This is a genomic window from Corynebacterium sp. HMSC08F01 (assembly GCF_001807545.1).
Lineage (GTDB): Bacteria > Actinomycetota > Actinomycetes > Mycobacteriales > Mycobacteriaceae > Corynebacterium > Corynebacterium coyleae.
Genome location: NZ_KV789315.1, coordinates 37,516 through 81,322, shown reverse-complemented (window position 1 = coordinate 81,322; position 43,807 = coordinate 37,516). Strand labels below are relative to the sequence as shown.

Annotated in this window: 42 protein-coding genes, 2 tRNA genes and 1 pseudogene (1 of these 45 cut by a window edge); 30 read left to right on the top strand and 15 right to left on the bottom strand. The window is 60.6% G+C overall.

Going from position 1 to position 43,807, the window contains the following annotated elements:
- Positions 1 to 602 (bottom strand): annotated as a pseudogene (locus tag HMPREF3171_RS12360) (IS1249 family transposase); the annotation flags it as partial.
- A 175-nt stretch (positions 603 to 777) separates the two neighbouring features.
- On the opposite strand from HMPREF3171_RS12360, the gene HMPREF3171_RS08410 reads away from it, so the two are divergent.
- Entirely contained in the window at positions 778 to 1,356 is a 579-nt protein-coding gene (locus HMPREF3171_RS08410) for a hypothetical protein (RefSeq protein WP_070452271.1), read from the top strand.
- 307 nt (positions 1,357 to 1,663) lie between these two features.
- Here HMPREF3171_RS08410 and HMPREF3171_RS08405 read toward each other — a convergent pair whose 3' ends face one another.
- Together HMPREF3171_RS08405 and HMPREF3171_RS08400 are read right to left on the bottom strand one after the other, a co-directional pair.
- Complete coding sequence (locus tag HMPREF3171_RS08405; protein ID WP_070452378.1) at positions 1,664 to 2,287, bottom strand: response regulator; 624 nt, start codon at positions 2,285 to 2,287, stop codon at positions 1,664 to 1,666.
- 181 nt (positions 2,288 to 2,468) lie between these two features.
- Entirely contained in the window at positions 2,469 to 3,542 is a 1,074-nt protein-coding gene (locus HMPREF3171_RS08400; protein WP_168161892.1) for a sensor histidine kinase, read from the bottom strand.
- 1 nt (position 3,543) lies between these two features.
- Between HMPREF3171_RS08400 and HMPREF3171_RS12115 the strand changes: the two genes are divergently transcribed.
- Positions 3,544 to 4,038 (top strand): hypothetical protein, encoded by a 495-nt coding sequence (locus HMPREF3171_RS12115; protein WP_168161891.1) that lies wholly within the window; start codon positions 3,544 to 3,546, stop codon positions 4,036 to 4,038.
- A 7-nt stretch (positions 4,039 to 4,045) separates the two neighbouring features.
- Here the strand turns inward: HMPREF3171_RS12115 and HMPREF3171_RS08390 are convergent, their stop codons facing one another.
- The 3 genes from HMPREF3171_RS08390 to HMPREF3171_RS12110 are packed head-to-tail and all read right to left on the bottom strand — an operon-like array spanning position 4,046 to position 5,541.
- Entirely contained in the window at positions 4,046 to 4,720 is a 675-nt protein-coding gene (locus tag HMPREF3171_RS08390; RefSeq protein ID WP_070484365.1) for a 3'-5' exonuclease, read from the bottom strand.
- A 45-nt stretch (positions 4,721 to 4,765) separates the two neighbouring features.
- Positions 4,766 to 5,338 (bottom strand): Fic family protein, encoded by a 573-nt coding sequence (locus tag HMPREF3171_RS08385; RefSeq protein WP_210385604.1) that lies wholly within the window; start codon positions 5,336 to 5,338, stop codon positions 4,766 to 4,768.
- A 38-nt stretch (positions 5,339 to 5,376) separates the two neighbouring features.
- Positions 5,377 to 5,541 (bottom strand): hypothetical protein, encoded by a 165-nt coding sequence (locus HMPREF3171_RS12110; protein WP_167594517.1) that lies wholly within the window; start codon positions 5,539 to 5,541, stop codon positions 5,377 to 5,379.
- Between the two features lie 127 nt (positions 5,542 to 5,668).
- Here HMPREF3171_RS12110 and ligA point away from each other — a divergent pair, with 127 nt between their 5' ends.
- Positions 5,669 to 7,696: an NAD-dependent DNA ligase LigA gene (gene ligA / locus HMPREF3171_RS08380; protein WP_070484280.1), complete on the top strand. Its 2,028-nt coding sequence runs from the start codon at positions 5,669 to 5,671 to the stop codon at positions 7,694 to 7,696.
- A gap of 56 nt (positions 7,697 to 7,752) precedes the next feature.
- On the opposite strand, the gene HMPREF3171_RS08375 is transcribed toward ligA, so the two are convergent.
- On the bottom strand, positions 7,753 to 8,418 hold the full coding sequence (locus tag HMPREF3171_RS08375) for an ACT domain-containing protein (RefSeq protein ID WP_070452292.1): 666 nt from the start codon (positions 8,416 to 8,418) through the stop codon (positions 7,753 to 7,755).
- Between the two features lie 101 nt (positions 8,419 to 8,519).
- On the opposite strand from HMPREF3171_RS08375, the gene gatC reads away from it, so the two are divergent.
- The 6 genes from gatC (at position 8,520) to HMPREF3171_RS08345 (ending at position 13,899) form a co-directional block, all read left to right on the top strand.
- Positions 8,520 to 8,819 carry an Asp-tRNA(Asn)/Glu-tRNA(Gln) amidotransferase subunit GatC gene (gene gatC, locus HMPREF3171_RS08370; RefSeq protein WP_070422994.1) on the top strand — a complete coding sequence of 100 codons (300 nt, stop codon included), beginning with the start codon at positions 8,520 to 8,522 and terminating at the stop codon, positions 8,817 to 8,819.
- A gap of 3 nt (positions 8,820 to 8,822) precedes the next feature.
- Entirely contained in the window at positions 8,823 to 10,304 is a 1,482-nt protein-coding gene (gene gatA / locus HMPREF3171_RS08365; RefSeq protein WP_070484277.1) for an Asp-tRNA(Asn)/Glu-tRNA(Gln) amidotransferase subunit GatA, read from the top strand.
- A 22-nt stretch (positions 10,305 to 10,326) separates the two neighbouring features.
- Complete coding sequence (locus tag HMPREF3171_RS08360) at positions 10,327 to 11,613, top strand: MFS transporter (protein WP_246815356.1); 1,287 nt, start codon at positions 10,327 to 10,329, stop codon at positions 11,611 to 11,613.
- A 10-nt stretch (positions 11,614 to 11,623) separates the two neighbouring features.
- Positions 11,624 to 12,655 carry an ATP-dependent 6-phosphofructokinase gene (locus tag HMPREF3171_RS08355; RefSeq protein ID WP_070484362.1) on the top strand — a complete coding sequence of 344 codons (1,032 nt, stop codon included), beginning with the start codon at positions 11,624 to 11,626 and terminating at the stop codon, positions 12,653 to 12,655.
- Between the two features lie 18 nt (positions 12,656 to 12,673).
- The gene (locus tag HMPREF3171_RS08350; RefSeq protein ID WP_070484271.1) at positions 12,674 to 13,192 is read left to right on the top strand and encodes a mismatch-specific DNA-glycosylase; all 519 of its coding nucleotides are present in this window, start codon (positions 12,674 to 12,676) and stop codon (positions 13,190 to 13,192) included.
- Positions 13,193 to 13,341: 149 nt separating this feature from the next.
- Positions 13,342 to 13,899 (top strand): GNAT family N-acetyltransferase, encoded by a 558-nt coding sequence (locus HMPREF3171_RS08345; RefSeq protein WP_246815355.1) that lies wholly within the window; start codon positions 13,342 to 13,344, stop codon positions 13,897 to 13,899.
- 10 nt (positions 13,900 to 13,909) lie between these two features.
- Here HMPREF3171_RS08345 and nadC read toward each other — a convergent pair whose 3' ends face one another.
- Together nadC and nadA are read right to left on the bottom strand one after the other, a co-directional pair.
- The gene (nadC, locus tag HMPREF3171_RS08340; RefSeq protein WP_070422988.1) at positions 13,910 to 14,785 is read right to left on the bottom strand and encodes a carboxylating nicotinate-nucleotide diphosphorylase; all 876 of its coding nucleotides are present in this window, start codon (positions 14,783 to 14,785) and stop codon (positions 13,910 to 13,912) included.
- Between the two features lie 6 nt (positions 14,786 to 14,791).
- The gene (gene nadA, locus HMPREF3171_RS08335; RefSeq protein WP_371325707.1) at positions 14,792 to 15,832 is read right to left on the bottom strand and encodes a quinolinate synthase NadA; all 1,041 of its coding nucleotides are present in this window, start codon (positions 15,830 to 15,832) and stop codon (positions 14,792 to 14,794) included.
- Positions 15,833 to 15,890: 58 nt separating this feature from the next.
- Here nadA and HMPREF3171_RS08330 point away from each other — a divergent pair, with 58 nt between their 5' ends.
- On the top strand, positions 15,891 to 16,142 hold the full coding sequence (locus HMPREF3171_RS08330; protein WP_141740860.1) for a hypothetical protein: 252 nt from the start codon (positions 15,891 to 15,893) through the stop codon (positions 16,140 to 16,142).
- A 75-nt stretch (positions 16,143 to 16,217) separates the two neighbouring features.
- Positions 16,218 to 17,222, top strand: a complete 1,005-nt coding sequence (locus HMPREF3171_RS08325) for a bile acid:sodium symporter family protein (RefSeq protein ID WP_070484268.1) — start codon at positions 16,218 to 16,220, stop codon at positions 17,220 to 17,222.
- A 9-nt stretch (positions 17,223 to 17,231) separates the two neighbouring features.
- On the opposite strand, the gene HMPREF3171_RS08320 is transcribed toward HMPREF3171_RS08325, so the two are convergent.
- Positions 17,232 to 18,185, bottom strand: a complete 954-nt coding sequence (locus HMPREF3171_RS08320; protein ID WP_070484265.1) for a GNAT family N-acetyltransferase — start codon at positions 18,183 to 18,185, stop codon at positions 17,232 to 17,234.
- A gap of 101 nt (positions 18,186 to 18,286) precedes the next feature.
- Between HMPREF3171_RS08320 and gatB the strand changes: the two genes are divergently transcribed.
- From gatB to HMPREF3171_RS08305, 3 genes are all read left to right on the top strand, one after another.
- A complete protein-coding gene (gatB, locus tag HMPREF3171_RS08315; RefSeq protein ID WP_070484358.1) occupies positions 18,287 to 19,789 on the top strand; it encodes an Asp-tRNA(Asn)/Glu-tRNA(Gln) amidotransferase subunit GatB in 1,503 nt (500 codons plus the stop codon).
- A gap of 127 nt (positions 19,790 to 19,916) precedes the next feature.
- A complete protein-coding gene (locus tag HMPREF3171_RS08310) occupies positions 19,917 to 20,159 on the top strand; it encodes a type II toxin-antitoxin system Phd/YefM family antitoxin (RefSeq protein WP_070422983.1) in 243 nt (80 codons plus the stop codon).
- The gene (locus tag HMPREF3171_RS08305; protein WP_070422982.1) at positions 20,156 to 20,575 is read left to right on the top strand and encodes a type II toxin-antitoxin system VapC family toxin; all 420 of its coding nucleotides are present in this window, start codon (positions 20,156 to 20,158) and stop codon (positions 20,573 to 20,575) included. Before HMPREF3171_RS08310 ends, HMPREF3171_RS08305 begins: the two co-directional genes overlap by 4 nt.
- 68 nt (positions 20,576 to 20,643) lie before the next feature.
- Here HMPREF3171_RS08305 and HMPREF3171_RS08300 read toward each other — a convergent pair whose 3' ends face one another.
- Positions 20,644 to 22,047 carry a YkvI family membrane protein gene (locus HMPREF3171_RS08300; RefSeq protein WP_070422981.1) on the bottom strand — a complete coding sequence of 468 codons (1,404 nt, stop codon included), beginning with the start codon at positions 22,045 to 22,047 and terminating at the stop codon, positions 20,644 to 20,646.
- 158 nt (positions 22,048 to 22,205) lie between these two features.
- On the opposite strand from HMPREF3171_RS08300, the gene HMPREF3171_RS08295 reads away from it, so the two are divergent.
- The gene (locus HMPREF3171_RS08295) at positions 22,206 to 23,075 is read left to right on the top strand and encodes a DoxX family protein (RefSeq protein ID WP_070452316.1); all 870 of its coding nucleotides are present in this window, start codon (positions 22,206 to 22,208) and stop codon (positions 23,073 to 23,075) included.
- Positions 23,076 to 23,093: 18 nt separating this feature from the next.
- Here the strand turns inward: HMPREF3171_RS08295 and ilvD are convergent, their stop codons facing one another.
- Positions 23,094 to 24,932, bottom strand: coding sequence for a dihydroxy-acid dehydratase (ilvD, locus tag HMPREF3171_RS08290; protein WP_070484262.1), 1,839 nt, complete (start codon positions 24,930 to 24,932; stop codon positions 23,094 to 23,096).
- A 3-nt stretch (positions 24,933 to 24,935) separates the two neighbouring features.
- Positions 24,936 to 25,481, bottom strand: coding sequence for a PH domain-containing protein (locus HMPREF3171_RS08285; RefSeq protein WP_070422978.1), 546 nt, complete (start codon positions 25,479 to 25,481; stop codon positions 24,936 to 24,938).
- 326 nt (positions 25,482 to 25,807) lie between these two features.
- Here HMPREF3171_RS08285 and HMPREF3171_RS08280 point away from each other — a divergent pair, with 326 nt between their 5' ends.
- From HMPREF3171_RS08280 to ilvC, 3 genes are read left to right on the top strand one after another with little or no spacing between them, the layout of a single operon-like run.
- Positions 25,808 to 27,607 carry an acetolactate synthase large subunit gene (locus HMPREF3171_RS08280; RefSeq protein WP_070484259.1) on the top strand — a complete coding sequence of 600 codons (1,800 nt, stop codon included), beginning with the start codon at positions 25,808 to 25,810 and terminating at the stop codon, positions 27,605 to 27,607.
- 2 nt (positions 27,608 to 27,609) lie between these two features.
- Positions 27,610 to 28,128, top strand: a complete 519-nt coding sequence (gene ilvN / locus HMPREF3171_RS08275) for an acetolactate synthase small subunit (protein WP_070422976.1) — start codon at positions 27,610 to 27,612, stop codon at positions 28,126 to 28,128.
- Positions 28,129 to 28,183: 55 nt separating this feature from the next.
- Entirely contained in the window at positions 28,184 to 29,221 is a 1,038-nt protein-coding gene (gene ilvC, locus HMPREF3171_RS08270) for a ketol-acid reductoisomerase (protein ID WP_083292028.1), read from the top strand.
- A gap of 134 nt (positions 29,222 to 29,355) precedes the next feature.
- On the opposite strand, the gene HMPREF3171_RS11915 is transcribed toward ilvC, so the two are convergent.
- Positions 29,356 to 29,841 carry a hypothetical protein gene (locus HMPREF3171_RS11915; RefSeq protein ID WP_070484248.1) on the bottom strand — a complete coding sequence of 162 codons (486 nt, stop codon included), beginning with the start codon at positions 29,839 to 29,841 and terminating at the stop codon, positions 29,356 to 29,358.
- 246 nt (positions 29,842 to 30,087) lie between these two features.
- On the opposite strand from HMPREF3171_RS11915, the gene HMPREF3171_RS08260 reads away from it, so the two are divergent.
- The 8 genes from HMPREF3171_RS08260 to HMPREF3171_RS08225 all read left to right on the top strand — a co-directional run bounded on the left by HMPREF3171_RS08260 (position 30,088) and on the right by HMPREF3171_RS08225 (position 39,585).
- Positions 30,088 to 30,999 (top strand): cation diffusion facilitator family transporter, encoded by a 912-nt coding sequence (locus HMPREF3171_RS08260; RefSeq protein WP_070423026.1) that lies wholly within the window; start codon positions 30,088 to 30,090, stop codon positions 30,997 to 30,999.
- A 21-nt stretch (positions 31,000 to 31,020) separates the two neighbouring features.
- Positions 31,021 to 32,787 (top strand): DUF262 domain-containing protein, encoded by a 1,767-nt coding sequence (locus HMPREF3171_RS08255; protein ID WP_070484244.1) that lies wholly within the window; start codon positions 31,021 to 31,023, stop codon positions 32,785 to 32,787.
- A gap of 34 nt (positions 32,788 to 32,821) precedes the next feature.
- A complete protein-coding gene (locus HMPREF3171_RS08250) occupies positions 32,822 to 33,673 on the top strand; it encodes a hypothetical protein (RefSeq protein ID WP_070484242.1) in 852 nt (283 codons plus the stop codon).
- Positions 33,674 to 33,739: 66 nt separating this feature from the next.
- The gene (locus HMPREF3171_RS08245; RefSeq protein ID WP_070484238.1) at positions 33,740 to 34,756 is read left to right on the top strand and encodes a 3-isopropylmalate dehydrogenase; all 1,017 of its coding nucleotides are present in this window, start codon (positions 33,740 to 33,742) and stop codon (positions 34,754 to 34,756) included.
- A 10-nt stretch (positions 34,757 to 34,766) separates the two neighbouring features.
- Positions 34,767 to 36,260, top strand: a complete 1,494-nt coding sequence (locus tag HMPREF3171_RS08240) for a cell wall-binding repeat 2 family protein (protein ID WP_070484236.1) — start codon at positions 34,767 to 34,769, stop codon at positions 36,258 to 36,260.
- Between the two features lie 50 nt (positions 36,261 to 36,310).
- Positions 36,311 to 38,173 (top strand): DUF294 nucleotidyltransferase-like domain-containing protein, encoded by a 1,863-nt coding sequence (locus HMPREF3171_RS08235; RefSeq protein WP_070484233.1) that lies wholly within the window; start codon positions 36,311 to 36,313, stop codon positions 38,171 to 38,173.
- 1 nt (position 38,174) lies between these two features.
- On the top strand, positions 38,175 to 38,738 hold the full coding sequence (locus HMPREF3171_RS08230; RefSeq protein ID WP_070484230.1) for an exonuclease domain-containing protein: 564 nt from the start codon (positions 38,175 to 38,177) through the stop codon (positions 38,736 to 38,738).
- A 55-nt stretch (positions 38,739 to 38,793) separates the two neighbouring features.
- Positions 38,794 to 39,585: a fumarylacetoacetate hydrolase family protein gene (locus tag HMPREF3171_RS08225; protein ID WP_083279509.1), complete on the top strand. Its 792-nt coding sequence runs from the start codon at positions 38,794 to 38,796 to the stop codon at positions 39,583 to 39,585.
- 26 nt (positions 39,586 to 39,611) lie between these two features.
- Here HMPREF3171_RS08225 and HMPREF3171_RS08220 read toward each other — a convergent pair whose 3' ends face one another.
- Positions 39,612 to 40,751, bottom strand: coding sequence for an isochorismate synthase (locus HMPREF3171_RS08220; RefSeq protein WP_070484227.1), 1,140 nt, complete (start codon positions 40,749 to 40,751; stop codon positions 39,612 to 39,614).
- Positions 40,752 to 40,907: 156 nt separating this feature from the next.
- On the opposite strand from HMPREF3171_RS08220, the gene HMPREF3171_RS08215 reads away from it, so the two are divergent.
- The 4 genes from HMPREF3171_RS08215 to HMPREF3171_RS08200 all read left to right on the top strand — a co-directional run.
- Entirely contained in the window at positions 40,908 to 41,912 is a 1,005-nt protein-coding gene (locus HMPREF3171_RS08215; protein ID WP_083308071.1) for a CE1 family esterase, read from the top strand.
- Positions 41,913 to 42,001: 89 nt separating this feature from the next.
- The gene (gltX, locus tag HMPREF3171_RS08210; protein WP_070484224.1) at positions 42,002 to 43,498 is read left to right on the top strand and encodes a glutamate--tRNA ligase; all 1,497 of its coding nucleotides are present in this window, start codon (positions 42,002 to 42,004) and stop codon (positions 43,496 to 43,498) included.
- A 177-nt stretch (positions 43,499 to 43,675) separates the two neighbouring features.
- Positions 43,676 to 43,747 (top strand) — tRNA-Gln (locus tag HMPREF3171_RS08205).
- Between the two features lie 30 nt (positions 43,748 to 43,777).
- Positions 43,778 to 43,807, top strand: a tRNA-OTHER gene (locus HMPREF3171_RS08200) (it continues 46 nt past the right edge of the window).

Genomic DNA, 43,807 nt, shown 5'->3' with positions numbered 1-43,807 from the left:
TTGAGGCTGTTGTAGGCCTTGCGCACGTTGTGATGGGTCCGCGTGCGTGTCCAGGCACCTATTTTTTGGGTCTTTCACCATGGTTTTCTCGTCCATCCATGACCGGTAGATCGTAGAGAATTCGTGCAGTTGCGCGCCCCATGTGGCGGCTTTGTCCAGGGTGGTGATCCGGATCAGTTTCAGCGCGAGTGTGTAGATGATGCGCCCGGCGTCGGTGCGAGGTTGTGAGGTGGTGTAGCGGCGTACTACGCGTTGGGCGTGGACGAGGCAGCGTGTTGGATTTTCGTGGTGGGCCAGCGTTTTTTGATCGCGCTGTATGCTCCTTGGCCACTGTCGATGACGGCGATGAGTGGGGCTTCGATGCGTTCGAGCAGTCGTTGGCAGTCGCGTGTGGTTTCGTGTTTGCACCAGTGCCAGGCGATGACGTCGTCGATTGTCGCCGCGACGATCAAACAGCCACCGGCGGTGTAGGTGCGGTTGAGGAATACCTGGTCGTAGACCCGCTTGTCGTGACCGACGGTGGGTTCAGGCACATCAACGAGCCAGAACGGTTCGAATCGGCGTTGCAGCGTGCGCGGCGAGCACCCCACACGGCGGGCAAGGATCGAGTCGGCACCTCTAAATCCATGGTTTTTACAAGTCGATACTTTCGTATCAATATCCTTCCAGACAGAGGAAAGACGTTGAAGAGACTTAATTTCCCCATTAGATGTAGTGGTGGGCAGCTTGAAAGCTGCTGTCTTGTCCCTCTTTTCATCAATCCGAAAGGATCTATTTATGCTTTTGAAGAAAGCTTTAATCCTCCCTCTAGCTGTTTCTACCGCTCTCGTCACAGTCCCTGTCGCTACGGCCAGCGCAGCTCCTGCCATGCAGGAGCGGGAGTGCGTCGAGACTCACCAGGTGCCCACTACTCTCGGTGCAGACCGAGAGACTGTTTCGGAAAATGACCTCAAACAAATCAATGAGGATATCGAGTCCGCGGGTGGTTCCCCGTTGCCTGCGGGAACAGTTGAGTACGGGTTCAACGCTGATGGTGACGCGGTAGCCATTGACTCCAACGGTCGGGAAACAGTCTTGTCTTCAGCAGAGAAGATGGATGCTGAGCTGAATTCAGTACTAGTTCAGACTAGGTCCGCAGCGGACCAAGACGATAAGGGAATTCTTAGCGCAGCTGCCGCAAGCATTGCTGGTTGTGCAGGTAGCGTAATCGGTTACGATACAATCCTGGAAATTTTAGAGAAGAGGGTTTCCTACTGGGCCTTGGTAAAGTTTCTCGCAAAGAAAATTGGACCAGGACTTGCGATCAGCTGCATCGCCGGTGCAGGTGGCGCCCTTGCCAGCTACATGGGATGGTAAAAAATGCGCCCAATGGTAACGATTTGCGGATTCTTAGTGGCACTTGGCATATTTCGTTTTTACACTGATATGCCTTGGTTCCCTTCTGTATTCTTTGGAGGCATCGCTGGGCTTATCGCAGGTGTAGCTCTGACAAAATCCGGGTGGCAGGCAGCCCGTCGAATTGTGTATAACTTTTCTCGGGGATGGTCCTAGCGCTGAGTGCCAGGATTGAATCAAGGTGGGGTGCAAAGCACTCGCACTATGAAAAGGTTGGTGGGCTCACTCGAGCATTAAGCGGCGTGGGTCCGCCAACTATATAGGCCGTTCAGAATGAGAGCGCTATGAGTTCTGCCCTGGATCTGCAGTCCATCTTCTTTAGCAGGGAAGACACCATTCTTTTTACGTGGGGCTCCGAGTAGAACAACGCGTTCGCTATTTGCCTGTTACTTTTTCCTTGGCACAGCAATTGCATGACGGTTTCCTCGTTATCGGTCAAGGAGGCTTTCTCTATCCGTTCGGAGAAACGCCCCCATGAGGATCGGGCAACCAGTCGTTTCACGCATTGAGGTGACAGACTTGTCCCTCCGTTGAGTGCATCCCTGAGCGCCTGAATGATTTTCTGCGGTGGCTGGCCTTTGATGACGTACCCGGACGCCCCACGCGCAAGAGAAGTAATCATCGTATCGTCAGTGTCATATGCTGTCATCACGACAAAGACAGGTGGGGCATCGAAACTGTTCAACTTCTTCAGCAGTTCGATCCCATCCATATCGGGCATACGTACATCAGACAATACGATGTCGCAGGTGTGATTGTTGAGCCACGTCAGTGCACTGCGCCCGTTTGTGGCAGTGGCGATAACTTCTAGGTCTGGAGCTTTAGAGAAGTAAACCGGAAATGATTCACGGATTACGGGATCATCATCAACAAGCAGGATCGTGAAACTCATTTGCTGCACCAAGGGTGTGTTTGACCCTTACTGCACCCCAGCCAGTCCTTAATAAACTGGTTCGTTTGGATCACTGGTTCACCCTCAGTGGAAGGTGCCACGACTGGTGGGAGGGGACCTGCCGCAAGGCCAACGGTGAAGATTAGAGAGGCCAACATTTTCACATCAATTACGGAACCTTTCAAACCGGGACCTGGAAGGTAATCGTCCAACGGGCATCAGTGCTGTCTAGTGTCATGCTTCCGCCTACGATAGCAATCGTTCGTTGCATAGAGTCTAGACCGAAATTGCTGGAGCCAGCTCGCCGACGGCCGAGCCTATAGATGTTGGCGAGAGTCACCGTCACTTTTTCGGTATTTGCAGTCGCGGTAATACTAACTGTGGAATAAGGGACGGCATATTTGATGATGTTGGCACTAGCTTCAGATAGACATTGACTGAGCGCCCTTTTGATAGATTCAGAGCCAGGATCCACACGAATAGTCGTGGTGGTCTCAACGTGAAATCCGGCCTCCTGAAGTGAACGGGCAGTTTGCATCACTGTCATTGGTAGTGCCGGTACGGTCACCTGCGGATGATTAATCGTCTGGGCATTGAGCTCATCTACCAGCGTGCGGATGTCACCCATTGATTTACGCGCTGTGGCGGCACACCGCTGTAGAGCTTGCTCCTTCTCCGGCATGGAGATCGCTAGTGCTTCAAGTCTCGCTATCAGCGCGGTTAAATCAGCAGCCACCATGTCATGAAGAAATCCCGCTACCTCTACCTGACGTTTGCGCATCTGGGACTTCTGTCGCATCTCTTTTGTGTGCACCCTAGCGATAAACCACCCGGCAGCAAAGGCACTGACCATCATGAGTGTAAAGGTGGTTACAGACTGGGGATCCATACTCAACGACTTTTGATCCGGGGAGAAAAACCCGAGTAGCGTCGTAATAGCAGCAAAGGCCACAGCAGTCTTGTACTTGTGTTGCGCAGTAACCACCGTAACCAGCAAAACCGCCGTCAATGTCAACAGATCGGGCGAATGGCCAGACAAGTTAACGAACGCGAGCAAAATAAGACATCCCAAAACTGCAGCAGTAGGAAGATATGCCGCAAGAGGCAGTGTAGCCACTAAAAAGAGGAATAAAACCCCGGTACCAACATCGACAGGAGCGATCACCAGCACACGCAAGCCCCACAAGACAAGGGCAAGCAGGCACAGCACGAGTGCTATCGATAGGCGAATAGAACGAAAAAAATTAACAAACACATTGAATACCAATAGCTCTGTCGACGGAAAACATAAACGAATAGTCAAGAATGAAGGTCACGGTTCACCCCAACACTCAGTTTCTGAATGTCCAACTGTCGACAATAGACGTCTCCCCCTCCTGGGAGGTGATCTTCTTCAACACTGCGCCACCGACTACGAGACCATCGCGGCGATCCCAGAGCCGCAAGAAACCCTGCAACGCTTCGGCGAGCACCTGCTGCACACGCCGATGCTTATCGACGACACCCCGTGGCAGACCACCGACCCCCGCACCTGCAACCGCGACGCGCTGGCCCGACTGCTCGATGCGGGTGCTCGCATCGCGATCCTGACCATGCAGTCGCGCGAGCTCTACCGTGTGTTCGACGAGTTACAGATCGACCCGGCACAGACCCAGATCGATGTGTACGCCGAGCCGGCAGACACGCTTCTTGCGTGCGCGCGGAATTACGCTGCCGCTCGCGAAATGCACGAAGAACTAGCAAGCCAGTAGTGGCACTTTAACCCTGCATTGGCCAGGCGGTGAGCACGCCCGAGGCGTCGCGACCGTTGGCCTCAAAATACTTCTTGCGATCGCTCTGCATGCGGAAGTACTCCACGGCCTGCCACTCCATAAGATCGCCAGACTCCATCTCGGCGAGGTCTGGGTAGGCCTTGCGCACCTGCATCCACGCCACACGGGCGGCGGCGAACGCGTCGGCGGTTGCCTCGTGGGCGTTGTCGATGCGCACCCCGTAGTGATCGCACATCGCGGTCAGGTTGCGCGGGCCCTTGCGGTAGCGGTCCTTCGCCCGGTCGACCACCAGCGGGTCGAACACAGGGCCGGTGACGGTGAAATCACCGGTGAGGTTGCGCAGCACCGTCAGGTCGTAAGGGGCGTTAAACACCACGAGTGTCAGGCCGTCTTCCCAGCCTTTCTTAATCGCCTCGACGGTCTCGCGCACCACCTCGTCGTGGTCGCGGCCTTCCGCGCGCGCCTTCTCCGTCGTAATGCCGTGCACCTGGGCGGCTTCCTCGGGGATGTCAATCCCGGGATCGGCGAGGGTTTCGTTGGCGTCGACCACGCCGTCGTCGATACGCACTAGCGCAGACGTGACCACGCGAGCCTCGCGCGGGTTAGCGGAGGTGGTCTCCAGGTCGAAGGAGAGCATGCGGGAGGCATCGAATGTGGCCATGCCGGTCATTGTAACGAGCGCGCCGACACGAGTGATCCAAAGTCGTTAACCGAGCTTGCGGACTCCGATAAAGCTGGAGAGCGGAGTTGGATCTCGATTGAGGTCATAAGTGCGCAACAGGTCGATGTACACGCTCTTATCCAGGTTCCAGTCGTATTCATAAGTATGGGGAAGACCCTGTGACGCAGCAAATACGAGATCAGCCATGAGACGGGTGACTCGGCCGTTACCGTCGGTGAACGGATGGATACGAACTAGCTCAGCGTGGGTAGCAATACCCAACTGTCTGGCGGTGAGTAACGAAGCCTCTGCTTGATAACCAAGATTGCCAAAGGAAGCATGTAACTCAGTGGAAATGAATTGCGGATCCACGCCGATATTGAGCCCAGTGCGACGGAACGCTCCCGACCAGGTCCAGATGCCGTCGAATAACCACCGGTGAAGCTCGACAAGGAACGATGTTGTCAGTATCTCGTCGAGATGAAGCTCCGAATTGTCGATGTCCTCGAGAACCCTCGCACGAGTAACTGCAAGGGTCTGCTGTTCGAGGCTATGAATTGTGAGCTTGTCAGGGATACGGTCAAAATGTTCGAGCAGCGCCGGTTCGAGCGCACTCATCTCATCTCCGTCGAGCGGGGTTTCGCCGTAGCCGGGGTCTAACCCCATCCGCGTTCCTCGAAAAGCCGTGAGAGGATTTGCTGTTCAAGCTCGGACGGTTCGTAGGTCTCGGGAACGGCACGGCTCTCAAGAGCCATCGAGGCACGTGCAGCGCGGATCGATGCCCCGGATGCTTCAAAGCATTGCGCGTGTGTTGCTGTCATGGTGTGCCTCCCTTCTTCTAGCGCATTGTAGTAGCAGATCGAGTGCCTTGCGGAATACAACCTGGTGAACTTGGGACCCCTGCTGCAAGCGACAGGATGATTGTTTTAACACCTACACTGGCTCCTCGTGAGTGAAATTTCCGTTGATCTGCACCGTGAATGGGACGAACTAGCCGCAGAGGTCCGCAAGCACCGCGACCTGTACTACAACGGCCAGCCGGTGATTACCGACGCCGAGTTCGACGAGATGTTCCGCCGCCTCCAGAAGATGGAGGAGGAACACCCGGAGTTGGCGGTGCCGGATTCGCCAACGAAGCAGGTCGGCGCGCCGACGGCCGATTCCGCGTTCGCGGACGTGACACACCCCGAGCGCATGATGAGCCTGGACAACGTGTTCTCCGAAGAGGAGATGCGCGAGTGGCTGGATAAGACTCCGGGGCCGTACCTGACGGAGTTGAAGATCGACGGGCTGTCCATCGATTTGATCTACGAAAACGGGGAACTGACCCGCGCAGCTACGCGTGGCGACGGCACCACCGGCGAGGACATCACCGCCAACGCGCGCGTCATCGAGGACATCCCGCACAAACTCACCGGCGACGCACCCGCGTTCCTCGAGGTGCGCGGCGAGGTATTCATCCGGCCTGAAGACTTCCCGGAACTCAACGAGTTGCGCCAGAAGGAAGGCGGCAAACCGTTCGCCAACCCCCGCAACACGGCAGCCGGCGGCCTGCGCCAGAAGAACCCGGAGGACGTAAAGAAGCGCAAGCTGCGCATGATCTGCCACGGCATCGGCGCACGCGAAGGCTTCAACCCGGCGACCCAGCACGAGGCGTACGAGAAACTCGCCGAGTGGGGCCTGCCGGTCTCCGAGTACACGCGCCGGGCTGAAACAGCGGACGATGTGCTCAAGGCCGTGAAGTACTGGGGTGAGCACCGCAACGATGCGATCCACGAGATGGATGGGCTTGTGGTCAAGGTCGATTCTGTCGCTGAACAGCGCGGTCTTGGCGCGACGTCGCGTGCGCCGCGTTGGGCGATCGCGTACAAGTATCCGCCGCAGGAGGTGACCACGAAACTGCTCGACATTGAGGTCTCTGTCGGGCGCACGGGCCGCGCGACGCCGTACGCGGTGCTGGAGCCGGTGTTTGTCTCCGGCTCGACGGTGTCGATGGCAACGCTGCACAACCAGCACGAAGTTAAGCGCAAGGGTGTGATGATCGGCGACACCGTGGTGGTGCGCAAGGCCGGCGAGATCATCCCCGAGGTGCTAGGCCCGGTTGCGGATCTTCGCGACGGCACCGAGCGCGAGTTCGTTTACCCCGAGAACTGCCCCTCGTGCGGCACGAAACTTGCTCCCGCGAAGGAGGGCGACGCGGACTGGCGCTGCCCGAATACCCGCTCGTGCCCCGCACAGCTCGCCACCCGCCTGGAGTACATCGCCTCGCGCGGCGTATTCGATATCGAGGCGCTCGGCGAGAAGGGCGCGCAGGATCTCATCGCGTCGGGCGTGCTTATCGACGAAGCCCACCTCTTCGATCTCACCGAAGACGATTTGAAGAAGTCCAGCGTGTACACACGAAAAGACGGCCAAGTCAACGCCGCGGGCAAGAAGCTACTGGCCAATCTGGAAACGGCGCGCCACGCGGACCTGTGGCGTGTGATCACCGGGTTGTCGATCCGCCACGTCGGCCCGACCGCCGCGCGTGCGCTTGCCTCACGCTTCCACTCGATGCAGGCGCTTATCGACGCCCCCGTGGCCGACCTCGCCGAAACCGACGGTGTAGGCGAGGTGATTGCGGAGTCGTTCAAGGAATGGTTCACGGTGGATTGGCACCAAGCGATCGTCGAGAGTTGGGCGGCCGCTGGCGTGACCATGGAGTCCGACGAGGAGGAACGCGCTCCACAAACCCTGGAGGGACTGACCATCGTGGCCACGGGCACACTCGAGGGCTTTACCCGTGACGAGATCAAAGAAGCGATTCTGTCGCGTGGAGGCAAGGCGGCGGGTTCGGTGTCAAAGAAAACCGACTATGTGGTCGTCGGCGAAAACGCGGGCTCCAAGGCAGCGAAAGCCGAAGAACTGGGCCGGCCGATCCTTACCGAGGAGCAGTTTGTGCAACTGCTCGAAGGCGGCCCGGACGCGCTCGCATAGGTCGCGCGCCGGGCAGTGTCACTAGCTGCTGGCTGTTGGCTGATAGCTGCCGGCTGCTAGCGCAGGATCGCGCCGATGATGTAGCCCAAATCGCCGACTTCGCGCACCTCGGAGGCCAAGAAGTCGGGCCCGCCCACACGGCCGACGACGAGCACGAGGTCGGTGCCGTGCAGGGGTGCCACGGTCAGGGCGGTGTCCAACTGGAACCAAGACTCTGGCACCCATTCGTCGAAATCGGGCTGCAAGATGCGCGCGCCCTCGATTGCGGGCATCTGCGGGGTGGAACCGTCATCCTCGGGCGCGGCGGAGGAGGCAGCGACGCGCTCCAAACCGGCGTCGGTGTTGCTCAGCACCACCGCCCAGGAGGAGGTGACGGCCTTCGGCATGACGTTGACCAACTCTTCGAGCGTGTCGGCCTGTTTGCCGGAATGTGCCGCGATCTGGGCGAGCATCTGGATCTGTCCGCGGCGGTCGACGCGCCCGGTGAAGGGGCGGATCGAGTCCACTTCGGCGCCGTCGACGGATGCGACGGCGGTGATCAGGGTGTCCACCATGACTCCGGTGGGCAGGGTGACCACGATGTCGTCGGTCACGGTGCCGTCGAGTGAGGACTCGACGATGTCCACGGAGTTGATGTCGGCCTCCACGATGCCGAACGCCTCAGCGAGCTGGCCGAGGCTGCCCGGCACATCGGGGAGTGAAACGCGGATGAGGTACGACATGGCCTTATTTATAGCAACTGGGGGTGGAGAGGCGGTGGCACGACGTGACGTAAGATAAGGCGCGTTAATCGCAACCCACGTTATGCCGAAGGGATGGGACTGTGGCTGAGATTTCACGCGACGAGGTGTCGCGCATCGCACGCCTGGCGCGAATTGCGCTGAAAGACGAGGAGCTGGACACGATTGCCCAGCAGCTGGACACGATTGTGGAAGCAGTGTCGAAGGTGCAAAGCGTGGACACCGAGGGCGTGACCCCGATGAGCCACCCGCACTCCATCGACGCCGGTATGCGCGCCGATGTGGAAAAGAAGGTGCTGACGCAGGAGCAGGCGCTGGATCAGGCACCGGCTGTGGAGGACGACCGCTTTATGGTGCCGCAGATTCTCGGAGAGGGAGACTAAACGATGACGCAGTACACGATTCCGGCAGAGGGGCTCGTCGCAAAGCCAGCGCACGAACTTGCGGCGATGATTCAGGCTGGCGAGGTCACCTCGCGCGAAGTTACTCAGGCATTTTTGGACCGTATCGCGGAGATTGACGACGAGCTGGGAGCCTTCCTGCACGTCGGCGCCGAAGAGGCTCTGGCTGCAGCCGACAAGGTCGACGAGCAGGTGAAGAACGGCGAGGAGCCGGCGTCTGCGCTCGCTGGTGTGCCGCTGGCACTGAAGGACTTGCTGGTGACCACGGATGCGCCGACGACGGCTGCGTCGAAGATGCTTGAGGGCTACATGAGTCCGTACGACGCCACCGTGGTGGCGAAGCTGCGCGCCGCTGGCATCCCGATTCTGGGCAAGACCAACCTGGATGAGTTCGCCATGGGCTCTTCCACGGAGAACTCCGCGTACAAGCAGACGAAGAACCCGCACGATCTGGAGCGCGTCCCGGGTGGTTCCGGTGGCGGTACCGCTGCGGCGCTTGCGTCTGGTGAGGCGCCGCTGGGCATCGGTACCGATACGGGCGGCTCGATCCGCCAGCCGGCATCGCTGACCGGCACCGTTGGCGTGAAGCCGACCTACGGTGGCGTGTCGCGCTACGGCGTGATCGCCTGTGCGTCCTCGCTTGACCAGGTCGGCCCGTGCGCGAACAATGTGCTTGATACTGCGCTGCTGCACGAGATCATCGCTGGCCACGACGAGTTCGACGCCACCTCTGTGGACCGCGAGGTTCCGGCGTGTGCCGACGCTGCTCGTGAGGGTGCGTCCGGCGACCTCAAGGGCGTCAAGATTGGCCGCGTGAAGCAGTTCGAGCGCCCCGGCACCCAGGAAGGTGTCAAGGAGGCCATCGACGCCGCCTACGCTCAGCTCGAGCGCCAGGGGGCTGAGATTGTCGAGGTCGACTGCCCGAGCTTCGACGACGTCATGGGTGCGTATTACATCATCCAGATGTCCGAGGTGAGCTCGAACCTCGCACGTTTCGACGGCATGCGTTACGGCCTGCGCGTCGGCGACGACGGCTCCCGCTCCGCTGAAGCAGTCATGGCAGCCACCCGTGGCGAAGGCTTCGGCGGCGAGGTCAAGCGCCGCATCATCCTCGGCACCTACGCGCTGTCGGTGGGCTACTACGACGCCTACTACCTGCAGGCGCAGCGTGTGCGCACCCTGATCGCCCAGGACTTTGCCAAGGCCTTCGAGGGCTGCGACGTGATCGCCGCACCGTCTGTGCCGTCGACCGCCTTCAAGTTGGGTGAAAAGGTCGATGACCCGTTGTCCATGTACAACTTCGACCTGTTCACGCTGCCGCTGAACCTGGCTGGTTTGCCGGGCATGTCGGTTCCGGCGGGCAACGCCTCCGATACCGACCTTCCGGTTGGTCTGCAGTTGATCGCCCCGGCGTTCGAGGACGCACGCCTCTACCGCGTGGGTGCCGCATTTGAAGCCGGCCGTTAATCCCTGGAATACCCTCGCAGCCTTGGCTGCGGGGTATTTTCTTGTCCTGATTGATCAGGGCTTTATGCCCGTGATCACCCCGCTTCTGCCGTACGAGGTAGGCAGCGCGGTGTGGCTGACCAGTGTGTACTTGCTGTGCACGGTCGCGCCCATGCCGGCCACTGGACGGCTTGGCGACGCCTTCGGGCAGCGACGCATGTTCCTCGCCGGCCTGACCGTCTATGTTGCGGCGCTGGCACTAGCGGGCGCGTCGTGGTCGTTCGGTTCCCTGATCGTCGCGCGTGCGCTCCAGGGCTTCGGCGCCGCGGTGTTCTTACCGCAGGCCTTCGGGCTGATCCCACGCGTGTTTGCCGACGACAAGCAAGGCCGCGCGTTCGCCGTATGGGGCGTGATCGGCTCGGTGGCCTCACTCATCGGGCCGGTGGTTGGGGGTGCGATTGCGCAATCCCAGGGATGGCGTGCGGCGTTTTACGCCCAGGCGGGGCTCGGGGCGGTTGCGCTGGTCGCCGGTGTCATTGCGCTGCCGCGATTAACGACGACAGGGGAGCGGGTCACCTTATTACCGATCGTGCTGTCCTTCGGCGGGCTTGGGCTGTTGGTCTACGGCATCCAGTTCGGCTATTGGCCCTCGATCCTGTTCGGTGTGCTGCTGCTGGGCGTGCTTGTGCTCTCGGCACGCAACGGCACCGATGACGGGTTCCTACCAATCGAGCTCCTTTCGGACCGCGCCTTTTCACTGGGCACGCTCGGCGTGGCCTCCATGGGGTTCACTGTCGCCTCGATGTTTATCCCGCTGATGTACTGGCTGCAGACGGTCGCAGGGGCCTCGCCCTCGGCGGCGGGCCTGATCACAGCACCGATGTCGGTGCTCGCGCTGGTGCTCACGCCGGTGGCCGGCTACCTGACGGATCGGCGCAACCCCGGCAAACTCTGCGCGATCGGGTTCACGCTCAGCGCTGTGGCGCTGGTGCTGGCGATCGCGCTCATCAACGCCGGCGCTAGCCTGTGGTGGTTCACCGCAGTCACGGCGCTGCTGGGTATTGGCGGCGCGTTCGTGTGGGCACCGAATGCTGCTGTCACCATGCGCGGCATCACCGAGGGACAGACCGGTGCAGCGTCCGGGTTGTACAACACCGCACGCCAGGTAGGCAGCGTGCTCGGCGTGGCACTTGTGGGGGCAGTGCTCGCCTCCGGGGAGATCGATGTGACGGCGTCGAAGGCGCTGATGTTGCCGGTTGTGGCAATGGTGGTGGGTGTGGTGTCGTCGATACGCATTGCGCCGCGGGCAGTGGCAGGCGCAGCGCGCTAGGCTGGCGTGCATGCGACTTGCCACGTTGACCTCTGGAGGAGATTGCCCCGGACTAAACGCCGTTATCCGCGGTGTGGTCCGCACCGCGAACACCGAATACGGCTCCACCGTCGTCGGTTACCGCGACGGTTGGGTCGGTTTGATGGAGGACCGCAGGGTCGATCTTTACGACGACGCCTACATGGACTCCCTGCTTCTGCGCGGCGGCACGATCCTAGGCACCGGGCGACTGCACCCGGACAAGTTCAAGGCTGGCATCGACACGATTAAGGCGAACTTGGACGACGCCGGCATCGATGCGCTCATTGCCATTGGCGGCGAGGGCACACTCAAGGGCGCGAAGTGGCTCTCCGACAACGGCATCCCGGTCGTGGGCGTGCCCAAGACCATTGACAACGACGTGGCTGCCACGGACTACACCTTCGGGTTCGACACCGCAGTCTCCGTGGCCACCGACGCGATCGACCGCCTGCACACCACAGCCGAATCCCACAACCGCATCCTGATCGTGGAGGTCATGGGCCGCCACGTCGGCTGGATCGCCCTGCATGCTGGCATGGCGGGTGGTGCACACTACACCGTGATCCCCGAGGAGCCGTTCGATATTGCGGAGATCTGCAAAGCCATGGAACGCCGCTTCCAGATGGGGGAGAAGTACGGCATCATCGTCGTCGCCGAAGGCGCGGTGCCCAAGGAGGGCACGATGGACGCCGGGCTTGGCGAGGAAGACGAGTTTGGCCACAAAACCTTCAATGGCATGGGCCAGATCATTGGCGACGAGGTGAAGAAGCGCCTCGGCTACGACGTACGCACCACAGTGCTTGGCCACATCCAACGCGGCGGCACGCCGACCGCCTACGACCGCGTGTTGGCCACCCGATACGGTGTGCACGCCACCCGCGCAGCTCACGACGGCAACTTTGGCAGCTGTGTGGCCTTGCACGGCGAAGACATTGAACTTGTCGCGCTGGAGGATGCGGTAGCGCAACTCAAAACGGTCCCGGAGCGACGCTACGCCACCGCGAAAGCGATGTTCACATAGCACCCGGACGCGCACTCTATGAAAAACCGCATTCCTAACCCCTGCCGCCTGCTCATCGTCGGCATCAACCCCGGCCGCCTCACCGAGGAGGTGGACGCGCCGTTTGCCTACCCGGGCAATCGCTTCTGGCCGGCGTTGGAGGCCGCAGGCATCACCCCATACCGTGTCCACGCCAATGAGGGGTTATCGGAGGAAGGCGCGGCCATGCTCAACGAGCGCGGCATCGGGTTTACCAACCTGGTGGGGCGCATGACGCCGAAAGCGTCGGACCTTTCCAAGGCGGAGCTCGTGGAGGGAGGTGAGGTGGTGCGGAGTGTCGTCGAAAAGCATCAGCCCAGAGCTGTGATGTTCGCTGGAATCGGGGCGTACCGCGATGCTTATCGACGACCAAAGGCCACCCGCGGTCTTCAACCCGAAACCCTCGCCGGAGTGCCGGTGTGGGTGGTGGGCAACCCCAGCGGGCTCAACGCGCACGAGACCGTGGCCACGCTCGCTGAGAGCTACCGGGAGGTCTGGGAGGCGACAGCGCCGCTTTGACGGCCGATGGTGCGATCGCCGTGCGCCGTTCACGGGCGCTGACACGCTACCGGCAGGGCGATGATCACCTAGGTTTACAGCTGGGGCGCTCTCATGCCCCTCGTTCACTATTTTCGGAGGCACCGTTGAATTTCTGCGACAACCCCACCTTGAGCAATGAGTGGGTCACTCTCGAGCCCCTTGGCCTGCAGCACGCGGAAGCCCTTGCCGCCTGCGTCGGGGATCTGTCGAGTTTGTGGTACCAGGACCACATTCCGACACCGGGGGGAGTGCCCGAGTACATCGAGACGTATCTCGCTGATCAGCACCGCGGGGTGCGCGCGCCGTGGGCGATTGTCGAACCGGAAGGATCGGCGATCGGCGTGACGACGTTCCTGCACCCGGATCCGACCAATCGCAACATCGAGATCGGATCGACCTGGATTGCCAAAAACGCCCAGGGCGGAAAGTTCAACACGGCGGCGAAGCTGCTCCTGCTTCAGCGCGCGTTCGAGGACCTCGGCTGCCTGCGCGTAGAGATCCGTACGCACTACATGAACCGCCAGTCGCGTGCGGCTATCGAAAGACTCGGCGCGAAGCTCGATGGAGTGTTACGCCGCCACAAAATTCTCGCCAGCGGTCTCGTGCGCGACACATGCGTCTACTCCATCCTGGACATTGAATGGGCGGAAGTGAAGACCTCGCTCAAGGCCCGCCTGAACAGGTGATCCGCCGAGGTCAGGTCAGCGCGTCGAGGCCAATATCCAGGATGGTGACCGAATGCGTGAGCGCGCCGACGGCGAGGAATTCAACGCCCGTGTCTGCGTAGGCGCGGGCGCGATCAAGCGTCAAGCCACCCGAGGATTCGAGCATCGTCGCTGGGGACAGTGCATCTCGCCGGGCGACTGCCACCCGCGTGTCTTCCACTTCAAAATTGTCCAGCATGACCAGAGTCGGCTTCAATTCCAGGACCTCGGTGAGCTGATCTAGGTCATCCACTTCGACCTCAAGGGGGAGGCCTGGGAATGCGTTGGCCGTGCGTCGATATGCGTCGGCTGCGCTACCGACGCTCGCGACGTGGTTGTCCTTGATCAGTGCCGCGTCACCCAGACTCATGCGGTGGTTGACACCTCCGCCGCAACGCACGGCGTATTTCGCCAAATCGCGGTAGCCGGGAAGCGTTTTCCGGGAATCCCTCACCCGCGCCCGAGTGTCGGAAATAGCCTCCGTCCACGCAGAAGTCGCGGTCGCGATGCCGCTAGCGTAGGTGAGCAGATTCAATGCAGTCCGTTCCGCCGACAGAATGGCGCGCGCCGGGCCGGACACCGTAGCAAGACAGTCACCGGCCGTCACTCGATCGCCGTCGGCGGCGTGCACAGACACGTCGACGGCGGGGGAAATCTCGCGCATAGTCCATCCCACAACGTCGATTCCCGCGACGGTCCCGTCCTGGCGGGGGACCACCTGTGCAGTAAGAACCGCGTCCATGTCGATTGTCGCCACGGATGTGGCGTCGGGGCCATGAGCGAAGTCCTCCGCGAGACCGAGACGGATGAGTCGCTGTATGGCCTCCTTATTCAGTGGAGGGAAGATCGGCTGAGCAGGCGTTGTCATCGGTGTCTATTCACCGCTTCCCGGTGTGCCGATCGCGATCATCCGCTCCAATGACTGGCGCGCCTTCGCCGCGACGTCCTCGGGCACGGTTATCTCGTCGCGGAGGTCACGCAGGCTGCGAACCAGCTTTTCTGGGGTGATCATCTTCATGTACCGGCAACTAGCTTGGGGGTTCACGGGCTGGAAATCCGCCAGCGGAGCCCGCTTTCGCAACTGGTGTAGCATTCCCACTTCGGTGGCTACGAGCACAGTTCCTTCTGTGTCGCGGTCTGCTTGGTCGAGCATCCCGCCGGTGGATAGCATGTGCACACGCTCCGGTTGGATCACTCCTTCGCCAGCGAGGAAGATTGCGGAATTCGCACAACCGCATTCTGGGTGGATATACAGCGGCGCATCGGGGTGCGCCGACGCTTGCTCCGCAAGCTCCTTGCCGTTGATTCCTGCGTGGACGTGGCATTCGCCCGCCCAGATACGGATGTTCTCGCGGCCGGTCAGGCGCTTCACGTGGGCGCCGAGGAACTGGTCGGGGCAAAAGAGGATCTCACGGTCCGGATCGATGGATTCCACCACTTCAACGGCGTTCGAGGAGGTGCAGCAGACGTCCGTAAAGGCCTTGACATCGGCGGTGGTATTCACATAACTGACGACGACCGCACCAGGATGTTCGTCCTTCCATTGCTGAAGTTGCGTAGCGGTGATGGAGTCCGCCAGCGAGCATCCGGCATCTTGGTCCGGGATGAGCACCGTTTTGTCGGGGCTGAGGATCTTGGCGCTTTCCGCCATAAAGTGCACACCGCAGAACACGATCACGTCTGCGTCGGTGTCGGCGGCGATACGAGATAGCGCGAGTGAATCGCCGGTGAAGTCGGCGATGTCCTGGATCTCCGGGATCTGATAATTATGCGCCAGAATGACGGCGTTTCGTTCGCGCTTAAGTTTGCGTACTTCATCGATCCACATACGCCCAATGTAGTCCGGGGCGCTCTGTCGGTGACGATGACATCGGTTTTCCACGCTGCTCGCCCGGATTTTCACCGCGCTACTCACACGCTGGCTGGCCGGTGAGCACATGGATGTCAGTGCAGGCCCAATGGCGTGATCGATCGTGAAAATGGTCATTCTGCCGGTCGGCCTCGGCCTCCTCGTCCGTCTCGTCGCACCGCGTCTTGTGGCGGCGGTTGTGCTGGTGCTGCCGTGGGGCTCGGTCATCGCGATCGCAATCATCGTCCCCATTGTCGTGGCCGGTAGCCGCGACAAACTCGCCCAGGCCGGCCTCGTCGTCCTGCTCGTGGTCGAGCTCCACAACGCCCTTGGTTACGCGTTGGGCTACGCCACCGCAAAGGCGATGTTTACCTAAGCCACGCTGGGGTTTCCTAACGTATTCTCCAAAACCTCCCCGAGTGTCCATAGTGTGAGAGTAGGATCTCACGCCATGAGTCAATCGAGTAGTGGGGCGACCACCGCCGAAGATCGTTCGGCCCTGATCGCCTCTGTTGTCTTCCCGATCCTCGTCGTTGTCGGCGGTTGCATCGGGTACTTCACCCCGTCTGTCGTCGCACCGATTACCGGGTGGACAACCTGGCTTCTGGGTGTGGTCATGTTCGGTATGGGGCTGACGTTGAAGGTCGCTGACTTTGCAATCATCGCCAAGCGTCCAATGCCTGTCCTCATTGGCGTGATCGCGCAGTTTGTCATCATGCCGGTACTGGCGGTGCTCATTACGTGGATGCTGAATCTGCCACCGGAAATCGCAGCTGGTGTCATCCTCGTCGGCTGCGCCCCGGGCGGCACGACCTCCAACGTGGTGACCTACTTGTCACGCGGTGATGTGGCGCTGTCGGTGGCGATGACCACGGTGTCCACGCTGCTCGCGCCGATCTTCACGCCACTGCTCACCCTGTGGTTGGCGGGGCAGTACCTGCCAGTAAGTGCTGGTTCGATGGCGATCTCCACGGTCAAGATGGTGCTGCTTCCGGTCCTGCTCGGCCTCGCGATTACGTTCTTCCTACCGAAGATCGCCCAAGCGATCTTGCCGGCGCTTCCGTGGATTTCTGTCGTCGCCATTGGGGCGATCGTCGCGATCATCGTCTCTGGGTCCCGCGACAAGATCGTCGAAGCGGGTCTGCTTGTCTTGGTAGCTGTGATGATCCACAACCTGCTCGGCTACGCGCTTGGCTACTTCACCGGCAAGGGGACCAAGCAAACAGAATCTGCATCGCGCACCATCGCGGTGGAAGTCGGCATGCAAAATTCTGGCCTCGCCGCCACGCTCGCGGTGCAGTACATGACCCCGCTTGCCGCGCTGCCGGGTGTCATCTTCTCGGTCTGGCACACCCTGTCGGGCGGGATCTTCGCTATGGTCATGCGTCTTCGCGATGACCGCGCGAAGCGTGCCGAGAACCCAGCAGCGCCTGCCGCAGAACCCATGGTGGTCTAGGGCCATCCACTACAAGTCGCCGCGACGTGCCACCCACACGAACGCGGCGATCTTTTTACGCCCGACAGCGAGCGCATTGCCTAGCGACGGCCCATTGCCCGCATGAATCGTTCCCCACAACGTATCGCCGGGGTGCGCGGGAAGAACGTCGCACAGGTGCTGCATGGCGGCGGGGGCGAGGCCGCGGCCGCGCGCGTGGTCGTCGAGAAGATTCTCGTAGACCTGAAACCCGCGCATCCCGTTGGCGTCGTCGCGCGCTGCGGCGATAACGCCGGCGCGTTGGCCTCCAACTTCCACTGCGTACAGTGCGCCTGTTTCTGCGCAACTTTGCAACTGCGGCAGTGTCGCTGCTTCGGTCCAGGTCGCCACGTCGGGCGTTTGCTTCACGACGTTGCCCAGCACCTCATCTGCGTAACCCGTCATCTCCTCGGGGGCTGCTGGAACGAGACGCACCAGGTGGCTCTGCGGACGGCGTGGTGCAGCGCGCAGTTCGGAGACGAGGCCAGCAACGATCCACTGATCCACATCGGCGCTCTCCGGCGGGTTGGGCAATTCGAACCGGATTGCAACCGGCGCAAAATCAGCGAACTCGCGGTGCAACTGTGCTGCATACGGTGCTAACCCGTCGTACTGCGGTGATACGGACGTAGCGACGACATGCACAAACGGCTTCTTGGGATCCAGCCCCAAAAAGCGGATGCCGGCGACGCACCAGTGCCCGTCGGCAAACTCGACGCGTCGGTTCGCCCACGCAAGCGGGTCCTCTACGGTCGGCCCGCCGATGCTGTTGAGGTGATCGCGGAATCCGGCGCCGAACTCGTCGTTAGCCACATGCTCTGCTTGCGGGCGCATCTCCTCCGTCGCGAGGCGGAGGCGTTCGTCTTGCGAGTACCAGTCGCGCAGCTGGCTGGGCATCCAGGCCGCATAAGCACTCGCCATTTGGGCAAGCAATGCGTTCGTCATCGTTAGTGCCTTTCCGTCTGAGGGAAGTTTTTATCTTAGGTAAATTTCGCCACGGCGAGCTGGAGCGCGAGCGAATCGGGTAGGGCAGTAGAATGGCCGGCATGACTGCCTACGATCTGATGGATTACGACGAGGTACTGGAAAAGTACGACCCGGTTATGGGGCTTGAGGTGCACGTCGAGCTCGCTACTGAGACGAAGATGTTCTCCACGGCCTCTGCCCACTTCGGTGCGGAGCCGAACTCCAACGTTGACCCGGTTTCGCTCGGCCTGCCGGGCGCACTGCCGGTGGTCAACGCCAAGGGTGTGGAGTGGGCAATCAAGATCGGCCTGGCGCTGAACTGCAAGATTGCGGAGTCTTCCCGCTTCGCGCGCAAGAACTACTTCTACCCGGATCAGCCGAAGAACTACCAGATCTCCCAGTACGACGAGCCGATTGCGTACGACGGCTACCTGGACGTCGTGCTCGAGGACGGCACCGAGTGGCGTGTGGAGATCGAACGCGCGCACATGGAGGAAGACACCGGCAAGCTCACCCACTTGGGCTCCGCTTCCGGTCGTATTACCGGTGCTACCGCTTCGCTCGTGGACTGCAACCGTGCAGGCGTGCCGCTGATCGAGATCGTGACCAAGCCGATTATCGGCGCCGGCGAGCGTGCCCCGGAGGTGGCGAAGGCGTACGTCGGCGCACTGCGTGAGCTGGTGAAGGCGCTCGGCGTCTCCGATGCTCGCATGGACCAGGGCAGCATGCGTTGCGACGCCAACGTGTCCCTGCGCCCAGTCGGCCAGGAGGAGTTCGGCACCCGCACCGAGACCAAGAACATCAACTCCCTAAAGTCGGTGGAGCAGGCCGTGCGCTTTGAGATGCAGCGCCAGGCTGCAGCACTGGAAAACGGTGAGGAGATCGTCCAGGAAACCCGCCACTACCAGGAAAAGGACGGCTCCACCTCGAAGGGCCGCCCGAAGGAAGAAGCCTCCGATTACCGTTACTTCAACGACCCTGACCTGCCGCCGGTGATTGCAAAGCCGGAGTGGGTTGAGGAAATTCGCGCAACCCTGCCAGAGTTGCCGTGGGTGCGCCGTGCTCGCATCCAGGAGGAGTGGCAGCTTCCGGAGAAGGAATTCCGCGACCTGGTCAACGCTGGTGCGTTGGATCTCATCGTGGACACAGTGGAAGCTGGCACGACCCCGGACGAAGCACGTTCCTGGTGGGTGTCCTACATCGCCGGTAAGGCTAACGAGGCAGGCAAGGATTTGGACGCGCTCGGTGTTACCCCGAACGATGTCGCACGCGTGGTTGCGTTGGTCAAGGAGGGCAAGCTGACCACCAAGCTTGGACGCCAGGCGATTGACGGTGTGATTGAGGGTGACGGCAACGTTGATGAGGTCGTCGCAAAGCGTGGGCTCGAGGTTGTGCGTGACGACGGCGCCATCGAGAAGGCTGTCGACGACGCACTTGCCGCCAACCCAGACATCGTGGAGAAGTACCGCGCAGGCAACAAGAAGGTCACCGGCGCAATCGTCGGCGCCGTAATGAAGGCCACCCAGGGTAAGGCAGACCCGGGCCAGGTCAACCAGTTGATCGCGAAGAAGCTCGCGGAGTAAAACCTCAGCGAAGCACCATCCAGCCGGCCCCGACTGATGTACGGGGCCGGCTGGTTCTTCTTTGGTGGGTTGTAGGTAATGGTAACAATGCATATCCTGTAGGTACGTACCTGCAGGGAGGTGTGTTATGACCGCTATTTCCGCCAGAGAATTCAATCGGGATGTCAGTGCCGCGAAGCGCGCCGCGCTCGATCACCCTGTGATCATTACTGATCGTGGGGAGCCGTCACACGTTCTGCTGTCGATCGACGACTATCGTCGGCTCTCATCGTCAGAAACTGGGTGGGTAAAAGCAGTTCAAATGAAGGATGAAGATATAGAATTCGACCCTCCACGAGCTGAATTTAAAGTGCGGAGTCTCGACCTGTGAGGTATTTATTCGATACCAACGTTATTAGTGAGCTGCGGAAGCCGCCCGGCCGAGTGAATCCTCGAGTGGCGAGTTGGGCCGACAACCTGGCAGAGGGAAACGTATACATCTCTTCCATCTCAGTTTTTGAGATCGAAAGAGGAATTCTGCTCAAGCAACGTACGGATCCAGTGCAGGCTGAAAGGTTGCGCGACTGGTTCAATGGTCAAGTTAAAGTTCAATTCAAAGGGCGCATTCTTCCTTTTGATGAGGACGTAGCCTCTGTGGCGGCTGCGATGCACGTCCCGGACCCGAAAGCGACTGCGGATTCTTTTATCGCTGCTACCGCTCAAGTACATAGCCTTATCGTTGCGACACGGAATACCCCTGGCTTTGAGTCGATGGGCGTTGAGCTAGTTAATCCCTGGGAGATGTAACCGCGAAACGCGAAAGCCCCGGCCAGTGTGGTGGATGGCCGGGGCGGGGGAGTCGTCGTCAAGCAGTGCTACTTGTTTTGAGGCTTGACGGCCGGGAACTCGCCAGTCTTGTACATCTCCTCGTAGGACTTCCAGTGGATTTCGTCGCCCGGGGTATCGGGTGCGCCCTCGTAGGACTCAGACTCCGGATCGAGCGCAGGCACGTCCGCGATATCGAATTCGCTGGAAGAGTCCGCGTGCAGATCCGCAGCAACCTCTTCCTGGACGGACTGCCACAGGTCTTGGCCGCCCATGTGGGAATCGCCGGTGAGCTCGTCGACTTCGTTGCGCTCGGCGCGGGTCAGCGGCTCGCCTTCCGGATCGAGCGCGGTCTCGGCAAGCTCTGCAAGCCGCTCGCGGCGTCCCGTCTCCTCCTGGATGTTCTTGCGGTCGCGGAACCAAGCCACACCCATAGCAATGCCAAGGGCAAGACCGAGGTAGCCCAGAACCGGGTAAACCCAACCAAGCAGGTCAGCGAAGCCAATGAAGGACAGGGCGTAGCCGACGAGAACCGCCGCGAAGTAGTACGGGCGGAACTTGCCCGGCTTGTCGTGGCTGAGGCGACGACCGCTGGCGTAGAACATGCCGACGGCGGTGTTGTAAATCATCAGGTAGATGACAATGGAGACGAACACGCCCACTGCCGGGTGCATGTTGTCGAAGACCATCAGCAGCGGCATGTCTGCGTCCATCACGTCTGCCATGTTGCAGAACAGAATGAACGTGAGGATCAGCAGCAAAACAGCGAACATAATGCCGCCCAGCAGGCCACCCTTACCGGCCTGTGCAGGGTTCATGTGGGAGCCAGCAAAGACGAGCATCATGGAAACGTCCATGATCATGACCAGGGTTGCGTAGTTCAACGCGGTGATCAGCCAGTTACCAAACGTGCCTGATGCGCTTTGGTTCTGCTGTGCAATCTCGTTGATGTATCCGAAGTCGGACGGGATGTTCGTCAGTGTGATCACAAACGCGGCGAGCAGGCAGATGATCAGCAGCGGCGTGATGAAGGAGAAAACGTTCGTGAGCCTGTCGATGTCAAGAAGACCGGACAGGAGCAGCAGCACAACCATGATGGTCGATCCGGCCCAAGTTGGCAGGCCGAATTGTTGCTCGAGGTTCGCGCCAGCACCGGCGACCATGACGAAGCCGATGCAGAACAGCGTGAACACGGTGGTGATGTCCATGTATTTAGCAATCCACGGACGCGAGACACTCTTGAACACGGCACTGTGGTCATCGGCCATGTAGTAGGAACCGAGCTGGTAGACCCAACCACTGAAAATTGCGATCGCGGCACCTGCGATGGCGGCGCCGATGATGCCCTTGTAGCCAAAGGCAAGGAAGTATTGGATGACTTCCTGCCCGGAGGCAAAACCAGCGCCGACAGTCAGGCCCACGAGCGCGAGGGCGACTTTGAGCGTTTTACTCATCGATAAACAATCCTTATATAAATTTGCGTAAAAGATTTAGAGCGCGTAGCAGGGTAACACCATTACACGGGCTTGGCTAACTAGGTTTGTTGACATCGGTGCAGCGCACCCCGGCGAGTTGACAAATCACAGCGAAGTTTTCGCCTAAGTTGTAGGCCATGGCTAAAAATCCACGCGATCTCACACCCGACGATCTGAACAACCTGGAAAACGTCGCTGACGTGCCAGAATACAAGGGGGATGCTGCGACGGAGATTTTTCCGCAGACTTCCCAGACGGGCGACGAGGTGCGCCTGAGTGCCGATAAGGCAGCACAAGCCTCTGCGCCGTCCGCAGGCTCTACTGCGGTCCCCTCGGCGTCTGCATACTCATCCGACCCGGCACCGGTGACATCCGCGTTCATCCGTGAATCTGAAACCATCGCACCGGCAGCCCCCGCAACCTATGCGGAGGAGCCGGTCGAGCCGGTTGCGGTGGATCCGGCACCGGTTGCAGTAGAGGAGGAAGACGCCCGCCGTGGCACGACTGATTTCGGCTTGCTGCTGCTGCGTCTGTTCCTCGGCGCGTACCTGATTATTGATTCCGTCGCAGTGTTCTTCCGACTCGGCGGCAACGACGGTATCGCCGGCCTAGAAAATGCATTCGCCAACTACCCGTACGGCAACGGCCTGGCTGTTGTTGTTCCCACCCTCGAACTCACGGCCGGCGTGTTCTTGGTCCTTGGTCTGCTCGGACCGATTGCGGCAGCTGTGGCGATCGCCGTCACCGGCTTTTTGGCGCTGCACGCATTCAACGGTCAGACGGACGGCTTCAACGTCTTCGCCTGGACGCCGGAAACGTGGGTGCCGGTCATGCTGCTGGCAGTGTCTCTCGCAGTGCAGTTCACAGGCCCAGGCCGCTACGGTATCGACGCCTCGCGCGGTTGGGCGAAGCGTCCGCTGGCATCGTCCTGGATCTGCGCCATTGTGGGTCTTGCCGCAGCAGGTGCGGCGTGGTGGTTCGGCACCGGGATTAACCCGTTTGCCTAAACCACACGCACGCTGCGTTTAGTCCACTTGGCGGACGGCGCCCTTGTCGGCGCTGGTTGCCATCTTGGCGTATGCACGCAAAGCCTTCGAAACCTCGCGGACACGGTTCGGTGTCCAGGGGTTGTCGGAGGCTTCCATAGCTTCACGGCGCTTTTCCAACTCTGCTTCCGGCACATCCAGCTTCAGTTCGCGGTTGGACACGGAGATGGCGATGGTGTCGCCGTTTTCGATGAGGCCGATCAGGCCGCCTGCGGCAGCTTCGGGGGAGATGTGGCCAATGGACAGACCGGAGGTGCCTCCGGAGAAGCGACCGTCGGTGATCAGTGCGCACTTCTTGCCCAGGCCAGCGCCTTTGAGGAATGACGTCGGGTGGAGCATTTCCTGCATGCCCGGTCCACCTGCTGGGCCCTCGTAGCGGATGACCACAACCTCGCCTTCGAGCACCTCGCGGTTGAGGATCATGGACACAGCTTGCTCTTGCGAATCGACGACGCGTGCTGGACCGGTGAACTCCCATAAGCCTTCTTCGACGCCTGCGGTTTTCAGGATGGCGCCGTCCGGGGCTAGGTTGCCGCGCAAGACGACAAGGCCGCCGTCGGAGGTAAACGGGTGCTCGACGTCGTGGATGACGCCATTTTTCGCATCCGTATCCAGGCTTTCCCAGCGCGCGCTTTGTGAGAATGCCTTCGTGGTGCGCTCACCGCCCGGTGCGGCGTGGAAGAGCTCGAGCGCTTCCTCGGTAGCGCTTCCGCCGCGGATGTCCCAGTCTGCGAGCCATTGGCTTAGCGACGAGTACGTGATCGAATGCACATCATCATGCAGCAATCCAGCGCGGTGGAGCTCACCCAGGATGGCTGGGATGCCACCTGCGCGATGGACATCCTCGACGTGTGCCTCACCGTTCGGGGCAACCTTGGACAGGCAGGGGATCTTGTGTGACAGATCGTCGATATCTGCCAGGTCGAAGTCGATTTCACCTTCTTGGGCTGCGGCCAGGATGTGCAGGATGGTGTTGGTGGAACCACCCATTGCCATGTCGAGCGCCATGGCGTTGCGGAATGCATGGACGTTGGCCACGTTGCGGGGTAGGACGGATTCGTTGCCCTGGCCGTAGTAGCGCTCGCAAAGGTCCATGATGGTCTGGCCAGCGCGCTCGAAGAGTTCGCGGCGTGCGGTGTGGGTTGCCAGGGTGGTGCCGTTGCCCGGCAGTGACAAGCCAAGTGCTTCGGTGAGGCAGTTCATGGAATTAGCGGTGAACATGCCGGAGCAGGAACCACAGGTGGGGCAGGCGTTGTTGGCGATACTGTCGAGCTCGTCGTCGCTGACGTCGTTGTTAGCGGAAAGCGCGATGGCGTCGATGAGATCGGACTTCGGCTTAGTCACACCGCCGACAGAAAACGCCTTGCCGGCCTCCATCGGGCCACCGGAGACGAAGACGGCGGGGATGTTCAGACGCATTGCGGCGTTGAGCATGCCTGGGGTGATCTTGTCGCAGTTGGAGATACACACCATGGCATCCACGGTGTGGGCGTTGACCATGTACTCCACCGAGTCGGTGATGATCTCGCGCGAGGGCAACGAGTACAGCATGCCGGAGTGGCCCATGGCGATGCCGTCGTCGACCGCGATGGTGTTGAACTCCTTGGGTACGCCGCCTGCGGCGCGGACAGCGTCGGCCACGATGTCACCAACATGTTTCAGGTGAACGTGGCCAGGCACGAACTGCGTGTAGGAGTTCACGATGGCAACGATGGGTTTGCCAAACTCGTGCTCGCCGGTGCCTGTAGCGCGCCACAGGGCACGGGCTCCGGCTGCTTGGCGGCCAACGGTGGTGACACGTGAGCGAAGGGGGATCACGGTTTACTCCTTAGGTTCGTTCGCGGACGGGCGAGGTCCCGGCAGATCGGGGTGTTCTGCGAGGTAGGCATCGTATTCCTCGCGGGTAAGCAGGATGCGGTCGCCGTCTTTATCAATGATTTCGTACTTGCCGTCTGCTGCTTGCTCGGCGGATGCAATGACGTCTGTAATTCGTCCTCCGGATGCCTCGGCGAGCGCAGGCAATGAGTTGAACGTTACGCCAGGCAGGGGATACTCGGTGCCGTTTTTTGCAGCGACGCGTGCGGAAGTTCCCTTGAAAGCGATGCCGGCCAGGTCTTCCCAAGGAAGAAAGGTATTTTTGCGAACGAGGTAACGGGTTTTAATTCCTTTGTTATCCACTGTGGTGGAGGAGCAGAGTACCCATGCGAGCCACACAATGGGGATAAGAAGGAGCCAAATGAGATATTTCGGCGCCCACATGATGCCCATGAGTGCGATGCCGGTTGCGAGCACGATGGCGAGGATGTGCTCACGGGTTGGTTTAAACACTTTTTGGGTGGTCGGGGACGTTCCCTGTGTGGCTGTCATACCCCGGCATGCTAGTCATGTTGATGCCGGGGGAAGTAACGGGATGCGCCGGGGTGTCGTCGATACGCGTGATTTCTGTGAATAAAAATGCGTGAGGGGTGGGCTGGCTCACTATTGTCATGTACGTGATCAATCAGCGACTTGTAATTATTGTACCCACGCGGCGCTTGCCGTAGCGGGTTCGTTTTACACGCCGCAGACACAAGCGCCCTCGAGAGCACACCGCTCGCCGGGGGCTTTTATTTTTAGGTAATTCGAACACAAGGAGTGCAACGGTGGCAGGTTCACAACCATCCCCGTCGACGGAGAGCAATGGACCGGAGCGGATGAAAGGCGCGGACGCGGTCGTTCGCAGCCTGGAGGAGCTTGGCACGGAAATTGTGTTCGGCCTTCCGGGTGGCGCGGTGCTTCCGCTTTACGACGCCCTGTATCGGGCAACGAAACTACGCCACGTGTTGGTGCGCCACGAGCAAGGTGCGGGCCATGCAGCAGAGGGATACGCGGTGGCCTCGGGAAGGGTCGGCGTTTGCATTGCTACGTCTGGTCCCGGTGCGACGAACTTGGTAACACCGATCGCGGACGCTTACCTGGACTCGGTGCCGATGGTGGCGATCACGGGCCAGGTTGGCTCGTCGCTTTTGGGTACCGATGCGTTCCAGGAGGCGGACATCCGCGGCATCACGATGCCGATTACAAAGCACAACTTCATGGTGACCGACCCGGAGCAGATCCCGTTCGCGCTTGCGGCGGCGTTTCATATTGCCTCGACCGGCCGTCCAGGCCCAGTGCTCGTGGACATCCCGAAGGATGTGCAGAACGCGGAGATTGAGTTTAAGTGGCCGCCGAAGATCGATTTGGCTGGCTACAAGCCGAACACGAAGCCGCACAACCGTCAGATTGCCCAGGCAGCGAAGCTGATTTCTCAGGCGAAGCGTCCGGTGCTTTACATCGGTGGCGGTGTTGTGAAGGCGAATGCGAACAAGCAGCTGCTCGAGTTTGTTGAGGCGACCGGGATCCCTGTGGCTACGACTTTGATGGCGCTCGGAGCGTTCCCGCAGTCGCACCCGCTGTACCTGGGTATGCCGGGTATGCACGGTTCGGTACCGGCAGTGGGTTCCTTCCAGGAATCCGACTTGCTCATCGCTGTTGGCACGCGTTTCGACGACCGCGTGACCGGCGATACCGATACGTTTGCGCCGCACGCCAAGGTCATTCACGCTGACATCGACCCTGCAGAGGTGGGCAAGATCCGCGCGGTGGACGTTCCAATCGTGGGCGATGCTAAGCGTGTGCTGTCGGAACTGACCGATTACTTTGAGGAATCCGGAAAGGCCAAGGCGCCGTCGATTGAGCCGTGGATTGAGCGTCTGCAGGATCTGAAGCGTCGTTTCCCGCGCGGTTATGACAAGAACGAGGACGGCACGCTCGCTCCGCAGTTTGTGATCGAGACGCTGTCCAAGGCCGCCGGGCCGGACGCAATTTACTGCTCTGGTGTGGGCCAGCACCAGATGTGGTCTGCGCAGTTTGTGGACTTTGAAACGCCGCGCCACTGGATCAACTCTGGTGGTGCTGGCACGATGGGCTTTTCCATTCCGGCTGCGCTCGGTGCGAAGGCAGCGCACCCGGATGCAGAGGTGTGGGCGATCGACGGCGATGGTTGTTTCCAGATGACCAACCAGGAGATCACCACCGCTGCGCTCGAAGGCTTCCCGATCAAGGTTGCGCTGATTAATAACGGCAACCTGGGCATGGTGCGTCAGTGGCAGACGCTGTTCTACGACGGCAATTACTCTCACACGAAGTTGGGTGGGGAAACCTACGTTCCGGACTTTGTGCAGTTGTCGGAGGCGCTCGGCGCGGTTGCGTTCCGGGTGTCGAAGGAAGAAGACGTGCTGCCGACGATCCAACGTGCGCGTGAGATCAACGATCGCCCGGTGGTCATTGAGTTCATCGTGGGCGAGGACGCGCAGGTGTGGCCGATGATCTCTGCGGGCTCGTCGAATAGTGACATTGAGTATGCGCGCGGAATGCGCCCGTTCTTCGATGATGAGGAGTCGGCTGCGGAGTCGCCGCAGGCAATCAGCGAGGCCATCGAGACCGCTGCGGCGGAGCAGGAAGGGAACTAACAATGACACAACCAGATGCAATCACTCGCCACACGCTTTCAGTGCTGGTTGAGGACGTTGACGGAATTATCACCCGTGTTACCGCCCTGTTTACCCGTCGCGGGTACAACCTGGTCTCGCTCGTTTCGGCGAAGACGTCGAAAGAGGGCGTGAACCGGTTGACGGTGGTGGTCGATGCAACGGAGCGTTCTGTCGAGCAGATCGTCAAACAGCTCTACAAGCTGATCCAGGTGCTTAAGGTGCAGCAGCTTGACGACGACACCACGGTCGGCCGCCAGCTGCTGCTGGTCAAGGTCAACGCGGACAATCAAACACGTCCGCAGGTGGTGGACGCTGCCAACCTGTTCCGAGCGCGCGTGATCGATGTTGCGGTGGACTCTGTTGTTATTGAGGCCACCGGTGAGTCACCGAAGTTGAAGGCGTTTTTGGACGTCATGGATACGTTCGGTATCCGCGAGCTTGCCCGATCAGGCACGGTAGCGCTGACGCGTGGCGCTAAAACTTTGGCTCCATTGGACTAAAAACACCCACAAACTGAGGCGGCTGTGTCATAATGTGAAACGCCCGTCTCACAGAATGAAGAAAGAAGCGAGAACTATGGCTATTGAAGTGCTTTACGACCAAGACGCAGACCTGTCCCTGATCCAGGGCAAGAAGGTTGCAATCATCGGCTACGGCTCCCAGGGTCACGCGCACGCTCAGAACCTGCGCGAGTCCGGCGTCGAGGTGGTTGTTGGCCTTCGCGACGGCTCCAAGTCCGCAGAAAAGGCCCGCGAGGCCGGCTTTGATGTGAAGACGAATGCTGAGGCAGCTGCATGGGCTGACGTGATCATGCTGCTCGCCCCGGATACCTCCCAGGCCAAGATCTTCGAAGAGGACATCGAGCCGAACCTGAAGGACGGCGACGCCCTGTTCTTCGGGCATGGTCTGAACATCCATTTCGGCCTGATCAAGCCGGCAGACAACATCACCGTCGGCATGGTTGCCCCGAAGGGTCCGGGCCACCTGGTGCGTCGCACCTTCGCCGACGGCAAGGGTGTGCCTTGCCTGATCGCCGTGGAGCAGGATCCGCAGGGCAACGGCCGTGAGCTTGCGCTGTCCTACGCTGCCGCAATCGGTGGCGCACGCGCTGGCGTTATCCCGACCACCTTCGAGGCCGAGACTGTCACCGACCTGTTCGGTGAGCAGGCAGTGCTCTGTGGTGGCCTCGAGGACCTGATCATGACCGGCTTCGACGTCTTGGTCGAGGCTGGCTACGAGCCGGAGATGGCGTATTTCGAGTGCCTCCACGAGATGAAGCTGATCGTCGACCTGATCTACGAAGGCGGCATTGCCAACATGAACTACTCCGTGTCTGACACGGCAGAGTTTGGCGGTTACCTCTCTGGTTCGCGTGTCATCGACGCCTCGGCGAAGGATCGTATGCGCGACATCCTGAAGGATATCCAGGACGGCACCTTTACCAAGCGCCTCGTCGCCAACGTTGAGGGTGGCAACAAGGAGCTCGAGGGTCTGCGCGACAAGGTTGCACAGCACCCGATTGAGAAGACCGGTGCAGAGCTTCGCGACATGATGAGCTGGGTGAAGAACCCGCTTACCGACACTGCCCGCTAATTCGGCAGGTAAACGTAGCCCTCGGATCAATGTGATTCGAGGGCTTTGTCGTGCTTCTCCCGCACAAGCCCGCACGGCAGAGCAAACCCCGCGCCCGGAGAGTGGGTGCGGGGTAGTCGGATCGCGCCGAATAATTAGTTGGTGGCCGGTGCGTCAGCCGGAGCCTCCTCCTGGGCGCCTTCCGGTGCGATGGAGTCGATGACCTCCTCGACGACGTTTGTCGTCTCGGTCGCGGTAGCGTCGGCCTCGTTGGCGTCAGTGTTGGCGTCCCCAGCGGCGTCCTCGGCCGGTGCGGTTTCGGTAACGGTGCCGTCTTCGACCGTGGTGGTCTCGTTAACAACCTCGGTGGCTGCAGTCGTGGTGGAGGTGTCTACGGTGGCGTCGCCCTCGGTGTCGTCGCCGGTAAACAGGTTCCACAGCAAGGCCAAAAGCAGGAGTGCTGCCAGAATGCCCAGGAGCCACTTCCACCATCCGCCGCCACCGTTATCGTCGTCAGTCACTGCAGTGGAGCCAGCAGCCGGACGCGCCGGTGCGGTGGTCGAAGCCTCAGGGGTAGTGCGCTCGACGCGAACATCCTCGGTCGGGTCGTTCGGGTTTTGATTCGGGTTCGGGGTGGTCATTTGCTAATTCCTTTCGTTATTACTTATCCGCGCCGCTCGGGGCGGATTCATGGTGAACCGCCCGTGACGTGCTCGGATATGCGAACGGTCGCCCACTGTAACAAAGTATGACGATTTGGCTCGGCGGGATTTCGCCACGGGGAGGCGCGAATGATTCGTTTCTCCTCGTGAGCGCTGTGGAAAGCATTCCGGCAGCGATTTTCAATAAATTGTCATTAACGTGTTGGTGTTCCTATGGTTGTCGTTATGCACAACCATTCAGATCACGCTCATCATGATCATGCTCATGGCGCACGTGTTGACGCGCCGACGAAAGCGATCGGCGCTGCACTTGCCGTTACCGCAACGGTCTTTGTTGCGGAGTTGGTCGGAGGTGTGATTTCGGGATCGGTCGCGCTGCTTGCGGATGCGATGCACATGTTGTCGGACGCGGCCGGGCTGATCATTGCGATGGCGGCGGTGCTCGTCGGTAAGCGTGCAGCCACGTCATACGCGACCTACGGCTACCGCCGTGTCGAGGTGCTCGCGGCGATGATTAATGCCGCGACAGTGCTGGCAGTCTCCGTCTGGATTGCAATCGAGGCCTTGCGCAGGCTGCGGGATCCAGCCCCGATTGATACGGGTCCGATGATGATCATCGCCGCGATCGGCCTTGCGGCGAACGCGTTGTCGGCGTGGATTTTGTACTCCCAGCAAAAGGAGTCGATCAACGTACGCGGTGCATACCTCCACGTGTTGGTGGATATGTTCGGGTCTATCGCCGTGCTGGGGGCCGGCGCAATTGTCGCGTTGACCGGCTTTACTGCGGCTGACCCCATTGCGTCGTTGCTGATCGCGGGCCTGATTGTTCCTCGTGCGTGGAAACTCATGGCGGAGTCGGTGGGTGTGATGCTGGAGCGTGTGCCCGAAGGGTTTGACGCCGAGGAAGTCGAGGCTGAGTTACGTGCACTGCCTGGGGTGAGGGATTTGCATGACCTGCACTTGTGGTCGCTTGACGGGGTGTCGGTGATTGCAACGGTTCACATTGTGGCGGCGGAAGGAGAAGACCGCGATCAGTTGCTGGATCGGGTTCAGGCGGAGTTGCACCGGCTGGGTGTGGAGCATGCGACAGTGCAAATTGAGCTGCCAGAGCACATCGAGCACGAGACGGTGTGCTGATTCTGTCCTACGCTAAGGCATATGGGCTTTACTACGCCGAGCTATTCGCTCAAGGATCTATTTTCCCGCGCTGAGCGCGGCGAGCTGCAGCTGCCTGATTTTCAGCGCTCATACCTGTGGGACGTGGATCGGGTGCGCACGTTGGTCACCTCCGTGCTGCGTGGCTACCCGGTCGGTTCTTTCCTCGCGCTCGATACTCGCAACGCGGAGCAGCGTTTTAAACCACGCCCGCTTGAGGGGGTGAATGTTGCTGGAGTGGAACCGGGCCTGTTGCTTCTCGACGGCCAACAGCGCCTCACGTCGCTCTTTCACGCATTTAAGGGTGATGGGGAGGTGAGCACGGTGGACTATCTTGGGCGACCGATTTCCCGGAAGTTCATGGTGGACGTACGAGCGGCGGTGGCACACACGCCGATGCCGGTGGAAGCCGTGTTTGCTGTCGATGGGGAAGGGAATGTCCGATCCCACTTTGGGCCGGACATTCCAGGTGGCATCCGAAATCGCGATGACATGATCGAGCACGCTGTGATGCCGGTTTCGATGTTGCTCTGGAAAGAGGGCAACGATCTCCTCGTCGATATGGCGGCACATGCACAACACGACGAGGTGCGTACTGCCGTGAAGCGGTTTATCAATGCGGTGATGCGTGAGCTGCCTGCGTACGACATTCCGATGATCCGCCTGGACCGCGATACTGCACAAGAGGGAGTGGGGCAGATCTTTGCGTTTGCTAACTCGGCAGGTGTGCAGATGGATGTGTTCGAGCTCCTTACCGCGACATATGCAACCCAAGACCCGACGTTCGACTTGGCTAGCCACTGGGAAGAACTCGCAGCCCAGTTTGATTGCTATGACGTGCTCAAGGGCATCGGCCGTGTGGAATTCCTGCGTGCACTGTCACTGTTGCTGACCAGTCGGCAGGGGCCTGCTTTGGGCCACCGTGGTGACATCCTCAACATCACGATCGAGGATTACCGTGCACATGCCGATGAGATGGCCCGCGGGTTCGTTGCGGTCGCCCAGTTCCTGCAGGAGCGACGTATCGTCGCTGCGGATCAAGTCCCTTACCCTGCGCAACTCATCCCGCTCGCGGTTATGCTTGCGCGCCTGGCCGAACGTCCCGAACTTGCAGGAAAGAAGGAAGTCGGTGACAGGCTCAACCGTTGGTTCTGGTGCGGCGTGTTCGGTGAGCTTTATGCCGCGCACGCGCCGACAATCCGCATCGGCGTAGACGTCTCTGAAGTCATCCCGTGGGTCTGCGGAGAGACCGACGCCGAGCCACGTACGGTCGCCGATGCACGTTTCCACGAATCCCGTCTCTATACCGCAACCGCGGACAGTGGGATCTACCGTGGGCTGTATTCGTTACTGATGGCACGCGGCGCGCGTGACTGGCGCACTGGAGAGCACTTCGACAAATCCACAGTGGCCGAACTGAAACCTCGCTTCGGCCAGATCTTCCCGTGGGAGTACCTGCGCGAATTCGGTGTCGACGAGCAGCTGGCCGACAGCGTGCTCAACCGCACGCCGATGGGCCGTCGTACCGAGGTCGTCATTGAGCAAAACGAGCCGAAACGCTACCTGCCCAGGCTGCAGTCCAAGTCGCTGCTTGACGACGATGACTTTGACGCCCTGCTCGAAAGCCACGAAGTCGACCCAGAAGCACTGCTGACATCTAACTGGGAGCGATTTATCGCTGACCGTCGTGAACGGTTCATCGGCATGATTGAATACGCGATGGACCGCAACGTTCTCAGCGACGAAGGATTGTGCGACGACGCAGAATAGGAACAGCACAGGGGAGAGACACGAAGGAGGACCGGTGAAGCATTCCGGGTACGCATCGCTTGCCGTGCTATCGGCGGGCGTACTGCTCGCCGCATGCACTCCGGATGTCCAACTTGGCCCTTACGATCGCGCCCGTAGCGTCAACGTCGCAGGGCATGTCTCCAAAACGTTTGAGCCTCACCCGGTGGTGCTCGACGACCCACTTGGCATGGAAACCGCGAAGTTGTTCTTCCCGCGCTCCGAAACGCTCGTGCTTTCCGACGACACCCCGGAGGCGCAACTTCGCGCAGCCTCCATCGCAGTGACCGCACATGCCCCGATGATGGTCTACGACGGAGCACGCCACGCCGAATACGTCTCCATGATCGCCGACATGCACACGGTGACCGTCTTAACTGTCGGTGATGTCGCTATGGCTCCCGCATCTGGTGCAGTACGTATCCGACGCGACCCCGGCGGGATGCGCGCGCTCGGCGAGATGACTTCGCTGCGCTTCGTTGAACGCACTATCGATGACCCTGCTGACAGTGCCCGCGCAGTCGCCGAACTCAACGGTAACGATCCCACTTGGCTACGTGCTACCTGGGCAGATCCCGTGGCTAAACCCGGCGCCCAAGCGCAACCGTTTCCCGTCCAATCGCGCCGGGATGCGCATATGTCGCCGAAGGTGGTGGCCACGTGGCAGTCGTCGATACCCGCGATTGCGAATGCGAGGAGTTACGGTGCCGCGGTGGAGATCGTGCCGCTGCCGGATCCGCGGAAAGCGGAAGCGACGTTGTTCGCCATGGCGGGGCTTTCTGATAAGTCGCTTATTGCGCTGGGGGCGCAATTCGGCTCGAGTGAGGAGTTGGCGTTTCGTATCCGTCAGTCGGAGCGGAATCGTTAAACCCAAGCGCTAAGGAGTGCTAATGTGGGCGCCAGAATCTACACAGTGAGAAAGGTGTCCCAGAATATGAAAATCGCGGTGATTGCTGGCGACGGTATCGGCCAAGAAGTTATGGCGGAGGGGCTCAAGGTCCTCAATGCTGTGCGCGATGACGTCGAGACCACCGAATATGACCTCGGAGCGCGCCGCTACCTGCGCAACGGCGAGCTGCTGACGGACGAGGACTTGGAAAGCCTCGCCGAACACGATGCGATTCTGCTCGGCGCGATCGGCGACCCGGCGCGCGTGCCTGCGGGTGTGCTCGAGCGCGGCCTGCTGCTGCCGCTGCGTTTCAAGTTGGACCATTACGTTAATCTGCGGCCGTCGAAGCTCTACCCATCGTCGACGAGCCCGCTCGCAAACCCTGGTGAGATCGACTTTGTTGTGGTCCGTGAAGGTACCGAGGGGCTCTATGCTGGTAACGGCGGTACCTTGCGTCAGGGCACCCCGCACGAAGTTGCTTCCGAGGTTTCTCAGAACACGTATTTCGGCGCTGAGCGTGTTGCTCGGTACGCGTTTGAGTTGGCAATGACGCGCCGCAAGAAGGTCACGCTCGTGCACAAGACCAACGTGCTGGTCAACGCAGGTGGCTTGTGGCAGCGCGTGGTCGACGAGTTGTCGCAGGAGTTCCCGGAGGTCGAGGTGGACTACAACCACATCGATGCTGCAACGATTTACATGGTGCAGGACCCGTCGCGCTACGACGTGATTGTCACCGACAACCTTTTCGGCGACATCCTGACTGACCTGGCAGGTGCGGTTGCGGGCGGTGTGGGGCTGGCGTGCTCCGGCAACATCAATGCTGCTCGTGAGTTCCCATCCATGTTCGAACCGGTGCACGGCTCTGCACCGGATATCGCGGGCCAGGGGATTGCTGATCCCACGGCAATGATTCTGTCTGTGGCGATGATGCTGCGCTTCCTTGGCGACGACACCAACGCCGCCCGCATCGAAGAAGCAGTCGAGCGCGACGTGACCCAACGTGGAGACACGCCGGTGCGTACCACCGAGGTAGGTGAGCGCATCGTCGACGCCGTCGCGTAGGGTCGAGCGCATGGTTTCTTCCCGGAAGATCACACGTGCGTCCCTTGCCATTTTCTGTGCTTCTGCGCTTGCCCTGACTGGCTGCGGCGCAGGCGACGGAGGACTCGGTGGGGGCTCTCAGTCCGATGCTGGCGCCAAGAACGCCCTTGCCACCGATGGTGACGAGGTGGTTCAGGACGCCGACGGCACGGGTGTGGAAGTCTCGCAGCGCTTCTTCGAGTCGTCGGACACGGTGGTGGTCTCCGCGAAGGATCGCGATCAGCAGCTTCGGGCTGCCGCGATTGCAGTGGAACTAGGTGCGCCGCTTCTGGTGCGCCTCGATGGCACCGACGCCGCGATTGATGCTGAGGTTGAACGCCTTGGCGCGTCCCGGGTAATTGAGGTTCCGGGCGATGACGACGCGGTAGCAGCGACTGAACCGGTCGTAGCCGAGCGTGCCGAAGAAGATGTGGCGGCGATTGCGGCACTCGAGGCAAAGAACCCGCGTGGCTTGCAGATGCCGCCAGTGTTTGCCACGGCGGTCTCCTCGCGTGCGTCGGTGGCCACAGCTCGCGCAGCAGGTGCGGATGTGCAGGTGTTGGCGGCTGCGGACCCGCGGGCGTCGTCGCAAAGCATGCGCGATGTTATGGAACAGGACGTGCTCGCGCTTGGCCGCCAGTGGGGCTCGAACGAGAACTTCCGTGCGCGTGCAGTACTCGCCGCCAATGGTGAACTGCCTGGTGGCGGCGGACTGGTGTTCCCAGGCCGGCGCATGATTGCGCTCTACGGCCATCCGTACGGCCCAGAGCTCGGAGTGATGGGGGAGCAGGACCCTGCCGCAGCAGTTGAACTGGCGAAGCAATACGCCTCCTGGTACGAGCCGCTGGAGGATCAGCCGATCATTCCTGCCTTCGAGGTCATTGCGTCGGTGGCATCGGAATTCCCGGGCGATGACGGTAACTACTCCAACGAGACGCCGATGGAAGATATCGCCCCGTATGTGGATGCCATCGTGGACGCAGGTGGTTACGCCGTAATCGACCTGCAGCCGGGCCAAGGCAACTTCTTGGAGCAGGCGAAGATCTACGAGGAGCTGCTCAAGCAGCCGAACGTTGGCTTGGCACTTGATGCGGAATGGAAGCTAAACCCTGGTGAGCAGCCGCTTTCGCGTATCGGTAGCGCAACCGCAGCCGAAATCAATGAGGTCGCCGACTGGCTTGCAGCGCTTGTCCGCGACAACAACCTGCCACAGAAGGCATTGATTCTGCACCAGTTCCAGGTTGGAATGTACCCGGACCGCGAAAACATTGTCACCGGGCAGCCGGAACTGGCATGGATCCTTCACGCGGACGGTCATGGGCTGCCGGAGCAGAAGTTCGACACGTGGAACATCCTGCGTCAGGGGTTGGACCCGAATTACTTCATGGCGTGGAAGAACTTTATCGACGAGGATTCTCCCATGTTTACTCCGGAGCAGACCTATGCCGACGTGAATCCTCGCCCGTGGTTTGTGAGCTACCAGTAGTTTTCCAAAAATTCGCCGTGTGGGGGTCGTGCTCACGCTAGGCTTCGGGCATGAGCGTGGAATTGGACGAGGTCTACGGCTTCCTGGCCCAGCACGAGCCGTTTTCAAGCCTCCCTGAAGAGAAGATCCGGGCCCTGCCCGCACAGATGGGGATCACCTATGTGCGCCGCGGTCAAGTCGTTGTGGATCTCGGCCAGCCCAACGACACGCTGTACATCATTCGCTCGGGTGCGATTGACATCGTCAGCGATGACAACTTGCTGCTGGACCGTCGCGATACAGGCCTGAACTTCGGCTACTCCACGCTGGTAGGTCCGCGGGAATCGCAGTATGTGATGGAAGCGGTGGAAGACAGCGTGTTGCTCATGCTGCCGCGCGAGGTGTTCACAGGCCTGCTTGATGCGCATCCTGAGCTGCACAGGTTCTTTGAGTCGGCGTCTCGTCGTCTCAAAGTAGCAGCGGAGGAGGTGCGTGATGGGGGGACGGCGAGTGTGCTGCGTACGCCCATTGCGCATATTGTCGACGGCCGCCCTGCCGTCACCTGTGACGCAACTGCATCAATCGCGCACGCTGCCGGTGTGATGAACGAGCACGATGCGAGTTGCCTCGTCGTCGTCGGAGGTGAGCAGATCGGCATCCTCACAGACAAGGACATGCGTTCTCGCGTTGTCGCAGCGCAAGTGGACCCGTCACGGCCTATTGCACATGTGATGTCCTCACCAGTGCGCACCATCCCGGAAACAGCGTTGGTGTTCGAGGCGATGCTCGCGATGAGCGAGTTGGGGATCCACCACCTGCCGGTTGAAGGCGCCGGAGGTGTGTGCGGTGTGCTGACCTCATTCGACATCATGCGCCTGCTGCAAGCAGACCCGATCTACTTGGCAGCAGATGTGCAGCAGAGTACGTATGAGGAACTTGAGGGAGCCTATGACGCGGCGGCAAACGTGGCTGTGCGGTTCTTTGAGCGAGGCGCGTCCGCTGCTGAGACACAGCGCCTGCTGACATCGATTGCGGATTCCATCGCTCGCCGCCTGGGAGAGCTAGCGGAGGAGCAGCTGGGGCCAGCACCGGTGCCGTACGCCTTTGTCGCGGTAGGCAGTCAGGCTCGCGCGGAGATGGGGCCAGCCTCCGACCAAGACAACGCGTTGGTCCTCGCGGACAGTTACGACGAAGAACCCCATGGGGAGTACTTCGCCGCGCTGACACAGTTTGTCTGCGAGGGTCTCGCGCATGCCGGTCAGGCGTTATGCCCGGGGGAGATGATGGCGTCGAACCCAAAGTGGCGCATGACGCAGTCGCAGTGGTCGCGCATGTTCCACACTTGGGTCACTGCACCTGATCCGAACGCGTTGCTGCACGCGCAGGTATTTTTCGATTTCCGCGCGATCTTCGGCTCAGGCGAGGGGTGGCGCTCGCTGGCTGATGAGGTGCATGAGGCGGCGTTGTCGTCGGCGCGCGGGTCGCGCCGTCTACATACACACTTGGCAGCTCTGGCTACGTTCCGAGAGCCTCCAGTGGGCTTTTTCCGTGGCTTCGTGCTTGAGCGCGACGGCGAGTATGCGAACACGCTAGACATCAAACGCGGTGGTACTGCCGCTGTGGTGCAGATGGCTCGGTTGTACTCCATCGTGGCCGGTGTCAGTGCGGTGGATACGCCTACACGCCTGCGTGCCTCTGCCGGCGAGGCGGTATCGACGAAGGGAGCGTCGGATCTGGCAGACGCTTACGAGTACCTTTCGGACCTTGTCATGAAACACCAGTCGCAGCAGGTGCGCGCCGGGGAGGAGCCGAACTACCGCATTGATCCGAAGCAGTTGCAATCCCTGGATCGGGCCGCGTTGCGCGATGCGTTCGGTGTGATCAAGTCGCTGCAGAACGCGCTGGCATCGAAGTACCCGACGCGGGCGGTGTGAGATGTTCTTTCGACCGAAAGCGCGGGTGCTTAACGACGACGCCCTGCTGGCCGTCGACGTCGAAACCACCGGACTCAAGCCGGAGAAGCATGAGATGGTCTCCATCGGTTGGGTTCCCGTCGACGGCCGTGTGATCGATCTATCACAGGCACAGTACTTCGTTCTCGCAGGTGCCCAAGTTGGCGATACTGTGACGCTTCACGGGGTGACTGACGATGATATTGCGAACAAAGGCGTCGTCGCTGCCGAAGTACTCGACGCGTTTGATCGTGCCCTTGAAGGACGCAAGTTGTTGGCCCATTTTGCGCAGATGGAGCTAGGTTTCGTCGCAAAGCTGCAAAAAGATGTCAAGGGCAAGCGATGGGGCCTGCGCGAGAGCGAGGTAGTGGATACCTTCGCGATGGAGCGGCGACACATGGAGCGCATGGGTACGTATCCGCGCGGCGAGGACCTCAGGCTTGCGCGCGTGCGACAGCGCTACAATTTGCCCGACTACGCGAACCACAACGCGCTTACCGACGCGATCGCGTGCGCGGAGTTGTACCTGGCGCTGAGCGCGCAGTAGACGTCAGTGAATCCCAAATGCGCCACAATGACAGTGGGGTTGTATGCTCGATCACATGCGTTTTGGACGAATTGCAACACCTGAAGGAATGACGTTCGCCGTTATCGACGATGCGGGAACGACCGCAAAGGCGATCAAGGGCACGCCGTTTAGTGCGCCGGAGTACACCGGCAAAGAATACGACCTTGACCAGGTGAGGTTGCTTGCACCGACGCTACCGTCGAAGATCGTCGCTGTGGGACGCAACTACGCGGACCACGTAGCTGAGGTGTTCAAGCAATCCGCCGAGCACCTGCCGCCGACAATCTTTATCAAGCCGTCGACCGCCGTGATTGGCCCTGGTGCCGCTATTAAGATCCCGGAGTTCGCCACAGGCGTCGAGTTTGAGGGCGAGCTGGCGCTCGTCGTTGGCGTTCCATGCAAAAACGTCAAGGCTGAGGACTGGAAGTCTGTGATCCGTGGCGTGACCATCATCAACGATGTCTCCTCGCGTGACCTCCAGTTCGCGGACGGTCAGTGGGCGCGCGCCAAGGGCATGGACACCTTCGGTCCGCTCGGTCCTTGGATTGAGACGGACCTGGATAAGTTCGACTTTGCCAACCTGCCGATCAAGGCGCACCACACCCACGACGGTAAAACGGAGACCAAGCAGGACTCCAACTCGAACCAGATGATCAAGTCGGTTGGAGAGATGGTGGAGTGGGTCTCCCAGTCCTTTACTCTGCTGCCGGGCGATGTCATTGCAACCGGTTCGCCGGCGGGTACCGCAGAGATGGTTCCGGGCGACTACATCGAGGTTGAGATCCCAGGTATCGGCAAACTGGGCAACCCCGTCGAGCGCGCCTAGAACGCAGGCTCGCTTTTGGGCCGTGTTTACAGGCCCAGCGCGCGCATGATCGTGCGCAGTTTGGCTGAAGTCTCGTCGAGTTCGGCCTGTGGGTCGGAGTCTGCGGTGAGCCCGCCACCGGCCCAGGCGCGGGCGTGTGTGCCGTCGCCGTTGACCTCCGCACAACGGATGGCAACCATGTATTCGCCATCACCTGCGGCATCGGTATATCCGACCGCGCCGGCGTAGAAACCGCGATCCGATTCGGCGGTGGTAATCAGGGCTTCTGCGGCGGCGGGTGGGGTGCCGCACACAGCAGGGGTGGGGTAGAGACGCATTGCCAGATCCAGCGCTGTTGGTGCCGGTTCCTTCAACGTGCCGCTAATCGGTGTGGCAAGGTGCCACATCTCGCTGGTCTTTTCTAGGATTGGGCGCTCTGAAATCTGCAGGTCAGAGCAAAGTGGCTCGAGGACCTCGCGGATGTGCTCGACAACGAAGCGGTGTTCGTCGAAATCCTTTTGCGACGACGCCAGTGCCTCCGCTGCGGCGCGGTCCGCCGCCGGATCGTGCGGTACACGTGCTGCCGAACCTGCAAGGGGATAGGAGGTCACCTTGTTGCCACGGCGGCGCACCAGGACTTCGGGGGAGGAGCCGACTAGGAAATGTCCCGTGCGGCCAGATGGGGTGAGGTCCGCGATGAAACCGTCGTGCGTGTAGGACAGATCGATCAGCCTGGCCGCGACGAGGCGTGGATCAACGGGCGGGTCGAAGGCGATGTCTACCGCACGGGCAAGCACAACCTTGTCCAACAGGGAGTTGCGGATAGTACCCACTGCGGCCTCAACGCGTCGAAGATGTTCCTCGGGGGAAGGGTCGACGTCGATAAGCGTTGCGTGAAGGCGAGAACCTGCGCCAATCCGGTAATACGGGTGCGGCTCTAGCGGGCCTGGCTCCCGAATGATGTGCTCTGGCACAGTGAGCGCCGCTGGGCAGTCCTGGTCAAAGGGGAGCGCACCTACAACCATTTCCACCTCGCCGCGCTCTAGCGCGTTGTTCGCTTCCCAGGCGTCGCTAAACGTGCGGGTGGCGCCTTGAGTGCGGACCGATCCTTCTGCGCGCGAAAGGAGAAAATCGGGCGCAGTGTCGGGGCGGCCGGATGGAGGGCCGGCAAGCGGGTTGACGGACATGGGGAAACACTCTAACTGGCTACGCTCGAAGACGCCTCGTCGGATCAGTTGCTTCGGATATACCCCAGGTTTATTGTTGCCTGTGTGAAAAATGGTAACAATGTGGCAGTTGGTGCGAAACGGGTTGGGCGGATCCGTAAAGCACTGGCAGGAAGCGTGGCAACGCTCATGATCGCCGCTGGGGTGGTCACTCCTGTCCCTGCACAGGCGCAAGACTTGTCTTCGCAGGCGAATCAGGCAGTTACAAACGCGGTCAACCAGGCAAATGCTGAGTGGAACAAGTTTGTCCAGATGGCCAACGACTCCCTGCCGCAAGGCTCATCGTTGCCGATCAACCCAGTTCCCGCCCCGCAAATTCCCGCGCCGAATCTCCCCGGTGCGTGGGCGCCCCAAGCGCCGGCGCCGGTGGCGAACGGGGCCAACGGCGAGGTCCGTGTAGCGGGACGAAGCTACCTCGTCTGGGTGCCGCGAGGGTACAACCCTGCACGTCCCACCCCGGTGATGGTGGGGTACTCCGCATATCAGGATTCCACGGAGAATTTTCGTAACTATTCACGCCTGCGTGAATCATCTGTCGGCCGCGACGCGATCATCGTTTACCCGCGCGCGATCGGAGCATCGTGGGAGGGATCCGCAACCGCAGCGACACGTCCAGGCCAAGACATCGCCTTTGTCCGCGCAATGATCAACGACGTCCAGCGCTACTACAACATCGATCGACGCCGGATCTACGCCACCGGCATGTCCACCGGTGGCGGCATGGCCGCAGTCTCCGCCTGCCACATGGCGGACTTGTTTGCTGGCGTTGCTGGCGTGTCCGGCGCGTACTACGCCCCGGTGAACCGTGGCTGCCAGAACCTGCCGGTCGCGTTCATGGCCATTCACGGCACCAACGACACACTCACCCCGTACCACGGCACTACTCGACGAGGTCAGCAAGTGCTGCCGGTGCCGGAGCTGTTTAAATCCTACGAGCGCCGCAACGGGTGCTTCGGGGGAGTCGATTCGCGCCCGGCAGGCAACAATGCGACTCGGGTGTCGTCGCGAAACTGCCGCAAGGGTGTGGAAGTGATCAAGGTGCATGGCTCGAACCACTTCTGGTGGTACTCGCCGTCTGCAGCAGACGAAATGTGGCGCTTCCTCATGCGCAACCCGAAGTAACGCGATATGTTGCTGGATCCTGGGCGGTGAGCGCCGGGGGTGGTTGGGCGTCGACAAGCGCAATGCATATGGCGCGCTACGATTGCCCCATGACTGAAAACCCCAATATGCGCGTTCGCTTCTGCCCGTCGCCGACCGGAACCCCACACGTGGGCATGGTCCGCACCGCCCTGTTCAACTGGGCGCAAGCCAAGCACTCCGGAGGCAAGTTCGTGTTCCGTATCGAGGACACGGATGCCGCCCGTGACTCCGAGGAGAGCTACCAGGCGATTATTGAGTCGCTCGAGTGGCTCGGCCTTGGCTGGGATGAAGGTATCAACGTCGGTGGCCCGCACGAGCCGTACCGTCAGTCGCAGCGCTCTGACATCTACGCCGATGTGCTGAACAAGCTCATCGAGGCCGGCGAGGTCTACCCGGCGTACTCCACCAACGAAGAGGTCCAGGAGCGTCACAAGGCCGCAGGCCGCGACCCGCAGCTGGGCTACGACAACTTTGACCGTGACCTCACTCAGGAACAGATCGATGCTTTTGAGGCCGAAGGCCGCAAGCCGGTCTGGCGCCTTCGCATGCCGGACCAGGATTGGACCTGGAACGACCTTGTGCGCGGTGAGGTCACCTTCAAGTCCGAAACCCAGCCAGACTACGTTGTCGCCCGCTCTAACGGTGCGCCGCTGTACACGCTGGTCAATCCTGTTGACGACGCGCTCATGGGTATTACCCACGTCCTGCGCGGTGAGGACCTGCTGTCCTCCACGCCACGTCAGCTCGCGCTTTACGAGGCGCTGAAGCGTATCGGTATTACGGATTTCACCCCCGAGTTCGGCCACCTGCCGTTCGTGATGGGCCAGGGCAACAAGAAGCTTTCCAAGCGTGACCCGGAATCCAACCTGTTTAACCACCGCGACAACGGCATCATCCCGGAGGGCATGATCAACTACCTCGCGCTGCTGGGCTGGTCGCTTTCTGCGGATCAGGACATCTTCTCTGTCGACGAGTTTGTCAAGGCCTTCGACGTCTCGGACGTGCTGGGTAACCCGGCCCGCTTCGACCAGAAGAAGCTTGAAGCAATCAACGCCGACCACATTCGCCTGCTTGAGCCGGAAGACTTCCGAAACCGCCTGCGCGAGTACTTCACCGAGTACACCGACTTCCCAGCGGATTACCCGGAAGACAAGTTCACCATTGCGGCGGATCTCGTGCAGACCCGTATCAAGGTGCTCTCCGATGCGTACGACCTGCTGAAGTTCCTTGTCATCGCGGACGATGACTTGGTGCTGGACGAGAAGAGTGCAAAGAAGAACCTCAAAGACACCGCCGTCGAGCCTTTGGATGCCGGTATTGCAGCGCTTGAGGCGATCGGTGAGGGGGAGTGGACCACCGAGAACATCGAAGCAGCGCTGAACAAGGCGCTGATCGAGGACCTCGAGCTCAAGCCGCGTGTCGCATTCGGCGCCCTGCGCGTGGGCACCACTGGTGCCGCGGTGTCCCCGCCGCTGTTCGAGTCCATGGACCTGCTTGGCCGTGAGTCCACGCTGAAGCGTCTCAAAGCTGCCCGCGCCGTTACGCCGTACCAGGCTGCAGAGTAGGAGCGCTACGGAGTAGGAACTACAACGCTGTTGTTTTCGTACGTTTAGGCCACCGCGTTTCTATGCGGTGGCCTGCGGATTTGGTACACATAGCGATTCATGGTTATAGTACTCCATGTTGTTCAGGCAGACAGCGCGGAACGGAAACGGAAAGCGCAGGTCAGGACTGAAAAACAATGGCCTATGGTGTAATTGGCAACACTACGGTTTCTGGTACCGTCATTCTAGGTTCGAGTCCTGGTAGGCCAGCTGCAGAGCAATTACGTTCTGTGTCCTAATGCCCCGTTCGTCTAGCGGCCTAGGACGTCG

Coding starts and splice junctions, on each gene's coding strand:
- HMPREF3171_RS08410 (WP_070452271.1), top strand. CDS start 778: ATGCTTTTGAAGAAAGCTTTAATCCTCCCTCTAGCTGTTTCTACCGCT.
- HMPREF3171_RS08405 (WP_070452378.1), bottom strand. CDS start 2,287: ATGAGTTTCACGATCCTGCTTGTTGATGATGATCCCGTAATCCGTGAA.
- HMPREF3171_RS08390 (WP_070484365.1), bottom strand. CDS start 4,720: ATGGCCACATTCGATGCCTCCCGCATGCTCTCCTTCGACCTGGAGACC.
- HMPREF3171_RS08385 (WP_210385604.1), bottom strand. CDS start 5,338: ATGAGTGCGCTCGAACCGGCGCTGCTCGAACATTTTGACCGTATCCCT.
- HMPREF3171_RS12110 (WP_167594517.1), bottom strand. CDS start 5,541: ATGACAGCAACACACGCGCAATGCTTTGAAGCATCCGGGGCATCGATC.
- HMPREF3171_RS08375 (WP_070452292.1), bottom strand. CDS start 8,418: ATGTCGTACCTCATCCGCGTTTCACTCCCCGATGTGCCGGGCAGCCTC.
- gatA (WP_070484277.1), top strand. CDS start 8,823: ATGACGCAGTACACGATTCCGGCAGAGGGGCTCGTCGCAAAGCCAGCG.
- HMPREF3171_RS08355 (WP_070484362.1), top strand. CDS start 11,624: ATGCGACTTGCCACGTTGACCTCTGGAGGAGATTGCCCCGGACTAAAC.
- HMPREF3171_RS08350 (WP_070484271.1), top strand. CDS start 12,674: ATGAAAAACCGCATTCCTAACCCCTGCCGCCTGCTCATCGTCGGCATC.
- nadC (WP_070422988.1), bottom strand. CDS start 14,785: ATGACAACGCCTGCTCAGCCGATCTTCCCTCCACTGAATAAGGAGGCC.
- HMPREF3171_RS08325 (WP_070484268.1), top strand. CDS start 16,218: ATGAGTCAATCGAGTAGTGGGGCGACCACCGCCGAAGATCGTTCGGCC.
- HMPREF3171_RS08320 (WP_070484265.1), bottom strand. CDS start 18,185: ATGACGAACGCATTGCTTGCCCAAATGGCGAGTGCTTATGCGGCCTGG.
- gatB (WP_070484358.1), top strand. CDS start 18,287: ATGACTGCCTACGATCTGATGGATTACGACGAGGTACTGGAAAAGTAC.
- HMPREF3171_RS08310 (WP_070422983.1), top strand. CDS start 19,917: ATGACCGCTATTTCCGCCAGAGAATTCAATCGGGATGTCAGTGCCGCG.
- HMPREF3171_RS08300 (WP_070422981.1), bottom strand. CDS start 22,047: ATGAGTAAAACGCTCAAAGTCGCCCTCGCGCTCGTGGGCCTGACTGTC.
- HMPREF3171_RS08295 (WP_070452316.1), top strand. CDS start 22,206: ATGGCTAAAAATCCACGCGATCTCACACCCGACGATCTGAACAACCTG.
- HMPREF3171_RS08285 (WP_070422978.1), bottom strand. CDS start 25,481: ATGACAGCCACACAGGGAACGTCCCCGACCACCCAAAAAGTGTTTAAA.
- HMPREF3171_RS08280 (WP_070484259.1), top strand. CDS start 25,808: ATGAAAGGCGCGGACGCGGTCGTTCGCAGCCTGGAGGAGCTTGGCACG.
- ilvN (WP_070422976.1), top strand. CDS start 27,610: ATGACACAACCAGATGCAATCACTCGCCACACGCTTTCAGTGCTGGTT.
- ilvC (WP_083292028.1), top strand. CDS start 28,184: ATGAAGAAAGAAGCGAGAACTATGGCTATTGAAGTGCTTTACGACCAA.
- HMPREF3171_RS11915 (WP_070484248.1), bottom strand. CDS start 29,841: ATGACCACCCCGAACCCGAATCAAAACCCGAACGACCCGACCGAGGAT.
- HMPREF3171_RS08260 (WP_070423026.1), top strand. CDS start 30,088: ATGCACAACCATTCAGATCACGCTCATCATGATCATGCTCATGGCGCA.
- HMPREF3171_RS08255 (WP_070484244.1), top strand. CDS start 31,021: ATGGGCTTTACTACGCCGAGCTATTCGCTCAAGGATCTATTTTCCCGC.
- HMPREF3171_RS08245 (WP_070484238.1), top strand. CDS start 33,740: ATGAAAATCGCGGTGATTGCTGGCGACGGTATCGGCCAAGAAGTTATG.
- HMPREF3171_RS08240 (WP_070484236.1), top strand. CDS start 34,767: ATGGTTTCTTCCCGGAAGATCACACGTGCGTCCCTTGCCATTTTCTGT.
- HMPREF3171_RS08235 (WP_070484233.1), top strand. CDS start 36,311: ATGAGCGTGGAATTGGACGAGGTCTACGGCTTCCTGGCCCAGCACGAG.
- HMPREF3171_RS08230 (WP_070484230.1), top strand. CDS start 38,175: ATGTTCTTTCGACCGAAAGCGCGGGTGCTTAACGACGACGCCCTGCTG.
- HMPREF3171_RS08225 (WP_083279509.1), top strand. CDS start 38,794: ATGCGTTTTGGACGAATTGCAACACCTGAAGGAATGACGTTCGCCGTT.
- HMPREF3171_RS08220 (WP_070484227.1), bottom strand. CDS start 40,751: ATGTCCGTCAACCCGCTTGCCGGCCCTCCATCCGGCCGCCCCGACACT.
- gltX (WP_070484224.1), top strand. CDS start 42,002: ATGACTGAAAACCCCAATATGCGCGTTCGCTTCTGCCCGTCGCCGACC.